The following is a 50,114-nucleotide window of genomic DNA, read 5'->3' as shown; positions in this document are numbered from 1 at the left end:
GAACGCCCAAAAAGTCGCTAGACATCACGTCCAAAAACCCCCTGGACTCCGTGTCCAAAAAGACCCCAGACATCACACGAACGAACTAGCTGTCTGGAACTAGCTAACCGGGAAATGGGGGTGGCCAGCCTAGGCCGGCGGGGCAGCAGGGCGCTAGGTCAGCCCAGAACAGCGGCGCCGGCCCAGGGCGGGGCCGGCCCAGCGGGCCGGGGGCGGCTAGAGCAGCTCGATGAGGAAGGGCAGCTCGGTGGGGTCGTAAAAGGCCAGGTAGTTGTCCTGGGCGTCACCGACGGCGAGTTCGGCGTCTTGGTCGCCGAGGTCGGCTTCGTCGATAAGCTCTGTGGCGCGACGTGTGGCGTCCTCGGCTTCGGCGATGTCGATGTGGATGGCGGCGAGGTCCTCAAGCGCGACGGGACCGGCAAGCTTGACCGTGGACTCCCCCATCTCCGGCTCCAGGCTCGCGTCAACGTCGGCGGAGATGACCACGCGGCGGTGCGGGAAGTCCTCCTCATCGCCGATGGCGAGCAGGCGCAGGGAGGCGAGAGCGGCGTCGTCGAATGCGACGAGTTCGATCTCTTCCTCGTCACCGGAGGTGAAGAACTCGGTCAAGGCCGGTGTCGCAGCGAACGCCCAGCCGTTGCGGGCGTGGATCAACCCATCGTTGTCGAGCTGTTTGAGCATGCCGAACGTGGCGGGGATGTACACGCGCACGCTAGAACTCGCCCTCGATGTCGAACAGGGACTGGATCTCCACGACGGTGCGGTCGAAGGCAGTGTGGAGGATGCCGATCAAACCGGCTTCGACGGCGCCGCGGACGTTGAGGATGTTGTCGTCAATCAGCGCGCATTCGTTCAGCGGCACGTCCATCGCGTCGGCAGCAGCCTGGAATGCAGCGGCCTCGGGCTTTTCCGCGCCGATCTCACCGGACAGGACCACCGCGTCGACGTGGCCGCGGAACTCCCACTCGCGGATGTGGTCCGCGTCAGGCCCGCCCGGATCGTTGGAGAGGATCGAGGTGGCAATGTCGTGCTCGCGCAGCGCGGCCAGCAGCTCACGCCAGCGGCGGGTGTCTTCCTCATCGACGTCCAGAACACCGCAGTAGTCCACGATCAAACCCTGCATCATCCACGTCCTTTCATTGCTCACTGCAGTGCGCATCACCGCGCCCCGCAGGACTGCTTTTACCGGCACAATGATACATAGCCCACGTCGCGTCCGCTGCCGCCATTGTCCCGCCCCTATGGAGGCACGCATGTACCATCCTGTCCCCGGTCACACCCACTTGAAGGTCCTTGTTCCGGAGCCTGCGGTCGGCCCGGAGCCGGAATCTCCGTTGCCGAGCGGTTCGCGGTTGTCGCCGCTTGTGCGCATTGCTCTCGACGCCGCGTTCGGTGTCCGAGAGCTGCGCGTTCTGCAACAACGCGCGTATAGCTTCGGTGTGCGCAAACACGTTGCGGCGCGGCGTCGCGCGTTGCAGTCACCCTCGACTGTGCGCGTGCTGTCGTGCCATGGCCGCGACACGCCCCACGGCACCGAGCTCTACGGCAGCATTGTGTCTGACGGGAGGACGTATGGCTGGGTCGCGCTTATCGACGAGAGCCGCCTGATCACCTTCCGCATCCTGTGAGGTTTAGACCTGGACGGTGCCAGGGCCCTCTGCACCGTTGCCGTCAACGCCGTCCTGCTGACGCTCGAACTGCTTGCGCAGCATGAACAGCTGTCGGACGGTTTCTTCCTTCACGCCGTCGTTCATGGCGTTGAACATGTCGCCGCCCTCCTTCTGGTACTCCACCAGGGGGTCGCGCTGCGCCATGGCGCGCAGGCCGATGCCTTCCTTGAGGTAGTCCATCTCGTAGAGGTGCTCGCGCCACTTGGTGTCGATGATCGGGAGGATGACCATGCGCTCAACGTTGCGCATCTGCTCTTCGCCACCGATCTCGGCGACGTTGTCCTCCAGCTGGTCGTACTGAGCGTTGGCATCGTCGATGACGGCCTGGCGCAGCTGGGAGGCGGAAAGCTCGCCTGGGGAGCCGTACTCGGAGCCGTCGATAAGCTCGTCGGGCGTCATGGACGGGCCGTAGAGGGAATCGAGCGCGGTCCACAGCTGGTCCAGATCCCAGTCCTCGACGTAGCCGTCCATCGTGGCGCCGTCGACGTAAGCGCCGACAGTGTCGTCGATCATGCGGCGGATCTGGTCCTTGATGTCCTTGGAGTCAAGGATCTCGCGGCGCTCACGGTAGACCACCTTGCGCTGCTCATTGAGGACCTCGTCGTACTTCAGGACGTTCTTACGGGTCTCGAAGTTCTGGTTCTCCACCTGGGACTGCGCACCCTTGATGGAGCGGGACACCATGCCGGCCTCGATCGGGACATCGTCGGGAACGTTGAGGCGGTTCATCATGTTCTCCATGGACGCACCGACAAAGCGAACCATCAGCTCATCGCGCATGGAGAGGTAGAAGCGGGTCTCACCCGGGTCACCCTGACGGCCAGAACGGCCGCGCAGCTGGTTGTCGATGCGGCGGGACTCGTGCCGCTCGGTGCCGATGACGTACAGGCCGCCGGCGTCGCGCACCTCGTCGCCAAGCTTCTCGCTCTTCTCTTTCGCCTGCGGCAAACCGGCATCCCATGCTTCCTGGTATGCCTCTTCGTCCTCGAAGGGGTCCAGGCCCTGCTCCTGCAGGCGGGCGTCGAGCAGGACTTCCGGGTTGCCGCCGAGCACGATATCGGTACCGCGGCCGGCCATGTTGGTGGACACGGTCACGTTGCCGGGCAGGCCGGCCTCGGCGATGATGCGGCCCTCTTCCTCGTGGTACTTCGCGTTGAGCACGTTGTGCTTGACACCCTTGCGGGTGAGCAGCTGCGACAGGTACTCAGAGCGCTCGACGGAGGTGGTACCCACCAACACCGGCTGGCCTTTGTTCACGTGCTCCGCGATGTCCTCGGCCACAGCGGCGAACTTCGCTTCCTGAGTCTTGTAGATCAGGTCGTCGTGGTCCTTGCGGATGTTCGGCTTGTTCGGCGGGATCGCCACCACACCCAGCTTGTAAATCTGGCTGAGCTCGGCGGCCTCCGTCTCCGCGGTACCGGTCATGCCGGCAAGCTTGTTGTACAAACGGAAGTAGTTCTGCAGGGTGACGGTGGCCAGGGTCTGGTTCTCGTTCTTGATCTCCACGCCCTCTTTGGCCTCGATCGCCTGGTGCATGCCCTCGTTGTAACGGCGACCCGGCAGGATGCGGCCGGTGAACGCGTCGACGATGAGGACCTCACCCTGGCGGACGATGTAGTCCTTGTCGCGGGTAAACAGCTCCTTCGCCTTGATGGCGTTGTTCAGGTAGCTGACCAGGCTGGAGTTTTCCGGCGCGTAGAGGTTATCGATGCCGAGCTGGTCTTCGACGTACTCCACACCGACCTCGGAAACACCGACGGTGCGCTTGCGCTGGTCCACGTCGTAGTGGATGCCGGCCTTCATGCGCGGCGCCAGCTGAGCGAAGACGGTGTAGAACTGGCTCGTCGAATCAGTCGGACCAGAGATGATCAGCGGAGTACGGGCCTCATCGATAAGGATCGAGTCGACCTCATCCACGATGGCGAAGTTGTGGCCGCGCTGCACCATGTCCTCCACCGACTTGGTCATATTGTCGCGCAGGTAGTCGAAACCGAACTCGTTGTTGGTGCCGTAGGTGATGTCGCAAGCATAGGCCTCCTTGCGCTCCGGCGGGCGCAGGTCCGAAAGGATCACTCCGACGGTCAGGCCGAGGAAGCGGTGCACACGGCCCATCATCTCGGCGTCACGCTTAGCCAGGTAGTCGTTCACCGTGACGATGTGCACGCCCTCGCCGCCCAGTCCGTTGAGGTAGGCCGGCAGCACCGAGGTCAGAGTCTTACCTTCACCAGTCTTCATCTCGGCGACGGAACCGAAGTGCAGGGCGGCACCACCCATGATCTGCACCTTGTAGTGCTTCTGCCCCAGCACGCGCCAGGACGCCTCCCGGGCAGTGGCAAAGGCGTCGAGCAGGATCTCATCCATGCTCGTGCCGTCTGCCAGAGCCGCCTTGAACTCGTCGGTTTTGGCCTTGAGCTCTTCATCGGTCAGCGCTGCGTACTCGTCCTCGAGGGCGAGTACCTGGTCAGCAATTTTGTCGTAACGCTTGACCGTGCGGCCTTCACCGGCGCGCAGCAGTTTGGACAGTCCGAACACGTGGTGCTTCCTTTGTGTCTGGGTCAGAATTCAAATTCAAAGGACAATTGTACGCACGCCCCGCCCAAGTCCTACTTTCAGGCAGCTGGGAAGCGTGTCGGAAGTTGCGAAACTGCCTGCCGCGGCGTGGGGCCGGGCAGGCAGCGTCGATAAGCGGCGAAGGCTTAAGCCTCTTCCTCCGGAACGAGCGTGATCAGTCCGTAGTCGTAGGCGTGGCGGCGGTAGACCACCGACGGGCGCTGGTTCTCGTCGTTGATGAACAGGTAAAAGTCGTGGCCGACAAGCTCCATCTCAGACAGAGCCTCATCGACGGACATCGGGGTGGCCGGGTGCTCCTTGGTGCGCACGACCTGGCCCGGCAGATTCTCGTTGATGGACTCCGTGTACTTGTCGGCATAACGGTCGTCCTGCTCCTGGCGTGCCTGCTCGGCCTCCGCGACGAGCTCGGAGGTGACCTCGTAGGTGGACTTCGGTGCACGGTGGCCGCCCATGGAGATCTCGCGGCGGACCTTCACTTTGCGCAGGGAACGCTCCATCTTGCCAATCGCGGACTCCAGCGCAGCGTAGAAGCTGTCCTCTTTCGCCTCCGCGCGGGCGAGGTGGCCCTTGCCGGTCGCGGTGATCTGGATGCGGTTGGCCTGCGCTTCACGGCGCGGGTTCGGCTCGTGCTTCAGCTCGACGTGGAAGAAGTTCAGCGTCGGATCGAGCTTTTCAACCTTGGCCAGTTTTGTGTTCACGCGCTCCTGGAAGTGCTCCGGAACCTCGACATTTCGGCCGGTGATAGTCACCTGGGCGTTCGGGCTCAAGGTTTCTTGGCGGTTCTCATCTGCAGAAGTCATCTGCTGCCTCCTTCGGCTTCGGATCGAACGTTTTAACACAATCGCTATATACCGTTTCACCTAAATTATACCGCCCGCTAATATCTGTCAGCCATTAGTTCATCTTGTTCATCCATTGGTTCACTGCAACTGTCTTTACGCTGCGCACAGCACAAGGCACGCAGTCACAGTCGCGCCTGCAGCCATGAGCTTTTCGACGCTCGACTGCAACGTCGCCCCCGTCGTCACCACATCATCAACCACCACGACCGGCTGCCGCGGCACCCCAGTCAAGACAACGTTTCCTTGCAGATTTCGGCGCCGGCCGGCTTCGTCGAGACCGGCTTGGTCGGCCAGCCGGTCAGGCAACGCCAGCACCGGATGGGTGGGACGTCCGCTCACCGCACAGATCGCGGTGACGGGGTCACCGCCGCGCGCCCGCGCCGACCGAGGGCGTGTCGGGGCAGGCACGAGATGGGTCCCGGCCGGGAGGTCACCGCCGGCTTCCAGATAGTCCAACGCGGCAGCGACGACCGCCCCGACATGGCGGCGCACCGCGACGTTGTTGCGCTCCTTCATCGCCAACACCACGCCCCGGTGCGGGTCCGCATACGGCCCAAGGGCGTACACCGGCACATGCGGGTTCACGTTCGGTGAGTGTCGGAACGGCGGGAAAGCCAACTGGCGCCGGCAGGCCGGGCACAGTAGGTGGCCGTATTCCCCGCAGCCGGCGCAGCGGCGCGGCAGGATCAGCTCACCGAACTCCCCCAGCAACCCCATGCCCGCGCTCCCCGAGAACTCTTAGGGCCTCGGCAGCACCGGCGCCGCGCGCACGCCCTGCTGGCCGGGCACCTCACGCCAGTTCACGTTCTCGCGGATCTGCACTGGCATTTGCATGAGCACCTTGGAGTCCGTGATGTACATCGTGTCGTCAGTCGCACCGAGGGCCACCACCGGACCGCTGATGTTGCCTGACGGCAGTGCCGTGGCCGTGGAGCCATCCATCTCTACCCGATAGACCGGAGTGTTCATGATTGACGTTCCCACCAGCAGGGACCCGTCCGGCTGCCAGTCCACAGCAACGGCTGCCCCACCGAGTTCGGTCGCGGCGTACTTCACCACGTTGACGACGGCGCGGCTGCCGTCGTCACGCCTTTCGACGACACCGACCGCCAGGTGTCCATCAATGATCATCACCACGCGCGCGCCAGTCTGGGATAACCGCAGCACGGAAATCTCCCCGCTTAAAGATTCCGGGAGGCTCATTTCGACGTCGTTGACTGTGACCTCGCCGTTCGTCGATGAGCGGTCCAGGCGCACGACGCGCTGGCCGTCGAGAACAGTCCACGCCGCAGTGTGGTCCGGCTCCAGCGAGGGGCGGGTGAGACTCTCCGCGCGCAGAACCTCCCGCGAACTCGCCTTATTGCTGTTGCCCCGGCCGCTGTCGCCGTTGTTCCCGTCAGAGCCGAGCCTGCCGAAGACCAGGGCTTGCTCCCGCTCGCTGACGTTGACCGCCGCGGCGTAAGCGCCGTCGTCACTGATGTCGATGTGGGAAATGTCGCCGATCTTGTCCAGCTCCGGGATGGACTCGACTTCACTGTCATCGCCGCCCGGATAGCTCACAGCCTTAATGGAACCGTCAGACAGCGTATACAAGCTGGGGCCACCATCGGGCTGCGGGACTGGGTTGAGGTCAGCGAAGTCGTCGGTGGTCAACTCCACGGACTCATCGAGCAACGCGGCACCATCCGCCTTGATGGAGTACGGGCCGCGCACTCCCGCTTCGTTGAGGGTCCACACCACCTGGGCGGCGAACCGGGCACGGGTTTGCTCGTCGGCATCGGCGAGGCCGGTGAACTCGTAAATGCCGTCGTTAAGCCCGGTGAACGCCACGTCCTCCGGGATGGCAGAGCGCACAGCGGGAGCAATGCGCTCCTCAGGGCCGCCGACGAGCATGTTCATCAACAGGGTCTCTACCGACGGGACCCGCGCATAGACCCAGCGGCGGTCCGACACGAGCGACTGCCCGGTGGTGTCGTAGTAGTAGAGGTTGCGCGGTTCATAGTGGCTGCGCAGGTCAGTGCGGTCAATGACCACCTCATTGGGCAGCGCACCAATGCGCCATTCGCCGTCTTGCTGGGACAGCTCCATTGTCGCCTCATACTGGCGGTTATCACCCGGCTGGAACGCGCCACCGGGCAGCAGGTAGCCCACGATGCGGCCGGCGACAGAGTAAGAGCGCTTGTTCTGGTCCGTTGAGGCCCGCGACGTCAAGTCGAAGCTATCGAGAACGAACGTGGTGTCCCGCGGCGCCCACGTCTCCGCCATCGGTGCAGTCATGTACCGACGAGCCGCTTCAAAGTCCCCGGTCGGGTTCGCGGACGCAGCGAAGAACTCGCGCAGGAGCAGGTCCGGCTCCATGCCTTCGCGGGGCTCTTCGACGGGCATCGGAGCGCGCTGGTCGTTGAACGGGTGCAGCACATGCGGCTCAGTGCTTGTCGGCAGCGTGGCGCAGCCGGTCGCAGTGAACAGCAACCCCGCGCCAGCCAGCGCGAGGGCAGCTGTGCGGCGGCGGTGAGTGCTGGGGGTCATGAAGAGCATTATCGCCCCTCTTCCTTGGAGCGCACCATCCGCTGCGCTTTCGCACCGGCAAAACCGGGGTCCACATATGCCCATCCGATCTCACGGGGAGCCACGCCAGGGCCGCCCACAGCATCTGTCGCTTCAGCAGCCCCGGGCTCCTGCGGCACCACCAAGTTCACTGGCGGCTCCGAGTAGGGAACCTCGGGATCGCGCGGCAGCACGAGCCGGAACTGGGAGCCCACGCCGGGGGTGCCGGCGGCGTCGAGAAGCCCGTGGTGCAGCTGGGCGTCCTCGCGCGAAATGGCCAGGCCCAGGCCGGTGCCGCCGGAGTGGCGCTTGCGGGACGAGTCCGCACGCCAGAAGCGGTTGAACACGAGCTCCTCCTGGCCGGGTTTCAGGCCCACGCCGCCGTCGGTGACGGTGATCGCCACGGCATCCTCGTTGGAGGTGAGCTCCAGCACAACCGGGTTGCCCTCGGAGTGGTCGATGGCATTGGCCAGCAGGTTTCGCACAATGCGCTCGATACGGCGGGGATCGCCGATCATCGTGACCGGTGTGTCCGGCATGTCGAACTCCACTGCAACATCGAGCTCTTCGGCGAGGTGGCTGGTCTGTGCCCAGGCGGATTCGATCGGGCTGCGAACGTCGATGCTCGTGGCGGAGAGTTCGGCGACACCAGCGTCATGTCGCGAAATCTCCAGCAAGTCCGCCAACAGAGCCTCAAAGCGGTCGAGCTCCTTGGTCATCAGCTGGGACGCGCGACGGGCGTGGGGCTCGAGTGCTTCTTCGTCGGCGGCGATCATGTCCGCCGCCATGCGCACGGTGGTCAGCGGCGTGCGTAGCTCGTGGGACACGTCGGAGGTGAACTGCCGTTGCAGGTCACCGTATTCCTCGAGCTGGTTAATTTGGCTGGACAGCTTATCGGCCATGTTGTTGAAGGACAGCGCCAAGCGGGCCATTTCGTCCTCACCTTCGACGGCCATGCGCTCCTTGAGGTGACCGCCGGCCAGGCGCTCTGCAATGCGGGAAGCAGAGCGGACCGGGGAAATGAGCTGTTGAGAAGACAGCCACGCAATACCCACCAGGAGCACCACCACCACGATGCCGGCAGAGGTGAGCAGACCGCGCATGAGGGCCAGGGTCTGCCGTTCGCTCTCCATGTCCATGACCAGGTAGAGCTGCAGGTCTGGAATGTCGGAGTTGGTCGGCGTGCCGATGATCATCGCGTTGTACGCTTCACCGTCGTGCTGCGCCGGCGTGAACTGGTACGCCACTTGCCCACGCCCCACGAAATCCACAAGGCGCTGCGGAATGACGAAGTTCTCTGGGGCGCTGATCGCGCCATCCTCGGACGGCACCAAGAGCACCGGCTCGTAGGCGCCTGTCGACGGCTGATCCTGCTGCGACCGCTGCGCCAACGCAGCACGCGCAGTGTTCAGGCGGCCTTGCGTGGACGTCGTCGTGGCGGTGTTCTGGAGCTGCTCTTCGACGGCAACGCGGACGCGTTCAAGGTCAGATTGGGCGTTATCGACCTTCGTGTCGACCAGGCGCTGCGTCACCACAGACGCCAGGGCTAACACGAGCACGCCCATGACAATCGTGGACACGATGAGAACCGTGCCCACGAACCTGACCTGCAGCGAGGTGCGCCACCTGTGGGAGAAGCGGTCCCTCGCCTGACCAAAACGACCCAGAGCGATCCCCTACTTACCGGTCTTGTATCCCACGCCGCGGACGGTGAGGATGATCTCCGGGTTCTCCGGGTCGTGCTCGATCTTTGAGCGCAGCCGCTGCACGTGCACGTTCACCAGACGGGTGTCGGAGGCGTTGCGGTAGCCCCACACGGATTCCAAGAGTTCTTCGCGGGTATGCACCTGCTGCGGTTTGCGCGCTAGTTCCACAAGCAGATCGAATTCGAGCGGGGTGAGAGAAATCTCCTTCCCGTCCCGGGTGACAATGTGCTGCGGCACATCCACCTGCAGATCGCCAATCTCCAGGATCTCGCTGGGTTCCTCAGAGTTCTGGCGCAGGCGCGCACGGATGCGGGCGATGAGCTCGCGCGGTTTGAACGGCTTAGTGATGTAGTCGTCCGCGCCAGATTCCAGGCCGAGCACGACATCGACAGTGTCGGTCTTGGCGGTGAGCATGACGATCGGCACGTTGGATTCCTTGCGGATTTCCTTGCAGATGTCCACGCCGCTCATGCCCGGCAGCATCAGATCCAGCAGGACCAGGTCGGGGTCCTGATCGCGGAATGCGCCGACAGCGGCACCGCCGTCGGTCACCGGAACGGCTTCAAAGCCCTCGGCTTCCAGGACGATGGTGAGCATCTCGGAGATGGCAGGGTCGTCATCAACAACCAGAATCTTCGGTGGCATCGTTACTCCTTAGCGCAGGTGCCCAATCACTTCCATAATAGGCGCTGCATCAGTGGCACGGACCCACTGACTCTCCCAGTTCGTCTCCGCCATTTCCGCATACGCCGCGTACGTCGCGTCCTGCAGGGAGGCATCGCGTTCATAGCGGTCGCGGGTCCGCGAAGCGTCCGCCTGTTCGCGGGATCGTGCCCGCGCCCGCGCAGTGTCCGGCGCGGTGTCCACGAGCACCTGCAGGGCGGGTCGGGGCAGCCCGAGGCGATCGAATTCGAGCTCGGCGATCCACGCGCGGTCGTCGATACGCCCCGTGCGCGCCGACGTGTACGCCGCATTCGAGGCGACGTAGCGGTCGAGCAGGAGCACATCGCTTGGCGACGACGCCCACTGCCGCAGCTCCTCGACCACCCCGTACCGGTCGAGGGCGAACATGACGGCCATGCCGTGGGCGGAGTCGGTGAGGTCGCCCATCTTGCCGTGCAGTGCGTCGGCCGCGAGCTGGGCGTGGAGGGACTCGTTGTAACGCGGGAACGCCATGGTCGCCGCGCTGTCGATCCTGTCGGTGGCCCCGAGTTCGCGGATCAGTTTTTGGACCAGCGTGTTCTTGCCGGCGCCGTCGATGCCCTCGAGTGCGACAATCATTAGTAGCGGTAGTGCTCGGGCTTGAACGGGCCGGCGACGTCGACGCCGATGTACTCCGCCTGTTCCTTGGTCAGCTCAGTGAGGTGGCCGCCCAAGCCTTCGACGTGGATGCGCGCGACCTTCTCGTCGAGGATCTTCGGCAACAGGTAAACCTGGTTTTCGTAGTTGTCGGTGTTGGTGAACAGTTCAATCTGCGCGATGGTCTGGTCCGCGAACGAGTTGGACATGACAAACGACGGGTGGCCGGTCGCGTTGCCCAGGTTGAGCAGGCGACCCTCGGACAGGACGATGATGGAGTTGCCCGACGGCAGCGTGAACAGGTCCACCTGGGGTTTGATGTTCTCGCGGGTGACAGCATCGCGGTGCAGCAGGGATGCCATGTCGATCTCGTTGTCGAAGTGGCCGATGTTGCCCAGGACAGCGTGGTCCTTCATCTTCATCATGTCGTCGAAACCGATGATGCCCAGGTTGCCGGTCGCGGTGATGACGATGTCCGCATCATCAATCGCCTCATCGACCGTGACCACCTTGAAGCCGTCCATGAGCGCCTGGAGCGCGTTGATCGGATCAATCTCCGTGACAGACACGATCGCGCCCTGGCCGTCGAGTGCTTCAGCCACACCCTTGCCCACGTCGCCGTAACCGCAGACAAGGGCCTTTTTGCCGCCGATGAGCATGTCGGTGCCGCGGTTGAGGCCGTCGATGACGGAGTGGCGGGTGCCGTAACGGTTGTCGAACTTCGACTTGGTCACCGCGTCGTTGACGTTCATCGCCGGGAACGGCAGCGTGCCCTCATTGGCGAAGTGGTACAGGCGGTGAACGCCGGTGGTGGTCTCCTCGGTGACTCCCTTGACTTCCTCTGCGGTGCGAGTCCACTTGTTCGGCTCCTCGGCCAGGGTGTCGCGCAGCATGTTGAAGAAGGAGATCTGCTCGTCCGAATCGGTCTCATCAGTAGACGGCACGGCGCCGGCGTTCTCGAACTCAGCGCCCTTGATCACGGCGGAGGTGGCGTCGCCGCCATCGTCAAGAATCATGTTCGGGAAGATGGCCTCCCCGTTGCGTTCGCCCCAGCTGAAGATCTGCTTCATGCACCACCAGTACTCGTCCAGGGTCTCACCCTTCCAGGCAAATACAGGCACGCCCTGCGGGTTCTCCGGGGTGCCGTCCTTGCCCACGACGATCGCCGCGGCAGCCGCATCTTCGGTGGAGAAGATGTTGCAGGAGGCCCAGCGGACTTCCGCGCCCAGGTGCGTCAGCGTCTCAATGAGCACAGCCGTTTGCGTGGTCATGTGGATCGCACCAGCAATGCGCGCGCCTTTGAGCGGCTGCTCCTCCTCGTACTCGCGCCGCAGCTGCATCAACCCCGGCATCTCGTGCTCAGCCAGCTCAATCTGCTTACGGCCTGCCTCGTGCAGGGAAAGATCAGCGACCTTGAAGTCAAGATCCATGGTGGGGGTTCTCCTTATTGTCTGCAGTGTCTCGCGTCTCAGCGTCTCAGCGTCTCAGTGACTCAGCACGAGAATACGGGGTCATTCCCCAGCCCCTTAGGAGAGGGCTTCGATGAACTGGTCCACGTCGTACTCAGTGTCGCTCGCGGCGAGGTCTTCGAGGATGGCAACTGCAGCGTCGACAAGCTTTTCATCGAGCTCCGCGGACGTCGTACGCAAAAACGGGTAGGAATCCGCGATGTCCCCTGCGGAGAACGGCGCGCCCGCCCAAATCGCGGCGACCGTGGCTGCAGCCTGGCCGTTGAGGAGCTCATCCTCAGACGCGTTGTCGCGGTCGACGGCGAGCAGGCAAGCATCACGCACTGCCTCCATTCGCTCGTCGGCATCAAGGGAGGCCAGTTCGTCGAGGAAGTCGACGTTGACATCCTTATTGAAGATCGCGGTATCCCACGTGCTCATGCCTTGCTCCTTACCCTTCACATCTGCTCAAGTTCGCCCCTATACAGCGCTTTTCAGAATCTACTACTAGCGCTTGGCAGGCTGCCTGTCTACAAGAACCAGGCAACGCGCGGGAAATTGGGTCTAGCCTAGCCTACATTTCCATGGTAACTTGTTACCGAGTTGTTATTGATCAGCAACAACGCGGGGACATTGCGCGACACAATGAGCGAAGGAGGATGTCATGGAGCTGACCAAACGCCGTTTCGCCGTCTACATGGCATCCGGTCTTGCCTTGGCGCTGCTCCTCGGGCTCGCAGTGTGGAAGATCCCCAGCCCCAGCATGAACATGCGTTCCGACGACACTGAGATCGCCGGCCAACCCGTCGCCAAAACTGGCGATGAAGAAGCCGCAGCAAGCACCGACCCCATATCCATGACCGAGGACCTCCAAGCCTCCGAGAGTGGTTCACGTGCAGCCACGGAAGATCGCGCAGATTCTAACTACGCAGCCGACCCGCTCGCCCCGCCCAACGCTCGGCTCGACGGCGCGCGCGAGGACGGTAGTGAAACCAGCTACTACCGCCCCACCAACGCCGCCCCGAGCCCGCGAAACAACGGCAACGCCGATGAGAGCACGAACGGAAAGAACGGTTCCCGCACCCCGAGCCAGACCCCGCGATCCGGCCAGGCCAACCAGTCCCGTTCTAACTCTGATTCCCAGCCCGAGTCACGCCCAACCACCCGCGGCAACGGCGAGACCACCCGTCCGGAGCGCCCGCAGGGCCCCGGCACCGCACCGGCGACTGTTCCGAACGAGAACAACGAACCCGAACCTCGTCCGGAGCCCGCCAACGACCAAACTTCGCAGCCTGCGGACCAGCCCGCTTCGCCTGCCGACGACAACGCCACACCGCAAGGTGGCAACGCAACACCGCAAGGCGACAACCCTGCGCCTCAGGGTGGCAACGCCACACCCCAGGGCGGTAATGCTGCACCCCAGGGCGGTAATGCTGCACCTCAGGGTGGCAACGCCACACCCCAGGGCGGTAATGCTGCACCCCAGGGCGGTAATGCTGCACCTCAGGGCGGTAACTCTACGGCCCAGGGCGGAAACGCTTCTCCGCAGGGCGATAACTCCACGGTCCAGAGTGGTAACGCTGCACCGCAGAGCGGCCAGGTCAGCGAGCAGCGCTCCGAAGACCCCTTCTCCGCTGCAACTCGCGAAGAGCGCGCAGGCAGCGAGAGCCAAGTACAGGAGTAGTTCGGGGCCTAGCGCTCGGATCAGCCTGGCCTTAAAGCGCGATCCCTCGCGGCTGCCACCCCTCTAACCCGCTTCCAGCGGCGTTGCGCGCAAAGGCGTGCGCAAAACTTTACATGCGTGATTCTTTATGGTTTCAAACACGCAGGTAGTGAATTTCTATCGCTCTACCAGTATCTGGCGGATGTCAACTTTTGCGCAGATGCTCACCCCTTCCAGCCCGGCGCCCCCGTCGGGTGGCGTCTCACAGTCGGTATCTCACAGAGCCACTCGCGCGTAGAAGACCTCAGCCACCTCGTGGCCGGCAGCGCGAACAGAGAAAGGCCCGTCATCGGCCGGGATCCATGCGGCTGAGCCAGCTTTGAGGTCAATGGCCTCGCCAGAACCGCACGTGACAGCACCCTTTGTGCACAGAAGAATGCCGGGACCCGCACCAGAACCTGCACCCGGACCCGCACCGGCATCAGAGCCGGCACCGCCGTCGCCCACCTGCAACGCTCCTGCGCTGGGGTAGAGCCGGTGCCGGGTGAGCACGAAATCCTCAATCGGGACGGGATACTCGGTGGCCTCACCGTAGGGGGCGGTCGAGGTGGTAGTGGCGATGCGCGGGTCGGCTTGGGTGGTGAAGTCGCAGATCCGCACGAGCTCAGGGACGTCGACATGCTTGGAGGTCAACCCGCCGCGCAGGACGTTGTCGGAGCTGGCCATGATCTCGACGGCCATGCCGCTGATGTAGGCGTGGAGCCGCCCAGCGCCGAGAAAGAGGGCCTCACCGGGGGCGAGCTCAATGTAGTTGAGCAGCAGGGAGGCCAGCACGCCGACGTCACCGGGATAGCGGTCGTTGAGCTCGATGAAGCAGGCCATCGCCTCAACCATCCACGCTTCCGCTTCAGGTGAGGGGGATTGGGCGGAGGCGTATATAGCGTCGATAAGCTCGAGGCGTTTTGCGCGCGGCAGCGAAATCCACGTGGTGAACAGGGCGCGCAGCCCCTCTTCCTCGTTGTCCGAGTGGAGGAAGGGCGCGTAGCGGTTCAGCGGGGCGCAGTCGAGGTGCTCGATCAACGCGAGGGTGTCAGCGACGGGGCGCAGACCAGCCAACGCGCGGAACGGGGTCAGCGCGACAAGGAGCTCAGGCTTGTGGTTGGGATCCTTGTAATTCCGCTTGGCGCTGCTCAGCGGGATACCGGCGGCGTTCTCCGCGTCGAAACCAGCCTGCGCCTGCGCGCTGTCCGGGTGCGCTTGGACGGACAGGGGCGCTTCTGCCGCGAGGATCTTCAGAAGGAATGGCAGCTGGGCGCCGAAGCGGGACTCCACCGCAGCCCCCAGGGCGGATGTCGGATCGGTGGAGATGAGGGAGTCAAGACCGGTGCCGTCAACGAGCGACGGCGCTGTGCGGTGGGCACCGAACCACAGTTCTGCTTCGGGTTGCGCCGTTGGCGCCGGCTCGCCGCGCAGCTGGGCCAGCATTGTTTTGGAGCCCCAGGGGTAAGTCTGCAGGGCTGGAGTGATCAGTTTCACGGTCGCTCCCCTACTATCTTGTCAGCTCAATGATAGAGCGCGCACGGCCCGTTCACGGGCGGTCCAGCTAGGAATCGTCTGAGAGCGCCGCAGCGGCGTGGGCGCGCACAATCAAGCACAGTGCCTGCGCAAACGAGCCAGCAGCAGCCGACCTCTCTGCTCGCCCACAGGCCAGCCGCGCATCGTCCTCGCCCCACACGATCGTGCCCACGGACACCACCGGGCCGTCTAGGTAGGGGTCGTGGAAGATGTCGTCCGCAGGGCTCGAGGTCTCCTCCAGCGCGCCAGCAAGCTCATGCTTATCGACGAATCCTCCCGCCAACCCCTTCACCGACCACAACACCGCAGCCACCTCGGCCACCACTGCCCCGGTACGCGTGTAGCCGGTGTGCATGATCCGCTTGCCCGCCACGAACTCGCGCAGCTGGCGGGCCAGGTTGGTCGTCGCGTCGCGTTCGGGTGAGAGCTGGCGCAGTTCCTCATCGACGTCGTCGGTTGCTGCGGCGAGTTCAGCTACCTCATGTGGCAATGCCCCCTCCAGCGTCTGCAGCACAGCTGTTACAGCCGCGATGGTGCGCAGCGGCGACGCCCCGAGCGTGGTCGGCGGGGCGGGGAGGACCACGGTGGAATCAGGCGCGTCCTCGACAACGGGCCCCGTCTGCGGCCCGGCCATAACGGTCTCAGCACCACGGCCTGCCGCGGTGGCCATGGCGCGGGTCACGGCCTGTGCATCGGGCGCGTCGCCGACGACCACGACGACATCGAGCGGGCCAACATAGCCCGGCAACTCGTCAGCCACCACAACAGGCCAGCGCAGGCCAGCACCGGCCCCAGCCTCACTATCCTGCCCCGCCAGAGCGAGAGCACACCGCGCCGCTACAGCCGCGATCTGGTCGGTGGCCAGCACCACCACACTGCGCGGGTTCACCCCGGCAAGGTGCTCCAACCGCCCCGCAGCCTCGGCCACGGCGCGCAGCTGCGCACCTTCATGGGCGACGTCGAAGAACCGCACGGTTTCCCGGTCGTAGTGCGCTGCGCCCTCGAAGTAGCGGTTGGAGGGGTCGGTCATGACCGGATGATTCCCAGCACTTCGTCGACCACAGCGTCGACCTCAGCCTGCGTTTCGGCTTCGACGTTCAACCGCAGCAGCGGTTCGGTGTTGGACGCGCGGACGTTGAACCACGTCTTCGACCCCGCCAAAGAGACGGTCACACCGTCGAGGGTGTCCACCGATTCCGTCCGGTCGGCGAACGCGTCGACGACGGCGTCCATTTTGGCCTGCTGGTCGGCGACCTCGGAGTTGATCTCGCCGGAAGCGGCGTAGCGGTTGTACTGCGCCATCAGCTCGCTCAACGGCTTGTCGTGCTCCGCCAGGGCCGCCAGCACGTGCAGGGCGGCCACCATGCCCGAGTCCGCGTTGAAGAAGTCGGCGAAGTAGTAGTGCGCGGAGTGCTCGCCGCCGAACAGCGCGCCCTTCTCCGCCATCTGCGCCTTGATGTAGGAGTGGCCCACACGCGTGCGCACACCCTGGCCGCCCTTCGCCTCAATCAGCTCGGGCACGGCCTGCGAGGTGATCGCGTTGTAGATGATCGTCGCGCCGGGATTGTCCTCCAGCGTGCGCTCTGCCACCAGTGCGGTGATCGCAGACGGGCTCACCGGGTCGCCCTTTTCATCGACGACAAAGCAGCGGTCAGCGTCACCATCAAAGGCAAGGCCGATATCTGCGCCCTGCTTGACGACGAACCCCTGCAGATCCCGCAAATTCTCCGGCTCCAAGGGGTTGGCCTCATGGTTGGGGAAGGTGCCGTCCAGTTCGAAGTAGAGGGGGCGAACATCTTGGTCCCCAAGCACCGCGGGCACGGTGTGTCCGGCCATGCCGTTGGCGGCGTCGACCGCGATGACGAGCTTCCGATCTTCCGGAAGCGGCACCAGTTCGCGCAGGAAGGAGGCGTAGTCGTCGAGGATGTCGTCTTCCTTGACGGTGCCGGTGGGCCCGTCGAAGGCGGGAGCGCCGTTTATAAGCATCTGAGTGATCTCCGCCAAACCGCTCTCCTGGCTGACCGGTGTCGCGCCCGCGCGGCAGAGTTTGATGCCGTTGTACTGGGCGGGGTTGTGCGAGGCAGTGAACATTGCGCCTGCGCAGCCGAGCGTGCCGGCTGCGAAGTAGAGCTGGTCTGTGGAGGTCAGTCCGAGCGCGACGACGTCGAGGCCCTGGCTGGTCACGCCGTCAGCGAACGCGGCGGCGAGCTCCGGAGAGGACGGGCGCATGTCGTGGCCGACGGCGACGGTCTTCTCCCCTTCTTCGCGCAGGATGGACGCGAAGGCGGCGCCGGCATCGAAGACGAAGTCGCGGTCAACAGTGGCCTTATCGGCGGGCTCGACCAGACCGCGGATGTCGTAGGCCTTCACTGCTTGCGTGACAGCCTCGCGGCTGCGCTTAAGTGGTTCGCTCATGCCTTACGATCCTAGACCGGTGTCAGCGCTCGGGTGCGCGCCAGGGATTGAATACAGGCACACCGAGCTCTGCAAAGTCCTTGACATTGCGCGTCACCACCGTGAGCCCGTGCACTGAGGCGGTGGCACCCAGCAAGGCATCTATCGCTGGCTTTGGATTAGGCACGTGTGTTTGCGCTGCTCGACGGGAGATCTCCAGCGTAATCGGTAGTGTACGGCCCTCGAATCCATCCAACACGGCTTCATCCAGCCAGTTACGCAGTCGCATGGCCTGGACCTCATCTCGACGCGATAGCCGCAAGATACCCACTTCGATCTCGAGCACGGTGAGAACAGAAATGTTGAGTTTGAAAGGGTCCACAGACTCGACCCAACTCAGCACCCCTTCATGGGGCGGGACCGTTGAAACTCGCTGAGAACGTTTGTGTCGAGGAGATACATCAGAATTCCGGAACCCTGAACTCTAGATCTACCCTTTCAAATTCAGCGTCGACTGGATCGCTCATGCGTAGCTTTCTTACAAAGCTCGATCCATCCCCCTGCAGTTTCCGGTATGCCTCTATCGAGAGCAGGACATGCGAAGGTTTTCCCCGCTCGGTGATGACAACAGGACCGTCGAGAGCGGCGCGCTTAGCGGCGCCAACATCATGGTTGAAATCGCGCGAAGAAATCGTCGTCACCGCACCCTCCTTGTAGTTACGTAGTTACATAGTCCACCGCGTCGGGGCTGCGGTCAACGCCTGCCGCTAATTCCCCTCTTCGGCGGCAGCCTCCGCCTCCGGATCCGGCACAATGCTCAAGTGCGCACGGCGGGCAGCCCTGTGTTCCTCGAGGTGCTCCCCGATGCGCTTGGTGCGGTAGACGGGGTGGTTGGAGGTCTGCGGGTTGGTGAAGTCGCGGCCGTCGAACTCGATCGGGTCACGGGTAGTATCCACCAGGCCAGTGGTCACACGCCCTGCCTCAGACACAGCTTGGGCCAGCGCGGTGAGCTCTTCTTCATCAGACAGCTCAATGTTGTCGATGCGCACCATGTCCCACCCCACCGGCGCTGTGATGTGCTCCGAGTGTCGCTGGCATAAATCCCACGCGTGCGGGTCCGGGCTGGGTGACAACGGACTGACAATGGCCGTCTTCTCGGAGTACGCGTACACCAGCGTGGCGATGGCAGGCCGGCCGCACCCCGGGCGGCAGCAACGACGAAAGGTACTCACGGCTCACTAGTGTAAGCGCGCCTGACAGATTTTTGCCCCTCGCCACGCGGCGTGCCCCCATCCTCCCCCGTGACCGGCTGGCTTAGATTGAAGGCATGTCCTCCACCGTGACAGGCCCTGACCGCGAGCGCGATCCGCGCGGCGAGCGCAACGACGCACAAGCCGGCCCGCCGCCTGACCCGTCGTGGCTGCCACCGCGCCGGGACCGGCATGGCCGCGGCGTTCGCGGGCCTATGCTGCCGGTGGCGGTGCCCCGGTACCGGACCCGTTCAATGGCGTTCGACCAGCTCGTCTTAGAGGCCTACGCGCCGTTGCAGAACGCGTACTCTACGCAGCTGTCCGGCGTGGACCTGGCTGTAGACACAATCCCGCGCATGCGGATGCGCCGGGATGCTGCGCACGCGAGCGCTTCGGCAGTTCTGCCGGATGAGATCTTCGCGGACGGCCCGGTCCCCCTCGGCCGCGTCCTGCAAGCTGGCGTGGACCGCTACGGCAATCCGACCCGCGCGCGTTTCGTGGTGTTCCGCGCACCCATTGAGCGCAGAGCAAAAACAGCCCGGGAACGTGCCGAGCTGTTGACTATTGTTTTGACCGCCTTAGTGGCCAACTACCTCAACCTGGATCCGCGGGATATTGACCCGGACTTCCAGTGGTAGCTAGCCGATCTGGCGGCGGAGGCGGCGACGCTCACGGTCGGAGAGGCCGCCCCAGATACCGAAGCGCTCATCGTGCTCGAGCGCGTACTCGAGACACTCATCGCGCACCGCGCAGGCCTGGCAGATGCGCTTAGCCTCGCGGGTGGAGCCGCCCTTCTCGGGGAAGAACGCTTCCGGGTCTGTCTGGGCGCACAGCGCCTGGTCTTGCCATTCCTGCTCGACGGTGCCGAACAGTTCGTCGAGGGTCATTCCGCCCGCGGCCGCACCGCGAAGAATGGCGTTGTCAACCATGTCTTCCACGCCATCCCCTTTCTGAGTAGTTTCGATCGCACCGTTGGAGACACCGTCTGGAGTCGCCGACTGGAAGTTCGTGGGTTCCGTGCTTTCCGTGTGGAATTACACTAATGCGATTAAAACGGCGGGTGCCAAATAGCGTCAACTGAGATTGACTCTTCTCAGCCGAATAAGAGGGTTTCCTCAGAGAAAGCGGTTCATTTTCCGCGTAAGGCACCACACCAGTCACACCAGTAACACGGGGCTTTTTCCGGGGGTAAACTCCGGGGGTACTACATGTAGTAGGTGAAATCGGGGTTAGCAACTATTCCGCTACTAATTTGGGGTGCCGCTACGCGTCCGGGGAGAAGCGCACACCCAAGTCCGGGATGTTCACTCCCGGCCAGATGCGCATGCCGCCCTGCAGTTCACACCGTGCGCCGATCTGCACGCCGTCGCCGATCACGCAGTCCTGGATGCGCGCGTTCGCACCGATGCGCGCACCGGAGGCGATGATGGAATCGCGAATCATGGCGCCTGGCTCGACGGTCACTCCGTCGAAAATCACGCAGTCGTCTAGACGGCAGCCCGCGCCGATGGTAGAGCCGCGGCCGACGAAGGTTCCGCCGACGAGGATGGCGCCACCGGCGACGCCGGCGGAATCGTCGACAAGCGATTCGCCCGTGCGCCCCTCAAGCAGCGGCGAGGGAGCAATGCCGCGCACAAGGTCGGACGAGCCCTGGACAAAGTCGGACGGGCGACCCATGTCGCGCCAGTACGTTGTGTCCACGTGGCCGTAGACGCGGGCACCGGACTTCAGCAGGCCGGGGAAGGTCTCGCGCTCGACGGACACTGCGCGGCCCTGCGGGATGGACTGGATCACGTCGCGCTGGAAGACGTAGCAGCCGGCGTTGATCTGGTCGGTCGGCGGCGCCTCAGTCTTCTCCAGGAAGGCCTGGACGCGGCCGTCGGCATCAGTGGGCACGGAACCGAACTGGCTCGGGTCCGGCACGCGCACGAGGTGAAGGGTGACATCCGCCTCCCGCTCGGCGTGGGTGGTCAGGATCTGGCCCAAGTCAGCACCGGAGAGGACATCGCCGTTGAAGATCATCGCGGTGTCATACCGCAGCCGGGACTCGACGTTGCGGATCGCGCCGCCGGTGCCCAAGGCTTCCTCCTCCACAACGTATTCGATCTCTAGGCCGAGGTCGGAGCCGTCACCGAAGTGCTTCTCAAACACCTCCGCCTTATATGAGGTACCCATGACCACGTGCTTGATGCCAGCGGCCTGGATCCGCGCAAGAAGGTGCGCCAGGAACGGGTAGCCAGCAGTAGGAAGCATCGGCTTCGGCGTGGAGACTGTGAGCGGGCGAAGGCGCGTGCCTTGGCCGCCGACAAGAACAACGGCGTCCGTCTGCGCAGGATCAATCGTAGAAACCATGCGTTCAACCTAACCCGATCGATCAAGAAAACCGCGCATTAACCTGTCACGGATCGGTTGCAACTTCATAGGAGCAAGCTCCCAGCTACCCCACAGCACGGGCGAGCAGGGCGCGCGCCTTCAGCCCTGACCACAGCACCAGCCGGAGCGGAGCCTCCCACCAGTGCGGATGGCGGTCAGCCTGGAACCGGTAGGCGGAGTCGTGGTGCGCCGGCGTGGTCACCGCGGAGTACTTCTTCGCGGCGTGGCCCTGGTCGTGAGTGATGAGGGCATCGGGGCAGAACAGGTTCGTCCACCCGGCGCGGGTCAAACGCTCGCCAAAGTCAATGTCTTCGAAGTACATGAAGTAGCGCTCGTCGAAGCCACCGAGCGCCTCAAACGCATCCCAGCGGACCAGCAGGCATGACCCGGACAGCCATCCAGCGCGGCGCAGCGTGTCCATACCTTCCCCAGCCTTGTAGGCGCGGCTGAACGGATTGCCCGGCCAGAACGGGTACAGCACAGCATGGCCAATCCCGGTGACCAGCGTGGGCACTTCGCGTGCCGACGGATACGCCGACCCGTCCGCCTCTAGAATCCTCGGTCCTACTGCCCCGGCTTCCGGGTGCGTCCGTGCGCACTCGATAAGCGCATCAATGGAACCGGGCAGGAACTCCACGTCGGGGTTGACGATGAGGAAGTAGGTGGGGTTGATGTGGCCGGCGGTTTTGACGTCGACAAGCGAGCGCGCTGCGAAATTGATCGCGGGGCCGTACCCGATGTTGCCGCCTGTGGGCAGGAAATCCACGCTGTCGTTGGCGCAGGCGACATCCTGCGGCACCCCGTCGGCGGAACCGTTGTCCGCGCAGATGAGGCGGGTGGGAAACACGGTTGCCTCGGCAAGCGATTCCACTAGCGCCGGCAAATGCCTGCCCGGCGAGTAGGTCACGGTGATCACTGCCAGCGGAGTTTCGGGGTTGGTCACAGTGGGGCAGCTTACCGCGCGCGGGAAGAGTTTTGGCGGGCCCGTACCGTATACTTCTGAGCTAATTCGAGACAAGGGGCGAGACGATTCGTGAGTGAGCACTTGAGGCCTGTGCGCGACATTCAGGCGGCTCCGTCGCGTGCACGGGACATCTCCCAAGCAGGGCACCCGGCCGTCAAGGGCCTGCTGGCCACGTTGTCTGTTGTGCTGCTCGTTATCGCCGGAATGGGCTACTACTCCATCGGCCGCCTGGGCAACAGCCTGTCCGCCTCCGAACTGGACCTGGGCAACAACGACCTCGACGGTGCCGACGGTGCCGTGGACATTCTCCTGGTCGGATCAGACTCGCGCACGGACGCTCAGGGCAACCCCCTCTCTGACGAGGAACTCGCCCGCCTCAACGCCGGTGAGGCCGAGGGCGAGCTCAACACCGACACCATCATGGTCGTGCGCGTGCCCAATGACGGCTCCCGCGCCACCGCCGTATCCATCCCCCGCGACACGTACGTCCACGACGACACCTTCGGCAACACGAAGATCAACGGTGTCTACGGCCTTCACGCGCTGGACAAGCGCGAGGAGCTCACCGCAGACGGCATGGACGAAGGCAAACCCATGGAGGAACAGGTCGCGCGCGCTGGCCAGCAGGGACTGATCAACGCTGTGGCGGACCTGACCGGTGTCGAAGTCGACCACTACGCCGAGGTGGGCCTGCTCGGTTTCGTGCTGCTCACGGACGCTGTCGGCGGTGTCGACGTCTGCCTGAACGCCGCCGTGGACGAGCCGCTATCCGGTGCGAGGTTCCCCGCTGGCCGCTCCACCCTCAACGGCACCCAGGCCCTGGCGTTCGTGCGCCAGCGCCACGACCTACCCCGCGGCGACTTGGACCGCATTGTGCGCCAGCAGGTGTTCATGGCCTCCCTGGTGAACAAGGCTATCTCCGCCGGCACGCTGTCGAACCCGGCGAAACTGCGCGAGCTGTCCACCGCCGTGGAACGCTCCGTGACGGTGGACACCGGCTGGAACATCATGTCCATGGCCACCCAGATGTCCGACCTGGCTGCCGGCAACGTGCATTTCGTGACCATCCCTGTCACCTCCGTCAACGGTGTAGGTGACTACGGCGAGTCCATCGTCACCGTCGATACCGGCCAGGTGCACAACTTCATGGATGAGCTGGCGCGCGAGGAGGGTGTCACGGAGCCAGGTGCAGACGATCCAGGTGCCGGTGCAGGTGCCGGTGCTGCAGAGTCAGATAAGGACGCTTCCGGAGGCGCCGCTGCTGCCCTGCCGGATACCGTGCAGAACTACACAGCGACGGTCCTCAACGCCGGGGAGATCACCGGCCAGGCCAGCGGCGTGGGTGCCTACCTGTCGGAACAGGGCATGACGGTCGAAAGCGTCAGCAACGCGAGCCCCGGCCTGTACTTCGAGTCCCAGATCCTCGCCGCTAACCCGAGTGATCCGGCAGCGGTCAAGCTGGCAGAAGCACTCGGTGGCCTGCCCATCGTGGCACATGAGACTGTGGAGGCAGGCTCTGTCGTCGTGGTCATCCACGACGATTACACCGGCCCGACCTCCGACTCTGCCGCCGCCGCTCCCACCGAGGTCTCCCAAGAAGAGACCGTGGGTACGCCCGGTGAGGACTTCGGAGCCGCCGAGGTCGCCCCAGAGTTCAACGCCGGCGGCACCGGCCCCCGCTGCGTGAACTAACCGTGTCTGCCGGCTGGAATACTGCTCGGCCTTATGCAATTTTTTGCAACCTTGTGACCAGCGAGTTCATCTGAGCAGTATTCCGGAAAACCCCGAGCAGTATTCCAGCTCCCCGGGGTTACGCGCCCCAACCGTGACCGCGGCCACTCCCCGCCGAGAAAATCCTTACTATGGGGCGCATGAGCTTGCTCACACCCCTCCTCTCCGCCGACCCCGCCAGCCCCAGGCTGACCGTCTACGACGAGGTCGCAGGCACCCGCATGGAGTTCTCGGCGATGACGTTGGACAACTGGGCCAACAAGATTGCCAACATGCTTATCGACGAATTCGACCTCGACCCCCACGATCCCTTCGGGGAATCCCCGACCATCATCGTGGACCTGCCAGTGTCGTGGCAGGCGGCAGTCATCCCGGTAGGCATATACAACGCGGGCTTGAGCCCGTATGTGGACGTCAACCGTGAAAAGCACCAGTCCTCTGCGGGTCCGAGACTCGTGTTCACCACCGTTGAGCGGGCGAAGGATTGGGACGGCGTACCGGATGTCGTCGTGGTCTCCAACGACCCATTCGGCCGGGGCGTGGTCGAATCCGGCGGCACTCTCCCACCGGGGCTGGTCGACTTCGGCCCGACGGTGCGGTTCTACGGCGACCAGTTCTATGACAACCCTTACGATCTGAACAGCTGGGTTCTCCCAGAGGACGGCCCCGAGCGCTACCTGGTCCCCGGCTGGACCACGGGCCCGGAATTCGAGCGCCGGATCATGTGCCCGCTGGCTGCCGGCGGGTCCGTCGTGGTCATTGCAGGCGTGGCGTCCGCCGAGCGCGTAGAGCAGATCATGGAGGCAGAGAAGGTCACGGAGACGCTCAGCTAACCGAAACCGGCTAGCGCCCGTAGCGGCGCCGCACGTACTTGCGCCACACCACCCGCGCCGCCGAGTGCGGCGTGGCCACAATCTCGCGGGCGTAGTTCTTCAACCGGGACTTTCCCGGCGTCGGCGCAGCCACCACTGTCACGGGCACCTCGAGGTGCGCCGCCCACACGCGTACCCGGGCGACGTGGAACCCGTTGGTGACCACGATCAGCCGCCGCGCGTCCGGGAACAGAGCCCACGACTGTTCCAGGTTCTCATTGGTGGAGGTGGCGAAAGGCTCTTCGATGATGTCGCGGGCATCGACACCGTTGTCGGCCAGCCACGCAGCCATGACGGCAGCTTCCCCATGACCGGATACGACGACGGGCCGCCGGCCGTGGGACGCGACGTACTCGGTAGCTGTGCGGAGGCGAGCTTCGAGCATGCGGGAGGGGCGGCCGTCGATAATGCGGGCGCCAAGTACGACTAACGGGTCGCGGCCCGAGGTGTTACTCACCGCCGAGGAGACGCTCGCGCAGGGCCTGGTCTTTGCGCTCGACGTCCTTGGCCATGTTCTCCTGGTAGTCGACCATTTTGCGCTGCACCGCCGGGTCGGTTGCACCAAGGATGCGCGCAGCGAGCAGGCCGGCGTTCTTCGCCCCACCGATGGAGACAGTCGCCACGGGCACACCACCGGGCATCTGCACGATAGACAGCAGCGAGTCGAGACCGTCCAGGTCCGCCAGAGCGCGCGGGATGCCGATGACCGGCAGCGGCGTCGCGGCCGCCACCATGCCCGGCAGGTGCGCTGCCCCGCCCGCGCAGGCAATGATGACCTGCAGGCCACGGGTGTGCGCATCCTTGGCGTAGGCGAGCATGCGCTCCGGGGTGCGGTGGGCGGAGACGACACCCACCTCGAACGGGATCTCAAACTCCGCGAGGACCTCCGCCGCCGGGGCGACAGTGTCCCAGTCAGAGTCGGACCCCATGATGATGCCTACCTGCGGTTCCATCTACGCTCCTGTTCCCTTCACGATGATCTCTGCGGCCGCCTTCGCCGTCTCCAACACTGTGGCTAATTCATGGCCCGAGACATTGACGTGGCCCATCTTGCGGCCCGGGCGGTAGCCCTTGCCGTAGAGGTGAACTTTGGCCTCCGGGTAGCGGCGCATGACTTCGGCGACGCGCTCCTCCATCGGCTCCGCGGGTTCGGTCTCTCCGCCGAGGGTGTTCACCATGACGGTGAACGGCGCGGTCATCTCCACCGAACCGAGTGGCCAATCGAGCACTGCGCGCACGTGCTGCTCGAACTGGCTAGTCACGCAGCCGTTCTGTGTCCAGTGGCCGGTGTTGTGCGGGCGCATAGCCAGCTCGTTGACAATCACACTGTCACCGTCCGCGAACAGCTCCACGGCGAGCACGCCGGTCACGCCCAGCTCTTCAGCCACGTTCATCGCCAGCTCTTGGCAGTAAGTGGCCATCTCCGGCGCCATGTTCGGCGCAGGCGCGATCGCTTCCACACAAATGCCGTCGCGTTGGCGGGATTCCACGACCGGCCACGCCCGGATCTCGCCGGACGGGGTGCGCGCGACCATCGCGGAGAGTTCGCGGTCAAAGTCGATCTTGCGCTCCGCGTACAGCGGGGTGCCGTCTGCCAAAAGCTTATCGACGAGCTCACCCGCCCCCTCCCGCGACTTCGGGAACCACACACCGTGGCCGTCGTACCCACCGCGGGTGGCCTTGAGGCACATCGCGCCTTCGACCGAGTCGAAGAAGGTCTCCGCATCCTCGACGCTCTCAATGGCCGCGAACTCCGGGACTGGCGCCCCGATCTCTGCCATCTTGCGGCGCTGTTCCAGCTTGTCTTGGGCGTAAATGAGTGCCTGGGGTTGCGGCTGCACGCTCACCCCGGAGGCAATGAGCTCATTCAAGAATTCATTAGGAACATGCTCGTGGTCAAAGGTAGCGGCGGCGGCGCCGGAGCAGACTCTTTTGACGTCGTCAAGCACTGTGTAATCGCCGATGACCACGTCGCCGAAAACCTGCGCGGCGGACGCGTCGGCGGAGCTGGCGAGCACCCGGGGTTTCAGGCCCAGCTCAATAGCTTCGGTGTGCATCATCCGGGCAAGCTGGCCATCGCCGATCACGGCGAGAATGGGCATTCCCTGGGGGTCTCTGTTCGCTGCGTCACTCACGCTTGTCCACTCTAGTGAGCCTGCCCGCCCGACGAGCGCTGGACCTGCTTTCGGTATGCCATCCAGGGCGGCGTAGGCCCCATCCCGAACTCAGTCCCATGCGCCACAGCAGCCACAACTAGGCGCGCGGGACACAATGCCATCTATGTGACAGGGGTGACTCAGTTCGGGATGGGTCCTACGCAGTTCCATGGCGCAGTCCGGCACCCCTCGTCCCCAACCGCCTCGCATGGCTACCATCGGGCCTATGACCACGATTGGCCGCCACACGATTTTCCAAAACTCCCTCATGTCCGCGCTTCTCGACGGCATCTATGACGGTGAACTCACCATCGGCGACATGCTGTCTCGCGGCAACTTCGGCCTGGGCACCTTCGACGCCCTCGACGGGGAGATGATCATCCTGGACGGCACGTGCTACCAGCTGCGCGGCGACGGCTCCGCCACCATCGCCGACCTGGATCAGAAGAGCCCGTTCGGGCAAGTGACCAACTTCGTGCCGAAGATCGTCGCCGACGCACCGAAGGGGATGCGCCGCAGCGAGCTATCCGCATTCATCGACGAGCTGCAGCCGTCCGGGAATTACCTGCACGCTGTGCGCATTACCGGCAGCTTCGACACCGTGACCACCCGCACGGTGACCAAGCAGGAGAAACCCTACCCGCCGATGCAGGACGCCGTTGCCGACGACAAAGAAATCAAGTTTGAAAACGTCTGCGGCATCATCGGCGGCTTCCGCACCCCCGGCTACGCGAAGGGCATTGGTGTGCCGGGCTGCCACGTGCACTTCATCGATGAGGACCGTACCACCGGCGGCCACGTGCTGGACTACACCGTTCATGAGGCCGTGATTGAGCTCTGCCCCGCCACGGACATCGAACTCCACCTGCCGCTGACGGCCGACTTCGCCGCGGGCAACCTCTCACCGGAGGATCTGGACCAGCAGATCCACGACACTGAGGTGAAAAGCTAAAGCAGCTGCCGGTGGGAGCGGAAATAAGTGAAGGGATCCCTTCCGATGCTTCGGTTCTAGGACCGGTATTCGGACGTGACCCCTTCGGCTGGAGCTATCCAAAGGGCCAATACGGCCCCTGTGCTCTCTCAACATAAGATAATAGATCGGTAGTCGAGGAAAATCAAGAGACGCATCGGTTCGAAGGGGGAAATCGGATGCACGGCAGTGAGCACGGCAAGCTAGTTCTGAGCGCGCTTAGTGAAGAGCGCACTGCGAAGTATTTGGCTCAGACGGGAAACAACGCTGATCGGGCTTTGAGTTTGTACAAGTGGGATTCGAGACTATCTGCCGCGATGTGGAGTTTGATTTCGCTTTTCGAGGTCGTTTTAAGGAACAAGCTTTGCGATGCAATTGATGCTTGGAGCGATTCAGTCACTCCCCCTAGCAATAAGCAGTGGATCAAGGAGCCGAAGGACAATGTTCGTGAGCCGCTTTCCAAAGTGAGCGCGTCCATTGCTAACTCAGCTAAAGGCAAGGCAGCGAAAGCCAAGGAGCTACGCGATAGTGGTGAAGGCCTAATTGGAGGGCAACATCCCCGCATGGGGGAGCCAATTACGCGGGATGACCTGATTGCTCAGGTGACCCTGACTCAGTGGAAGGAAAACTTCTTCTACCGCTCCCCCGAAACGCAGCCGGACGGGGAAGTCAAGTTCTTTCCGGATGAGACTCGATACAACGATCTCACAAGGGTCTACGAGGCCATTACTGAGCCGGCGCTTTCTGCGGGCCCCAGACCGATTGATCCCGATCGAGCAAGTTTCTTGATGCACCGGATCAACTTGCTTAGGAACCGGATCGGCCACCAAGAGTCCCTAATTGACATTGACTGCGGTAGATTGCGAAAGGAAATCTTTGAGCTTCTCAATTGTCTTGATCCGGCCGTGCTCGAGCACTACTCTTCCAACGACCCGATCCCCGGAATCTTGAGGGACGACCCAAGGAAAAGGAGAGCTTCCAGCTAAAGCAGCTGCCGGTGGATGAGCTCCTCCACCCGTTTAGAGCGCCCCACGTTGGGGAAGTAGACCGGCTGCCCGTAACCGAACACGGCGATGCTCATGCCTCCCCGGTAACGCCGGGCACCGCGGATCTGCGCCAACGGGATCGACTCGGTCCGGCCGCGGCCGATGTAGAGGACACGCTTGTTAGTCACCACGAAGCGTTGCCGGCGCGAGCGCACGAGCGGAAACACAAACCGCCACAGGGCGAGCACCGCCCACACCGCCACGGCACCGTTGCGGAAAGCTACATCCACCCTGTTGACGTCCATCCATCCGATTGCCATCCACGACAGGGCGGTGATGACGATCAGCTCGAGGAAGGGGAACACCAGCGTCGTCATCGGCGGCGCCATGTCCGCCAGGACGACTTCTCCCCTACCGAGCTTGATCTTGGACACGTCAGGGAGTTTAGTTGGCGGGTCGCAGGTGAGTCACGTCGCCAGTCGAGTAGCTCACCCCATCCACGACTACTTCGCCATGCTTATCGACGTCGTCGACGACCCCTTCCACGTCACCCTGCGCCGTCGACAAGCGAACGCGTTGGCCGATGGTGGCCGAGACTGCCCTGTAATCACCTAGAAGCACCGCGTCGCGATTCTGCCACTGGGTGAGCCGCTCGCCGAGCGCGCGCAGCAGGTCGATGACAAATGAGTCCCACTCAATAGTGATGCCTTCGAGGCTGAGCGCCGTGGACCAGTCCGTGGGCAGATCCTCCGCACGCCACGCGATGTTGAGGCCAAGGCCCATGACCAGCATGGTGTTGTCGCCGTTTACGTCGATCTCTCCGAGGATGCCGCAGAACTTCTTGCCGTTCAGTAGGACATCGTTGGGCCACTTGAGCTGGGCGTTCGGTATGATATCCGTCACGGCCAGGCCGGTAGCTAGGCTGGCGAGGCCGACATCCTCGACGTGCTTCAGTTCCACCGCGACCGACATGAGCAGGCTCGCTCCCGCCGGCGCCTCCCATACCCGGCCGAGCCGGCCCTTGCCACCCGTCTGCCGGTCCGCGATGAGCACGTGGCCCGGCTCCCCCGACGCCAGCAGCTCTGTATTCGTCGAGGATGCTGTCTCCACATGGCGCACGTCGCTCCAGTACTCGGCGACCTCGGATTCAATGCGGGCAATGTCCTGAACTGTCATGGGGTCCAGAGTATCGGGACATCGAGGTAACGCGCGCAGCATCACCACCGCACCCAGGAAGTTCAACAGCAATAGACGCTCCGCCGACTCCGCACTGCGGAGTTCCTGCGGTTTTGCACCCGCTCCGCAACCCCGCCGCTGGACTTACACTGGGCGCCATGTCGGACATGAAGCTGTTCACTGTCGGTTATTCGAAAAAGAGCGCCGAGGAGTTCTTCGACTTGTTGCGCGACAACGGCGTGAAGCGGGTGGTGGACATCCGCCGGCACAACACGAACCAGCTCGCCGGCTTCACCAAACAGGACGACCTCGCGTGGTTCCTCGATGTCATTGCGGGCATCGACTACGAGCACGTCTTGGAGCTCGCCCCGAGTGAGGAGCTCATGCACGCCTACCGCAAGGAGGGTCTGCCTTTCGACGAGTTCGCCGAGAAGCTCCGCAAGCAATTCGACGACCGCAAGATGCCCACCAAGGCGACGTTCGACCGTGCGGCGCTGCTGTGCTCGGAGGCGGACCCGTCCACATGCCACCGACTCGTTGCGGCGGAATACCTGGCGGAGAAATGGTCCGGGGTGGAAGTCATCCACCTATAGCGGACCGCTGACGGGCAGCTCCGTCACTCGCCGAGCACGTCAGCAATCAGCCCACGCACCTTCGCGTCGATGTCGTCGCGGACCAGCCGCATTCGCTCCATGCCCTCAATTCCGCGTGTCGACGGCTCATCCGTCACCCAACGCTCCATCGTCCCGCGGGCATCATCGGGCAGGTCCAGCTGCGCTTCCTCACCGATGACCACAACACGGTCTGCAGTGCGGAGGATCTCCGGGTCAACCGCCTTCGGGTGCCCGTCGGACATGTCCGCGCCGACCTCTTCCAGCGAGGCGGCAGATTCCGCGTTGATCGACGTTCCGGGTTCGGTGCCGGCCGAGTGGATTTCAAGCCGCTTCCCCGCGTGCTTTTCCGCGAGAGCAGCAGCCATTTGGGATTTCCCGCCGTTGCGGACACAGACGAACAGGATCTTGGGAGTAGGTGACATCATGCATCCTTTCTATACCGATGAACTCGCTGCCGATGCACGCGCGGGCGACTCTTGCCGCTCAGGCAGGGTCGGGTCACCGGGGAACAGCTTCGGGCCGATCCCCCGCATGACGTAAACGAGACCGACCAGAACCGGAATCTCGATGAGCGGGCCGATCGTTCCCGCAAGCGCCTGCGCGGACTCGGCACCAAAGGTACCGATAGCCACAGCGATGGCCAGCTCGAAGTTATTGCCCGCCGCGGTGAACGCCACCGACGCGGACTGCGCGTAGCCCATCCCAGATGCCTTGGACACGACAAGCCCGATGAAGAACATGCCGACGAAGTAGATCAGCAACGGCACGGCCACCCGTGCCACCGTCCACGGTCGGGACATGATTTGCTCCCCTTGGAGGGAAAACAACAGAACGATGGTGTAGAGCAAGCCGACCAACGCGAGCGGAGAAATCGCCGGGAGGAATTTTTCCCCATACCAGTCGCGCCCCTTCACCTTCTCCCCAATGATCCGCGACAGAACACCTGCGAGCAGCGGAATGCCTAAGAAAACCAAGACCGAGGACACAATGACCCAAAACGAAAAGCTCGCGGACGTGGTGGACAGCCCCAGCCACTCAGGCAGGATCTGCAGGTAGAACCACCCCAACACGCCGAACATCAGTACCTGGAAGACTGAGTTCATCGCTACCAGCACCGCAGTGGCTTCACGGTCAGCACACGAAAGATCCGACCATACAAGCACCATGGCAATGCATCGGGCGAGGCCCACGATGATCAAGCCGGTGCGAAGTGCAGGCTCATCGGGCAGGAAGATCCACGCGAGAGCGAACATGACCGCCGGGCCAACGATCCAGTTGAGGACGATAGAGACCGCCATGAGCCGCTTATCCGTGGCGATCTCCTTGGTCTTGTCATAACGCACCTTCGCCAGCGGCGGGTACATCATCACCAACAAGCCGAGCGCGATCGGCAGAGAAATCCCGCCGACCTCCATGCCCTGCAGCGCCCCGCTGAGCCCAGGGAACCAGTTCCCTAGCCCAAGCCCCAGCGCCATGGCCAGAATGATCCACACAGGCAGAAATCGGTCGAGAAATGACATGCGCGCAGGTTCCCGCGCCGCAACTGGGTCGGACATAGCCCACCTTTCGTATCGACGACTATCAATACGAAACGTAAGGCTATTATTGATCCCTGTCAATATGAAAGAGTGAGAATCATGGCCGCCCCGAACATCCCACCAGCAGCAGCAGACCCAACAGCCTGCTGCTCACTGGGCGCCGGTCCACTCACCGACGAGGAAGCCGACCGCTACGCCCAGCTTTTCAAAGTGCTCGCCGACCCAGCCCGCCTACGGCTCCTCTCCCAGCTCGCCGAAGACGGCTGCGGCCCGATCAGCGTCTCCGAACTCGCCGAGCAATCCGGCCTGAGCCAACCCACGGTCTCCCACCACCTGAAGAAGCTCACCGACGCCGGCCTACTCACCAAAACCCGCCGCGGAAAGACCGTCACCCACACCGTCTGCCCCGCACCATTCGCAGAGCTGCGCACGGTGCTGCAGATGGACTAGCCAGCCACCCGTCCGACCTCGTCCACGCCGGCGACCACGACCCCGGGGACTCCGCACTGCGGAGTTCCTGGGGTTTTTCGCGTGGGCGCCGCATTCCCTCCGATCACACAGCGGACCGATCGGTCCACATTTTAAGACCACGCATGAATTTAAACCCTAGCCATGAAAAACCAGCACACATAGCGTGGAATCCACTCAACCGAACCCGACACAGACTGAAAGGTCTACTTTCATGGCTGACATCCCCCTGATCACACTGACCGACAAAGACCGCGAAAACCTCGACCGCTTAGCCCAGTTCCCTCTTTTAGACGCCATCAACGGCCGTCGCTCCCGCCGCTTCCCTCTCGGCGGCCACGTGCCGGCCGGACCACTGGCATATCAAAGCAAGCACGACATCCAACCGCTCAGCGATCTCGAGCGAGCAATCGTTCTGGCGACCGTCGCTGGCGTGACGGGCTGGCACCACAGCATCACGCACCACCCGGGCTACGCGCCGAAACTGCCGGACTATTCGGGCAGTGCCGCCGGCCGCACATTCCCGTCAGCGGCTGGCTTCCACATCGCTGACTTCTTCTTCACCGACGAGTCCGGCACCTACGCACTGTCCACGCGCGACGCCACGCCGGAGGTACCTTTCAACGAGAACGAGGGCTTCACCGAAGCCCGTCTCAACTCCGTCCTACGTCGAGTGCGCAAGCTTAGCGACGACCGCCTCCACATCCCCCGCGAAGAGCCTTACCTAGAGGGACACAACACGTGGATCGCCAACCACCCCGGTTCATTGCTCATCGCGCCGGTCTCCGACTTGGCGCAGCACACCTTGGCCAACCTCGCCTTCTTCACCCGCAACAAATACGTCATTTACGACGACATCAACGGCCGCGAGATCCCCGGTATCAAGGAATTCGGCGACATCGCGCGTGTCGACGATCCCCTGCCTCTCACCTTCCTCGAGCAGTACTCCCAGACCGAGGCCACCGCCGAGCTCATGTCGTCTACCCTGCTCGGCCACCTCGTCCTCGGCGCGCTGGGGCTCGGCGGGTGGAGCTTCGACGGCATCGACCGCCTCACATTCCTCGGCGGCTCCGGGCGTGAGGATGTCCCCGGCCTCGGCTTCGACATCGAAGAAGATGAACGCTGGTCGCTGCCGAACGCCATCGGCAAGAAGGACGTCTTCGAGACCTACCGCCCGCCCTACTACGACACAATGGCCGACGCTGTCGATGCCTTCTTCGAGCGCAAATACGGTCCCGGCGGCCCCTTCCACCCAGACACTCCGGGCCCCTGGACCGAGAGTCGCGCCATCCGCTCCCAGGCCGCCAAACCCGACGAGCGCTTCACCGAACTGATGAAGCTCCAAGCCACCTACATCTGGGACACCTTCGGCAAATTCCCCGGCACCATCCCCACCGTCTGGATCATGAATTACCTCCAGGCCCAGCACCTCGACACCGACTACTACGACGAGATCTTCAACCCCGGCGCATACCTGTCCACCCACGCCGAGCATCAGCAGCGGTGGCACTAAACAACGAACAACCAGAACAGCAGGGACTCCCCATTGCGAAGTCCATGAGGTTTTGCAAAGTCGTCTGCTCGGCTACATCATCTGCGCCGCACAGTTCTGCGTCCAACCGGCTCGTACCGTCGGTGAAGAAGGTCGTGCCGGTCTCGTGGATGCTGGGGTCGCCGCAATAGGCGATCTGCTTGTCCATAACGTGCGGATCTTCCTGCCCCGGCGCTTCGGTGTAGCCGATGACCGGCTCTTCAACCGGCTGGGTCGGGGCCGTCGGATATTCATCTCGTGCCGAGCTCGGCGCCGGTTGAGCGCTCTCGGGCGCCTTTTCGCTTGTCGACGACTCCGGCGCCACGTCAATCTCCCCCAAATCGAACTTCCCGTTGCCGATCCCGAGCACCTTCGCGTCCTCGGTGATCAGGAACGCACCGTACATGCGGACTTTCTCACCCGTCATCGCCCGCACGGACGCCCACAGTTCGTAGTCTTGGGGCGCATCGCATCCGGCGGCAAATTCGCCGGTGGTCTTGAAGTTCTCCGCGTCCCATGCCTCAACAGGGTCGGGCGTGACACCGATCTCGCCGCCCTGGTCATCGGTGACTTTGTCCGTCGCGGTCAAGATGCCGCTGACCTGGACAAGCTGCATGTCTTTCGGAATCTCCTCGGCGACCAACGGGGCCTTGCACTCCTGGCCGAGGAGAATTTCCTCCACCTTGAACTCGCCGAAGCACTTGCTTCCCACGCAGTCCACCGGAACGGTGTCCCCCACCTTGGCGAATTCCGGTTGCTGGGATTCAGTCGATGTCTCCTGCGTCTCACTCGCGAAGTCGGCGGTCACGGCGCTATTGGAGCACTCCGCCAGCAACAGGGCGCCGACGGAGCCTGAGCCCCAGCGCCCCAACGGGTGTGGCCACTACGAGAGAGCGATACGCGGACAAGGTGGTAGAAAACAAGCTCATAGAAGACGTCGAGTTCACGAGCCCTTCAGCCGCAGCTGCCTTCTTATTTGGCGGTTCGGTTAACGGCCGCACAAGCTGGAATCTTCTAAGCAACCCGAGCATCACCCTCGCAGAATGGGAACGTCAACAGGAGTTGGCGGGGTTGCAGCTCCGACGCCCGCTGAGCCACCCAATTATTCCCGACTTACTTAACTAGCCAAGATTTAGATTTCAGGAAGTAGATTCGACGGCTCTCCGGTAGCAGTGATCACCAGCTCGTCGCGGGCCCTTGAGGCCGCGACGTAGAGCAGCGACCGCTCGCGCTGGAGCGCTTCGCGCGCGTCTTCCTCGGAGAGGTCCTTCAGCCGGTAGCGGAGAGGCATCAGCTCCTTGCCCACCCCCATGAGGATAACGTGGGTGAACTCCATGCCTTTGGCTCCGTGCATCGTCATGACGGAGACTTGCTCGTGCGAAGCACGTTCGGCGTTCCGGGTGGCTACTGCATCAATTCCTCTGTCAGCGAGGCCGGAGACAACGCGCGAGATCTGACCGCGGGTGCGGCACATAACGCCGATATGAACCTCCTTGTCCGAATCCATCCACCGGGAGATGTAGTGATCCGCGACATCGAATTCCTGCTCCTCCGATTCGACTCGCACCAGATACGGTTGCGGACCCGTGCGGGCGGAACGGTAACCGGCAACGGAGTCCGTTTCGCCCTCACCGTCCAGGTAGGCCAATCCCTCTTCGCCTGCGAGGATCCGCAGCGCGTACTCGAGGTTCTCTTTGGTGGTACGGTAGTTCAGCGTCAGGCGGCTGGAGGCGCGACCACGCGTGGAAATGCCGAAACGCGAAAGTCGAAGCGGTTGTCCGTAGATGCGCTGGTGGGAATCCTCAGCGATGAAAATGTCGTTCGGCCCTTCAGCAACGCATGCCCGCAAGAAACGCCAGTGGCCGGCGTTGAAGTCCTGGGCCTCGTCCACGACGACGTGGTCGAACAGTGAGCCCCCGCCGTTTTCGTGGCGCACTCTCAAAACCTCGGCGCCGACAGCTGACATCGTGGGCCAGAAGAGTTGGCCGTCAACGGCTTGGGTCTGCATGACGGATTGCATGATGTCCCAGATGAGCTTGCGCTGTTTGCGGTTCAGGGGCGTTCCTCGCCCGGTGCGCGCGACCTTCAGGTACTCGGCCTGGCTGGTCACGCTGCCGCCAAGGACGACGCCCTCAAATTCTTGCTGCAAGAATGTCTGGTTGGCAATGGAACGGGGGAGCTCTTCACTGGCGGATTCAACAGCTGTCTCCCACACCTGCTCCGCATCGCGTTCAAGGTAGGGGCGCACACGGGATGCGGGGTGTCCGAGCACGCGCTTCGTCGCCACCTCCACCTCGGACGAGGAGGCGAGAGTGAGCACTTGGCGCACCACGGCATCGATGTTGTCCACCCAAATGCCCTCTTCACCTGGATTAGATGCCTCAGGAAACTGAGCGTTCAGCGCGTTGAGCTGGGATTTCAGCCCTTGGGCTAATCCCTTCGTGTACGTGGTCAGCAAGACTCGTGGAGGCACCTCGCCAGCATCTTGATTGGGCACCGAGCGCCGTGCGAGATTGTTCGCGCGGTGCACCGCCACCACAGTCTTGCCGGTGCCCGCACCGCCGAACACGCGCGAAGATCCGCTCCGGGCACCCTCCGCCATACGGCGCTGCTCCGGGTGGATGTACACGCGCCATTGGTCGAAAGATCCGGCCTCGATGACCGCGCGCAGGGAGTCAGTGTCAACGTCGTCCACGTACGCGAAGTCGAGCTCCGCTGCAGGGTGACGCAGACCCGCAAGCAAGCGTGTGTCCTCGTCGGAGGGGTCTTCGTGCGGGTCGAGCTTCTGCAGCCCGAGGGACTCCCGGACCTGCTCGACCGTGTACCCGGCTGCCAGACCAAGGAGCGCGTCGTGCTCCCAGGTCGGGCGGGAATCAAGGAGCAGCTCGAGTTCTGTTTCGGTCTCGGCCTTCCATACTGCCTCAGCAAGCGACTGCTCGATGCCGAGCTCTTCGTACAAGCGTGCCGGGGTATAACCGTGGCGTTCCATTTCGGTCCGGGGAGCGGGCTTTTGCTTATCGACGACAACCGCATCCACCCCCTTCTCCTCCGACAACTGAGCTGCCCGCTGCAATTGTTGCTCGGCAAGCATTTTCGCCGCTTCGGCCGCAGCTTTCGCTTTGCGCTCGGACTCGGTGTCACCGGTGGCGCGATCGGAATCATCCGGTGCGGCGGGTTCTTCCTGGATGAGCTGAGTGAGACCGTTGACTGGGTTGACCGTCAAACGCAGGCGAGCAGGATCCAGCCGCTGCGCTGTCGCGTTGCCTTCATCGTGGGAGTCGACGTCAACGAGGACGAAGTGGTGCGTCTGCGAATCCCTGATTTCGAAGAGCACTGCGCGGAACTGGTCGTTGACGCGGCCGGTACGTACACGTTTGTCCACGGCGTTGTTGAGCGTTTTGATGCGTAACGACGGGTTCGCCGGGTCTTCCGCGAGCTTTTGCAGGAAATTCATCACCGGCTTGTACAGCGCGCCGTCGAGTTTCAGGCCGCTGTAGAAGCTGAACGTCACCATCTGCGTCACTCCTTACCCCAGCAACGCCGCCGGGATCGTCTGCTCGTCGAGTGTATCCGGGTACATGAGCGTCCAACCGTCTTCCCGTAGGCGGGTTTCCGCGTCGGCGTAGGAATCGTCGCGCTCGATCAGCAGCGCAATCTTGCGGTCCGGCCAGGCCACTGCGGTGGGCAAGCTGCCCACCTCTTCACCGATCTCTTCAGTCGCTTCCGCGCCGGCGTGCGCCAGCAGCCGCAGGGCGGCTACCACAACTGATTCGTCTTCGAACTCCTCGATGGCATCCGCCCACGCAGCCGGGTAGTCACCCGTGTCCGCGCCTGCGGGCACTGCTGGCGGAACCTCCGTCTCGGTTACCGGAATTTCATCGTGTTCGCTGATGGCGATGATCACCGGTGAATCCGCTAACCAGAGAATATTGGCGAACCGCAAGAAATCCCGCCAATTGCCCTCAGTGATGGAACCGGCAGTAGGCGCATCCACGTAGAACCGCTTCGCGTGGAACTGCCCTTCCGTGACGGAACCCCCGACGTGTATCTGATTGTTGAATGTGAGCCGTGGCCCGCTGGGAGTATTCGCTGCACGCACCTTCGGTGTGAGGAGCAGGAAGAGCGCTTTGTCCGACATCGCGTGCATGCTCGTCACTGGGGTGGCCAGATAGCTAAGCAACTGCGTCACCGGCGAGGACTTAAGGAAGCTCCACCCGCCTGCGCCAAACCCGGCAAGCTCAGGTTGATTTTGCACCACCGTCCAGAATGGAGGTTCCTCGACTTGGTCTTGCTCCTGCTTGAACCACTCAATATCCGCATCGGTGACGCTCCACGGCAGCCAAGATTCTTCGAAGTGGAGCCGGTTGCGCTTCACGATGTCATCGGGGAAACGATAGTGCGCCTCACTGATGTGGAACGCAACTCCGTCGGTATAGACGGCGACTGGGCGCACCCCGGGGTTCGTGCGGTGTGTGAACACAAAATCAGGTGTGGTGTACCCCTTGTTCACCTGTTCGCGCATCTTCCAGGACTCGCCGTTTGTGAACGTGATCTGCCATTCCACTTGCCCGGCGTTGGGTACGTCCTTCACCGTCGCATGGCGGTCTTCCAGCGCTTTGCGCAGCACTTCCCGGAACTTCACCTCCAAGTGGGAGGAGGTATCGTGCTCCGGCGCGTGAGTCTGCGTCTCCCATGCGACCGTTAAGGGGTCAAGTTCGGGTGCCGGGTGAACCTGGTCGGCGAGGATGGAGCGCAAAGCACGTTCAGCTGCTGCCCGGGAGGTGACCTCGATCTGGGTCCAGTGGGTGTAGGGCAAGAGGCAGTCCGGGCAGGCGAGGCGTTCATCGCTTGCGCACGAGCATGCTTTGACCCGGATGAAGGCCTGCTCGAGCAGGCGGCGCACATCTTCGGGGGAAGCGAACTGCGAGAGGTATCCCGTTCCACCGGGCACGTTGTCGTGCATCAACAACGCCTCGACTGTGTCCCCCTTGTGATCCGGCACGCGTACCGTGACCACGCCCAAGTGATCCGGACCTCCGCCGAGCACCTCCTTGAAACCCAACCGAATGGCGGCGGTGAGGCTGGGAATGGTCGAGTTGTCGCCGGCGGTCAACTGCACCGGCACGTGCAGCAGCACACCCTGGGTCTGCAGCGTGCGCGAGAGCGCGACGGTCACCGATTCTTCCTCCCGCGCTGTGCGCTTCGGGCACCACGGGCGGTGATCCCACTTGGAGTTCTCGCCGTTTTGTGAATCTAGATGGCCGCAGTAGTTGCACACGGTGAACAGCGGTGCGTCGGTCTCCTTGTCAGCAAACACCTTCTTCGCCGACGGACCTCGGCCGAGGTTGAACCAGCTCAGGTTCACATACCGGAGGTACTCCGCTCCAAAGCCCTGGGACAGGAACCAGCGCGCACCGCGCCCGCCCTCAGGCACGGAGAAGCTCAAAGCGGTGTGATAGCTGAGTTCGTGGCGGTCGTCGCGGGAGTCGTCGATAAGCGCACGTGCTTTGTCCACCTCTGCGGACACCCGGCGCATGCGCACGGTGTCCACAATCTGCCCCTTGTCGGCAAAGGCGCTGGCTCCGCACTCGGGGCACGCCCCAGAGTGTGGCGAAGCCACTACCCGCTCGCCGTACGAGCAGGCTGGGCACAACCGCCACTGCTCGATGTCGGCGCCGTTCATGCCGACCTCAACCGCGTCCACCTTGGCGGCGATGCCGCGGGCGTAGAAGGTGTTGCCCGGCGCGAGCTCTGTAAGCGCCGAGGACACGCCGCGGGAGAGCTCGAACGTCTCCGGGTTGATCTGCATCGTGGAGGGGTCGAGCTGGGACACGACGACGGCAAGCTCCACAGCGTCGTCGAGCAGCGTGAAGTTGGGCAGAAGGCCGTAGCGCTCCATGGCGGAAATCCAGTGCTCTTTGAGCAGGATCGAGTTGAGATCCCGCGAGATCCGCTTATATGCCGCCTTGGTACTGCGTTTCTCGCGCTCCAAATCCGGGTCAGCGTTCTCAGTGCCCGCGTTCGGGTCCACCTTTGCCTCGAGTTCGACCACCCGCTCCTGCAGTGTGTCCCGGCGCGCGGTGAACTCTTTCACCTCGCTATCCCACAGCGTCCGGGTGCGCTGCATCTCCCCGGTCAGCGAATCGGGCCCCTGCCCGCACACCCACTCGCGCACACCGTCCACGGTGGCCTCGTCCACGAACCCGGCAATGGTTGCAAGGAACGCCTCAACGCGCTCCTCGACGCCCAGTCTGACCTCGTCCGCCAATGCATTAAGCAGCGACGCCTTGCGGAAGCTGAACACATCGCTCGCCGTCTGCACATCCAACCCGTGCGCGTTGAAGTCGAGCGTGTCCACCACATACGCGGTGGCTTGGCGGCGCAGGATCTCTGTGGCGGAGAGGAACGCCGCCGGCGGCACCACGTTGCCCGCGATGACGGACAGCGGCTGGTTCAGCTTCGGCAGCGTGGTACCGCGCCCCTGCACGAACGCGAGCACGAGCGAGTTGCCGGTGAGACGCCCGGCGCGCCCGACACGCTGCACATACGAGGACACGGACTTGGGCAGGGAGGCGAGCATAACCGTGGAGAGGTCCCCGATATCAATACCCATCTCCAGCGTCGGCGTGGCCACCAGCACGTTCGGCGCGCTCGGATCGCCAGCGTCCTCGCCGCCGCGAAACGCCCGCTCAAGCGCCAGGCGCTCCTCCTTAGGAATCAACCCCGTGTGCTCCCGCGCCACAATCGCGCGCGGGGTGGTCGAAGAGTACAGCTGCGAGTAGTAGTTCGCCGTAACCCCCTCCACGCCAAGCGTTCCCGGGCACCCGGGCGTCGGGCACGGCACACCATCAAGCAAATCGCGGGCGTGCTTGTCTGCGCCCAAGGTCGCATTACACACCTCACACTGCAGCAGTGCCGGTTCCTCCTCGCACCGCACCACCACGTGCTGCGGCGCAATGGCATACATAGTGGCGCCGGTGTCGGTGGAAATGGTCATGACCACATCGCGGTTCGCCAGCTCCCGGAACACGTTGGTGAGCACCAGCGCCGCATCGTGGGTGCCGATCCCGAGCACCTTGGATGTCCATCGCGCGTAGCGCCCACGCGGGCTGCCCAGCGGGGTGACCCCGCGGTCCTTGTCATCCAACGCTGGACCGGAACGCGGAAACTCCGGCGCACCGCCCTTGGGAAAGCGCCGCATGCCGCGCGCCTTGGCGTAGCGGTTATGCAGGCGCCACGAGTTCGCGTCATCCTGCAAGTAGCTGGCCAGCATCGGCGTGTACACACCGCCGCGGTCGCGCACCTGCTCCAGAAGCCCGCGCATCCACCGCAGTTGCACCTCGTCCGCGTCCGCATCGACGACATCGAACAGACCCGCATCGATGCTCTTCAGCGCCTCCCGGGCAGCCTCCACCAACACCGCATCATCCACCGCCACCGACGGCGCGAGCGAACCCGTGGACACCAGCGAGCGCGGCAGGTGCGCGCGCTGCCCGAACTCTAGCGCGGCGTCCAGCTCCAACCGCTGGAGCACCGCAGTTGTGGCCTCGCGCCGGGCATTTTCGTCCGCGTCCTTGGACCAGAACGGAACGAACGTCGGCGCATCCGCGATTTCCGGCGGCAAGAGCTCGAAGCGGGCGCGCAGCGGGTCCTCGGCAGCGTCGGCGCGCTCGAGGATCCGCAGCGGCATCTGCGCGATCGACACCCCCTCGTCGTCGGCGCCGGAGCCTGCGACGGCGCCAACGACCGCCCGCATCAACGTTCGAATCCCAAACGCCCGCGCCCGCGACTGCACGAAGCCTGCCCGGTGCGCTGCGTCCTGCACCGAGTCCGCGAACACCAGCGTCTTCTTCTCCTCCTGGGCAAGCGAGGGCATGCCGAAGAGGTTCGACAGCCCCACCGAGAGCAGCGTGGCCACGCGCGAACCGATGTACCGCACCGCGTCCGGTTCCCCGCAGTTCGGGCACACCTGGTCGCGCGCGTAATCCTCCGCCCCCAGGCCCGAGTACGTGAGCACAGGCACCGAGCTGCCCTCCGCACGCGCTTCCTCGCTCGGCTCGGTCGTACTCAGCGTGCGCGTGGACGTGTGGAACCACATCAGTGCGCGCTTGCCGTCTTCATCATCAAACGCACTCAGCTCCGCGCCATCTGCGACAGCTCGGCGGTACTCGTTCGTGGCATCGATGAGCGGACGCTGGACCTCAGGCTTATCGACGCTCGCCTTCCTGATCGCCCCACCATCCAGCACCACCGCATCGGTGCCGGGCTCAAGCGCCGTCATCCACCCGGCGCGACCGCATTCGCGGCAGTAGATCGCGGGCAGCCACACCGCGGCGTCCCCGGCACCGAGTTGTCCATCGTCCCCGAAGCGGAACACCTGGCCGTCCTCGGTCGGCGTGACCGCGCGCTCGATGCGGGAGACCTCACGCACCCACAGGTGTGTCTCCACGCCGGGCAGGCGCTTGCCTCCGAAGCCGTACTCCTCCCCTGCCAGTGCGCGCACGTGCGCCACAGCGGTGAGCAGGTGAGTGACGAACTCCCGTGCCGTATCCTCGCCCAAACTGCGCAGCACAATCGGGTCGAACATTGCCTCCGGCAGCGTTTTCGTCTCTTCACCCTCGCGTTGGATGAGGGGTTTGGCTTTGCCGTCCCCATCCAGCAGCGCCCTAGTGATCGGGTGCACCGCGTACGCCGCGATCGTCGCGTCCAGGTCCGCACCCGCATCCAGGCCCCACAGCCGCGTACGAAAGATGTCTAGCACCACGTCCGCGTGGTCGCGCCCGGAGGAATCGTTTGCCACTGCGTCCACGATCCCGCGCAGCTCATCGATGTCCGGCGGCAGGGCAACGGCGCCACGCCCGAAAGTCTGGCCGATCTCCTCAGTCCACTCGTCGTACGTGAGTGTCTTCTCACTCACCAACGCATTCGGCGTGAACGTTTCCCCGAAGATGGTGCCCGCGAACTCCAGCACCTTGGAGCGGTCATCGTCGCCGCCAAGCGTTGCCGAGGTTGCCACCGGCGTGACCCGCCCCAACGGATTCGAGGCGTACTCACCCACGAAGCCGTCCGGCTGGTGCTCCTTCAACATCAACCCGAGACGGCGCAGCAGCAGCGCAACATCGGTGCCCTGCGCACCGTCGTACGTGTGGAACTCATCCAACACCAAGTACTGCATCGACGTCGCAGACTTGCGCCAGATCTCCCGGTCTTCGGGGCGCAACAGCAGCTGATCCAGCATCTTGTAGTTGGTGAGCAAGATGTCCGGCGGATTCAGACGCATCTCTTCGTGATTATTGATCAGCGAATGCGCCGTCACCTTCTTCACATTGCCCCTGGCCTCACCGGTGTAGATACCCGCCGTGACCCCCGCCAGCGCCGGCTCATCCGTAATCAGTTTGGCCAATCGATCCGCCTGGTCGTTCGCCAGCGCGTTCATCGGGTACAGCAGCAGCGCCTTCACCCCAGTGTGCCCCTCCGCCCGGGCACGCGCCGCGTGATCCAGCACCGGGTACAGAAAGGACTCCGTCTTACCCGAGCCCGTACCCGTGATCACCAGCGTGGGATCCGGGCGACGATCCCCGTGCTCATCCCGGCTACGTAGCCTGCGGAACGCCTCCACCTGGTGGTGATACGGCGTGAACCACGACGGCAGCCAGTCCAAAATCCCGTCCCACCCAATCGCACGGGCATAGGGCAACCGCACCCGCACGTACGGACCATGGAACATGCCCCGTTCCGTGTCTTCGAGGAACGCCTTCAGTGCGTTGGACGTCTCCGGGTTCGCCAGCGAGAACGCAGTAGCCAGATACTCGGAGACACCGCCTAGGACGTGCTCGGATGCGTGGACGGGGATGAGGGTAGACATCGCTCTAGGTTAGTCGATCAAAATAAACCATCTCAGCCAGCTATTCGCGGAAGCAGGGTGCTCCTACACTTCGTTTATTCTAGTTCCGCTGTCTCACTCCGCATCCCGTTGTTCCACACGTTGTCTCCCCAACGCAGGAAGTACGCAAAAAACGGGTCCGCGACATAAATGTGCGCCTGAGGAGTATCGCGTCCAACGACCTCCACTACGGGCTCACTGCTCGACAAGAGGAGTTCATCAGATTGCTCATCGAACTCTACCTCCTCCTCACCAATTCTGGTGGATGCAATCGCGTTAATGAAACCAGCGACTCGCGAAATGTCGTCCGCCCGCGGTATGCCGTCGGCTGTAATTGAGGCAATATTGTTCCGCAATTCGTTCATCGATAGATCGAGTTTTGGAAGCGAACAAGCAATCCCAGCAAGAACCAATCCATACGTGTCAGTGGTTTCACCGTTGTTCAACATCCGCAGCTTTCGCGGGGTGCCCTTGGTTTTGGGCCCATCAAGCAGCCGTTTAACCCATTTCCCTGCGTCCATTGATACCTGCGACTTGAAAAATTCATCCCAATCCGACGGAGCCTTAAGTTCCTCCTCCAATGGTGAGGTCTTTTCAACCTTGTTGACATTGCGAACAAGCGTGCGGCACGCTTTTTGCATAATGTGGGGGCTGCCAAAGCTTTCTGCTGCCAATTTCTGCCTGATATCGGTCGGCATAGTGACATTCAAGATTGAGCAACCAGCGCTAGCGATCTGTTCCAGCTCCCCTTGGGTCCACCTAGGGATAACTACGTGTTCAATTCTCGCCCCCATATCATCTACGGCCTCAGATACATCGTTCCAGCGATGAGTAATCGCAATAACGACAACCCTGAGACCTAGATAGACCAATGGTTTCAGCGCTTGAACTACCTGCTCTTGCAACTCTTTAGAAACGAAGTGAAAATCGTCAATTACGAGAGTGAACCTATTTTCTTTAATCCTATTGGTCACCTCGTTTTCCAGCGAGATCGGAAGGCTTTCGTGGAAACTCTGCACGGAACCTTCAGATCGTCCCCCCTCTCCAGCAGCGATAGCCGCATTCAAACTACCCTTGACTTCATTCGTTACTTGACGGGACTTTTCAACCTCATCAACCACTCGAACCCCGGTCGCTACAGCTAGTCGCAACCACAGCTTTTCGATGCCGTCAATTTGCACGCCGTCGATCCAAATTGGATCTTCAAAACAGCGACGCGCCAAAACTGTTTTGCCGCTCTTTGTAGGCCCTGTTAGGACAACTATTGCTCCGCCGTCATCGACTTTCTCTTTTAGAGCGTCCTCCAAGCCAACGTCTTCTCTTGGATTGTAGGTGTACTTCGGATCCATGCCAGGTACAAATACGTCGGCGGTACGCAAATTTGCATTTTCTTCCATACCGAAGATTGTAAGCATCTAGCGATTTCTCCGCCGTGTTGAACGGCTTCGGTCATGTGCCTTTCGGTGAGATGTGATAGCTGAGTCGAAGGGTAACTGGTGGTGGCCGCCCCGCATCTCCCAGAGCCCACCATCAGCAAGCGTTACACCACACTAAGGGACGCAACCTGACTCACGCTGAACATCCTTTCGTACGGACACAAGATCCGCACAAACAGGGTGTCCACTAAACGAGGGTAACCTCACTCACGCAACGCCGCGTCAGCCTTCACAATCTCCTTCGGCACCTTCCGACCATTCGCATCAAACCGATCCTCCTGGTCATAACGCCGCATCACCGGAAACTGCGTCCGATTAATCACGCACAGCTCATTCGCTGTACCCCCCACCCAACGACAACGCAACAATCGCATCGATCTCCACCTGCGCAGCACGCCGCTCCTCATCCTTACGCAGAGGCGTATCGACGTCCCATGCCCCCGTCAACTCTTAGTAGATGACCATTCACGGCCTTAACCGCGGTGTTGATCCTCACGCCAGTTCTCCAATCTTAAACCTGGAATGCGGGGAAACTCTCCAGTATTGGCCGTGATTAACGTCAGATCGTTCCTCACTGCCTGCGCTGCGATCCAAAGATCGTTCCCCCCGATCATTCGGCCGCTGTCTAGCAGCCCCGCCCGAAGCTCCCGTAAACATGCGCGCACTGTTCATCGACCCCTACTCTTGGCCGGCCCTGCAACAGTAGGTCATACACCCGCCGCGCAAGTTCCGGGTTGCGTGACCGCTGTTTCCCGACTGGATCTCACCTATCACGATTGTGGATAGCTACAATTCATTGCTTGAACACGACGAGACCGCAGCGGAGACCTGTGCTTCTCGGCCACGCTCGAGATCAATCCAAACATTGGTGACCAGTAGGTAACTCATCAGCCGTTGCGGTCTCCACCTTCACCTTTTGCGGCCGGGCGATCAATCTCAGGCACCGGATTAACGGGTAGATCAGCGAGTTCATCAATATCGATAAGGTCTTCGTCAACCCCATGCTCTTTCTGAAACTCCCTCAACCGAGCGATCACGTCTCCGAAATTCTCCTCGACCGGGCGTACAAGAAGCCCTTCAGACACCTGTTCGATGAATGCACTGCCTTTCAACACGGAACGCAGCTGGAATACGAACAGCCTGGCTATTCCCGGACCTAAATACGGTGGTTCGCAGACGCTTATCCCTCATTGCCTCCGTCATGCGACCAACCTCCTTCGGGACACGGAATTTCGCCTTTATCGCTAACGGTATATACGGCTGTACGCGCGATCAATCGTCAGTGAAGCATTGGGCGCGCATCTCGTGCTCGCTTGCCTGCTATTCTGCATGCCATACACTTCCTCCTGAAGTGCAGCCGCTCCTTGGGTTGAAAGCACGGCCCCGATACGATGTAGCTCAAAACCCAACCACCAGGAACCCCAATGGCCCTCCAAAACATCTCCCGCAGCACCAACGCGACCTCCGATACTCAACATCTCGCTGTTTTCGGTGAAAGCGGCAGCGGCAAGACAGTGCTCCTGTCATCGTTTTACGGGCATATGACCGAACCCAGCACCATCGTGAGCAGTGCCTACCGTGTGACTGCAAAGGACTCGTCGCAGCACCGCTCCCTCCGGCAGGTCTACCTCGGTATGCGGGATCTAGACCGTACACCTCCGGCAAACCGATTCAAGAAGAATTCCTTTGAATTCGATGTCTCGGTGAATCAGCCAGCGGATCCGACGGCAAAGAGGGCGCCAACCCCTAGGAGGATGGTGCTCGTTTGGCATGACTACCCGGGGGAGTGGCTGGAGGAAACACCAGGGACACCGGAAGAAAAGCAGCGTCAGAAAGACACCATCGCAACACTCATGGGCTCCGACGTAGCACTGTTGCTTATCGATGCCTCACGGCTCACCACCGACCCGGACACACAAGCCCGCTACCTCAAATCTGTCCTCGGAAACTACCGCGAGTCGATTCAGCGAATGCGACAAGACCTCATCCCGGATGGAAAGCTCCTGGTGGACTTCCCGCGAATCTGGGTATTCGCCCTCTCAAAGGCGGATCTTCTCCCAGAAGTCACAGCTGCACAGTTCGCTGATCTCGTCACCCTCCACGCAGCTGACGAGGTTAATCAACTGCGATCAGACATTGGACAATTGGTGAAGGGAGGTGCAGTCGCCATCGGCGAAGACTTCCTCCGGCTGTCCTCGGCACAGTTCAAGCCAGGCCATATCGACACCGGCACAACCATCGGCCTCGACACCATCGTGCCACTTACGATGCTGCTCCCCATTGGCCATTTCGCACGCTGGGAGGAACGCAAGATCCTGCCCGCCCGCAAAGCGCGTGAAACGTTATTCAAGTTCACCAATCTCACCGGCAAGCACAAACTCGGCCCGAAAGCCCTAGCCGGCAAAGCGCTTGCGAACCCGCTGCTCAAGAAGCTTCCAGGATTGAAACACATAAATAGCATCGCCGAGATGGCGGCGTTCCTCAGCGCTGCTGCACTACTCGGATCGGATCAATTGAAGCGCCTCGAGGAGAACACTAAAGCGAACCACGAATATCTTGAGGCAGCTCTTCTCAATTTTGAAGCGACGCTCAGGCAGGCAGAAGAACAAGGCGTATTGGCCAGGAGGCAGGCGTGAGATTCATCTGGGCGACCCGAGGCAGGGACTGGGGTTTCACATTCCTACGAGACGGGGGCCTCACCGACCCCCTGCCTACATACGAAGAAGCATTCGCCGGAACGAATCCGACGCTGACTACCCTGCGTTTTAACGATCCCGAAAGCCGCACCGACCGAGCGGGACGAGTCATCGAACACGATTTCGTATTCCTTGACCCCACGGAGAATCCCACCGCAGAAGACGTGTGGCAACTCGTTGCCGACGAGTTCGCCCGCAAGTACTAGATTGCCGCGGATTGCGTCAAGGTCTTTCTTATAAGCGGCCAGCTAGTTCAGAGGTAGAGTGCATCTGTCATATATGTCCGCTTCTCCTCGAACGTGCTCACTCCCGCGCCATCCCCTCAAACCGCGCGTACGCCTCCCGCATATCCGCCTCCCGGTCCAACTGCCTAAACGGATACCCGTAGACGTACTCCACCCCCGACTGTGGATGCACCCAAGTCCGATCCGCCACCGACAACTCCTCACCGTCCTTCAACTGCGCATCGGCCTTCACAATCTCCTTCGGCACCTTCCGACCATTCGCATCAAACCGATCCTCCTGGTCATACCGACGCATCACCGGAAACTGCGTCCGGTAGATCATGCAGAGCTCATCCGCCGTCACACCCAACGACAACGCCACAATCGCGTCAATCTCCACCTGCGCTGCACGGCGCTCCTCATCTTTTCGCAGAGGCTTTTCGACACCCTACCGTTCCCCAATCAACCCCTTCCTTATGCAGGCATAGCTATAAAATACCTCTTCTAATTCTGGTCAACGTCGACGCCACTCTCCCCGAGAAAATTGTCTAACGCATTGTTGAGTCGAAACAGGATGATTTTGAAATCGTCTCTGGAATCCAATCCCTTTAGACCCATCGCTGCGAAAGCTTTCACTGTTTCTGAGTTACGAATATGCGCTATCCCGCCGCGCGATCGCAGCCCTTGCAAATCTCTTAGAGTCTGGACCCAGCCAGCTGGCAGGTCGTTCTTTTCTAATACCGTCGAGAGATTTGCCAAGTGCTTTTTCGGGTCGATCTCCTCTCCTTTTAGCGCACGGTTGATTGCCCTCCCGTTTATGGAGTCGACCAAGAATTTAGATAAAGTAAGCACAGGGTCCGTGAGCGCAGCAGGATCCGAGGATAATGGCCCAATCAAAGCATTTAGTTCTGCGTCGAGATGAACATCGGGACTCCGCCATATAGGAAACCCAAGCTCATCCTCAGTGATCTTGTTGATCCGTTTAACCTTTCTACGAATCTCATTCACTGCGTCGGGAGAATCTGCCCACTGCCCTAAAATGTCCCGCCGAAATCGACCTTCATCGATTCCGCCTTCGGGAGCCACATTGTGAATGCGCCAGTGCTGGTGTTCCTCAGATGGAAGACAAGTACCGATATCACCAAGATAAACGACCACGAGATCGTGTTCGTTTATTGATATGTCAAGCCCCCACAGATTGAGACATTCTAATCTCGAAGTGCTTATTTTATAACGACTTGGGGAGCTCGCATATTTGTTCAGCACGTCCTTAGAAAAGTAGACCGGCGTCAGATAATGCGGCGCACCAGGGTTCTTGTCGAAATAATTATTCAGCGTATCCGGATCGGAAGTATGCCGAATTGCCTCGCCGTCCTCCGATATCCCGATGATGAAGTCCTCGTATTCAGATGGATCGGATTGCCACTGGAGCATACGAGGTTTTGAAGTCCCTAGTGAAGCGTCCTGGTTTTCGTTCCGCTTATTGAACGCCCAACGGCTGGGCGTGTGATTGTTGATAGTAGGCGTCTTC

Annotated in this window: 46 protein-coding genes and 2 pseudogenes; 13 read left to right on the top strand and 35 right to left on the bottom strand. The window is 62.5% G+C overall.

Annotated features, from left to right (window positions below; translation table 11 throughout):
• Window positions 1-216 precede the first annotated feature (216 nt).
• Window positions 217-711, bottom strand: a complete 495-nt coding sequence (locus KBX07_RS10495) for a hypothetical protein (RefSeq protein ID WP_256024068.1) — start codon at window positions 709-711, stop codon at window positions 217-219.
• Window position 712: 1 nt separating this feature from the next.
• Window positions 713-1,123: an HAD-IA family hydrolase gene (locus tag KBX07_RS10490; RefSeq protein ID WP_255994577.1), complete on the bottom strand. Its 411-nt coding sequence runs from the start codon at window positions 1,121-1,123 to the stop codon at window positions 713-715.
• A gap of 130 nt (window positions 1,124-1,253) precedes the next feature.
• Here KBX07_RS10490 and KBX07_RS10485 point away from each other — a divergent pair, with 130 nt between their 5' ends.
• Entirely contained in the window at window positions 1,254-1,628 is a 375-nt protein-coding gene (locus KBX07_RS10485; RefSeq protein WP_040423399.1) for a hypothetical protein, read from the top strand.
• Between the two features lie 3 nt (window positions 1,629-1,631).
• On the opposite strand, the gene secA is transcribed toward KBX07_RS10485, so the two are convergent.
• From secA to KBX07_RS10440, 9 genes are all read right to left on the bottom strand, one after another.
• Entirely contained in the window at window positions 1,632-4,202 is a 2,571-nt protein-coding gene (secA, locus tag KBX07_RS10480; RefSeq protein WP_005286080.1) for a preprotein translocase subunit SecA, read from the bottom strand.
• Window positions 4,203-4,366: 164 nt separating this feature from the next.
• Entirely contained in the window at window positions 4,367-5,041 is a 675-nt protein-coding gene (gene hpf, locus KBX07_RS10475; RefSeq protein WP_256019484.1) for a ribosome hibernation-promoting factor, HPF/YfiA family, read from the bottom strand.
• 135 nt (window positions 5,042-5,176) lie between these two features.
• Entirely contained in the window at window positions 5,177-5,800 is a 624-nt protein-coding gene (locus tag KBX07_RS10470) for a ComF family protein (protein WP_256024067.1), read from the bottom strand.
• A 21-nt stretch (window positions 5,801-5,821) separates the two neighbouring features.
• Entirely contained in the window at window positions 5,822-7,612 is a 1,791-nt protein-coding gene (locus KBX07_RS10465) for an LpqB family beta-propeller domain-containing protein (protein WP_256024066.1), read from the bottom strand.
• A gap of 8 nt (window positions 7,613-7,620) precedes the next feature.
• Window positions 7,621-9,243 (bottom strand): MtrAB system histidine kinase MtrB, encoded by a 1,623-nt coding sequence (mtrB, locus tag KBX07_RS10460; RefSeq protein WP_370687289.1) that lies wholly within the window; start codon window positions 9,241-9,243, stop codon window positions 7,621-7,623.
• 63 nt (window positions 9,244-9,306) lie between these two features.
• Complete coding sequence (gene mtrA, locus KBX07_RS10455; RefSeq protein WP_005286095.1) at window positions 9,307-9,981, bottom strand: MtrAB system response regulator MtrA; 675 nt, start codon at window positions 9,979-9,981, stop codon at window positions 9,307-9,309.
• Between the two features lie 9 nt (window positions 9,982-9,990).
• Window positions 9,991-10,617, bottom strand: a complete 627-nt coding sequence (locus KBX07_RS10450) for a dTMP kinase (protein ID WP_256024065.1) — start codon at window positions 10,615-10,617, stop codon at window positions 9,991-9,993.
• On the bottom strand, window positions 10,617-12,065 hold the full coding sequence (ahcY, locus tag KBX07_RS10445) for an adenosylhomocysteinase (RefSeq protein ID WP_256024064.1): 1,449 nt from the start codon (window positions 12,063-12,065) through the stop codon (window positions 10,617-10,619). The genes KBX07_RS10450 and ahcY overlap by 1 nt, the downstream gene beginning before the upstream one ends.
• Before the next feature lie 96 nt (window positions 12,066-12,161).
• Window positions 12,162-12,524 carry a DUF4259 domain-containing protein gene (locus tag KBX07_RS10440; protein WP_040423400.1) on the bottom strand — a complete coding sequence of 121 codons (363 nt, stop codon included), beginning with the start codon at window positions 12,522-12,524 and terminating at the stop codon, window positions 12,162-12,164.
• A gap of 223 nt (window positions 12,525-12,747) precedes the next feature.
• Between KBX07_RS10440 and KBX07_RS10435 the strand changes: the two genes are divergently transcribed.
• Entirely contained in the window at window positions 12,748-13,767 is a 1,020-nt protein-coding gene (locus tag KBX07_RS10435; protein ID WP_256024062.1) for a hypothetical protein, read from the top strand.
• Between the two features lie 255 nt (window positions 13,768-14,022).
• Here the strand turns inward: KBX07_RS10435 and manA are convergent, their stop codons facing one another.
• From manA to KBX07_RS10405, 6 genes are all read right to left on the bottom strand, one after another.
• On the bottom strand, window positions 14,023-15,282 hold the full coding sequence (manA, locus tag KBX07_RS10430) for a mannose-6-phosphate isomerase, class I (protein WP_005286111.1): 1,260 nt from the start codon (window positions 15,280-15,282) through the stop codon (window positions 14,023-14,025).
• 67 nt (window positions 15,283-15,349) lie between these two features.
• Window positions 15,350-16,351, bottom strand: a complete 1,002-nt coding sequence (locus tag KBX07_RS10425) for a hypothetical protein (RefSeq protein WP_256024060.1) — start codon at window positions 16,349-16,351, stop codon at window positions 15,350-15,352.
• Window positions 16,348-17,736, bottom strand: a complete 1,389-nt coding sequence (locus tag KBX07_RS10420) for a phosphomannomutase/phosphoglucomutase (protein ID WP_255994552.1) — start codon at window positions 17,734-17,736, stop codon at window positions 16,348-16,350. The genes KBX07_RS10425 and KBX07_RS10420 overlap by 4 nt, the downstream gene beginning before the upstream one ends.
• Before the next feature lie 22 nt (window positions 17,737-17,758).
• The gene (locus KBX07_RS10415; protein ID WP_256024059.1) at window positions 17,759-18,097 is read right to left on the bottom strand and encodes a type II toxin-antitoxin system VapC family toxin; all 339 of its coding nucleotides are present in this window, start codon (window positions 18,095-18,097) and stop codon (window positions 17,759-17,761) included.
• Between the two features lie 79 nt (window positions 18,098-18,176).
• Window positions 18,177-18,416, bottom strand: coding sequence for a type II toxin-antitoxin system Phd/YefM family antitoxin (locus KBX07_RS10410; RefSeq protein ID WP_005286123.1), 240 nt, complete (start codon window positions 18,414-18,416; stop codon window positions 18,177-18,179).
• A 66-nt stretch (window positions 18,417-18,482) separates the two neighbouring features.
• Window positions 18,483-18,947: a DUF3499 domain-containing protein gene (locus tag KBX07_RS10405; RefSeq protein WP_083770202.1), complete on the bottom strand. Its 465-nt coding sequence runs from the start codon at window positions 18,945-18,947 to the stop codon at window positions 18,483-18,485.
• Window positions 18,948-19,180: 233 nt separating this feature from the next.
• Here KBX07_RS10405 and KBX07_RS10400 point away from each other — a divergent pair, with 233 nt between their 5' ends.
• A complete protein-coding gene (locus KBX07_RS10400; protein WP_256024070.1) occupies window positions 19,181-19,603 on the top strand; it encodes a metallopeptidase family protein in 423 nt (140 codons plus the stop codon).
• Here the strand turns inward: KBX07_RS10400 and KBX07_RS10395 are convergent, their stop codons facing one another.
• The 3 genes from KBX07_RS10395 to KBX07_RS10385 all read right to left on the bottom strand — a co-directional run bounded on the left by KBX07_RS10395 (window position 19,604) and on the right by KBX07_RS10385 (window position 22,281).
• Window positions 19,604-19,894 (bottom strand): WhiB family transcriptional regulator, encoded by a 291-nt coding sequence (locus KBX07_RS10395; RefSeq protein ID WP_370687010.1) that lies wholly within the window; start codon window positions 19,892-19,894, stop codon window positions 19,604-19,606.
• Window positions 19,895-20,228: 334 nt separating this feature from the next.
• Window positions 20,229-21,317, bottom strand: coding sequence for a sugar phosphate nucleotidyltransferase (locus tag KBX07_RS10390; protein WP_005286134.1), 1,089 nt, complete (start codon window positions 21,315-21,317; stop codon window positions 20,229-20,231).
• Window positions 21,318-21,402: 85 nt separating this feature from the next.
• Complete coding sequence (locus KBX07_RS10385) at window positions 21,403-22,281, bottom strand: glycosyltransferase family 2 protein (RefSeq protein WP_256024057.1); 879 nt, start codon at window positions 22,279-22,281, stop codon at window positions 21,403-21,405.
• A 90-nt stretch (window positions 22,282-22,371) separates the two neighbouring features.
• Here KBX07_RS10385 and KBX07_RS10380 point away from each other — a divergent pair, with 90 nt between their 5' ends.
• On the top strand, window positions 22,372-23,994 hold the full coding sequence (locus KBX07_RS10380; protein ID WP_256024056.1) for an LCP family protein: 1,623 nt from the start codon (window positions 22,372-22,374) through the stop codon (window positions 23,992-23,994).
• A 179-nt stretch (window positions 23,995-24,173) separates the two neighbouring features.
• The gene (locus KBX07_RS10375) at window positions 24,174-24,866 is read left to right on the top strand and encodes a TIGR03089 family protein (RefSeq protein WP_040423846.1); all 693 of its coding nucleotides are present in this window, start codon (window positions 24,174-24,176) and stop codon (window positions 24,864-24,866) included.
• A 10-nt stretch (window positions 24,867-24,876) separates the two neighbouring features.
• On the opposite strand, the gene KBX07_RS10370 is transcribed toward KBX07_RS10375, so the two are convergent.
• Genes KBX07_RS10370 through KBX07_RS10360 form a run of 3 tightly spaced genes read right to left on the bottom strand, consistent with a single transcriptional unit; the run spans window position 24,877 to window position 27,040 of the window.
• Window positions 24,877-25,362: a YdcF family protein gene (locus KBX07_RS10370; RefSeq protein WP_005286144.1), complete on the bottom strand. Its 486-nt coding sequence runs from the start codon at window positions 25,360-25,362 to the stop codon at window positions 24,877-24,879.
• The gene (gene purE / locus KBX07_RS10365; RefSeq protein WP_255994546.1) at window positions 25,355-25,858 is read right to left on the bottom strand and encodes a 5-(carboxyamino)imidazole ribonucleotide mutase; all 504 of its coding nucleotides are present in this window, start codon (window positions 25,856-25,858) and stop codon (window positions 25,355-25,357) included. The genes KBX07_RS10370 and purE overlap by 8 nt, the downstream gene beginning before the upstream one ends.
• Entirely contained in the window at window positions 25,859-27,040 is a 1,182-nt protein-coding gene (locus tag KBX07_RS10360; RefSeq protein ID WP_256024054.1) for a 5-(carboxyamino)imidazole ribonucleotide synthase, read from the bottom strand. It abuts the gene before it with no gap.
• A 247-nt stretch (window positions 27,041-27,287) separates the two neighbouring features.
• On the opposite strand from KBX07_RS10360, the gene budA reads away from it, so the two are divergent.
• Window positions 27,288-28,013: an acetolactate decarboxylase gene (budA, locus tag KBX07_RS10355; RefSeq protein WP_156774768.1), complete on the top strand. Its 726-nt coding sequence runs from the start codon at window positions 27,288-27,290 to the stop codon at window positions 28,011-28,013.
• A 197-nt stretch (window positions 28,014-28,210) separates the two neighbouring features.
• Window positions 28,211-29,017 carry a hypothetical protein gene (locus tag KBX07_RS10350; protein WP_005286156.1) on the top strand — a complete coding sequence of 269 codons (807 nt, stop codon included), beginning with the start codon at window positions 28,211-28,213 and terminating at the stop codon, window positions 29,015-29,017.
• Here the strand turns inward: KBX07_RS10350 and KBX07_RS10345 are convergent.
• A complete protein-coding gene (locus KBX07_RS10345) occupies window positions 29,014-29,451 on the bottom strand; it encodes a hypothetical protein (RefSeq protein WP_256024053.1) in 438 nt (145 codons plus the stop codon). The two genes, KBX07_RS10350 and KBX07_RS10345, sit on opposite strands and share 4 nt — an antisense overlap.
• A gap of 10 nt (window positions 29,452-29,461) precedes the next feature.
• A complete protein-coding gene (locus KBX07_RS10340) occupies window positions 29,462-30,193 on the bottom strand; it encodes a biotin--[acetyl-CoA-carboxylase] ligase (protein WP_256024052.1) in 732 nt (243 codons plus the stop codon).
• 158 nt (window positions 30,194-30,351) lie between these two features.
• Between KBX07_RS10340 and KBX07_RS10335 the strand changes: the two genes are divergently transcribed.
• On the top strand, window positions 30,352-30,786 hold the full coding sequence (locus tag KBX07_RS10335; protein WP_256024050.1) for a DUF488 family protein: 435 nt from the start codon (window positions 30,352-30,354) through the stop codon (window positions 30,784-30,786).
• Between the two features lie 23 nt (window positions 30,787-30,809).
• Here the strand turns inward: KBX07_RS10335 and KBX07_RS10330 are convergent, their stop codons facing one another.
• Window positions 30,810-31,229, bottom strand: a complete 420-nt coding sequence (locus tag KBX07_RS10330) for a low molecular weight phosphatase family protein (RefSeq protein ID WP_040423403.1) — start codon at window positions 31,227-31,229, stop codon at window positions 30,810-30,812.
• Window positions 31,230-31,241: 12 nt separating this feature from the next.
• Complete coding sequence (gene arsB / locus KBX07_RS10325; RefSeq protein ID WP_256024048.1) at window positions 31,242-32,363, bottom strand: ACR3 family arsenite efflux transporter; 1,122 nt, start codon at window positions 32,361-32,363, stop codon at window positions 31,242-31,244.
• Window positions 32,364-32,444: 81 nt separating this feature from the next.
• Between arsB and KBX07_RS10320 the strand changes: the two genes are divergently transcribed.
• Together KBX07_RS10320 and KBX07_RS10315 are read left to right on the top strand one after the other, a co-directional pair.
• Window positions 32,445-32,795, top strand: a complete 351-nt coding sequence (locus KBX07_RS10320; protein ID WP_256024046.1) for a helix-turn-helix transcriptional regulator — start codon at window positions 32,445-32,447, stop codon at window positions 32,793-32,795.
• 241 nt (window positions 32,796-33,036) lie between these two features.
• Window positions 33,037-34,326, top strand: coding sequence for a hypothetical protein (locus tag KBX07_RS10315; protein ID WP_256024069.1), 1,290 nt, complete (start codon window positions 33,037-33,039; stop codon window positions 34,324-34,326).
• Here KBX07_RS10315 and KBX07_RS10310 read toward each other — a convergent pair.
• Window positions 34,271-35,152 carry a hypothetical protein gene (locus KBX07_RS10310; protein WP_256024045.1) on the bottom strand — a complete coding sequence of 294 codons (882 nt, stop codon included), beginning with the start codon at window positions 35,150-35,152 and terminating at the stop codon, window positions 34,271-34,273. The two genes, KBX07_RS10315 and KBX07_RS10310, sit on opposite strands and share 56 nt — an antisense overlap.
• On the opposite strand from KBX07_RS10310, the gene KBX07_RS11475 reads away from it, so the two are divergent.
• Window positions 35,116-35,469, top strand: coding sequence for a DUF4357 domain-containing protein (locus KBX07_RS11475; protein WP_370687288.1), 354 nt, complete (start codon window positions 35,116-35,118; stop codon window positions 35,467-35,469). The two genes, KBX07_RS10310 and KBX07_RS11475, sit on opposite strands and share 37 nt — an antisense overlap.
• Before the next feature lie 7 nt (window positions 35,470-35,476).
• Here the strand turns inward: KBX07_RS11475 and KBX07_RS10305 are convergent, their stop codons facing one another.
• From KBX07_RS10305 to KBX07_RS10290, 5 genes and pseudogenes are all read right to left on the bottom strand, one after another.
• A complete protein-coding gene (locus KBX07_RS10305) occupies window positions 35,477-37,858 on the bottom strand; it encodes a 3'-5' exonuclease (RefSeq protein ID WP_256024043.1) in 2,382 nt (793 codons plus the stop codon).
• Window positions 37,859-37,870: 12 nt separating this feature from the next.
• Window positions 37,871-44,209, bottom strand: coding sequence for a DEAD/DEAH box helicase (locus KBX07_RS10300; RefSeq protein ID WP_256024042.1), 6,339 nt, complete (start codon window positions 44,207-44,209; stop codon window positions 37,871-37,873).
• A 74-nt stretch (window positions 44,210-44,283) separates the two neighbouring features.
• Complete coding sequence (locus KBX07_RS10295; RefSeq protein ID WP_256024040.1) at window positions 44,284-45,624, bottom strand: NB-ARC domain-containing protein; 1,341 nt, start codon at window positions 45,622-45,624, stop codon at window positions 44,284-44,286.
• 245 nt (window positions 45,625-45,869) lie between these two features.
• Window positions 45,870-46,113, bottom strand: a pseudogene (locus KBX07_RS11470) (type II restriction endonuclease subunit M); the annotation flags it as partial.
• A gap of 437 nt (window positions 46,114-46,550) precedes the next feature.
• Window positions 46,551-46,778, bottom strand: coding sequence for a hypothetical protein (locus KBX07_RS10290; RefSeq protein WP_256024039.1), 228 nt, complete (start codon window positions 46,776-46,778; stop codon window positions 46,551-46,553).
• A 309-nt stretch (window positions 46,779-47,087) separates the two neighbouring features.
• On the opposite strand from KBX07_RS10290, the gene KBX07_RS10285 reads away from it, so the two are divergent.
• Both KBX07_RS10285 and KBX07_RS10280 read left to right on the top strand, forming a co-directional pair.
• The gene (locus KBX07_RS10285) at window positions 47,088-48,299 is read left to right on the top strand and encodes a hypothetical protein (RefSeq protein WP_256024037.1); all 1,212 of its coding nucleotides are present in this window, start codon (window positions 47,088-47,090) and stop codon (window positions 48,297-48,299) included.
• On the top strand, window positions 48,296-48,565 hold the full coding sequence (locus KBX07_RS10280; protein ID WP_256024036.1) for a hypothetical protein: 270 nt from the start codon (window positions 48,296-48,298) through the stop codon (window positions 48,563-48,565). The genes KBX07_RS10285 and KBX07_RS10280 overlap by 4 nt, the downstream gene beginning before the upstream one ends.
• Window positions 48,566-48,662: 97 nt before the next feature.
• On the opposite strand, the pseudogene KBX07_RS10275 reads toward KBX07_RS10280, so the two are convergent.
• A pseudogene (locus KBX07_RS10275) lies at window positions 48,663-49,028 on the bottom strand (type II restriction endonuclease subunit M); the annotation flags it as partial.
• Between the two features lie 59 nt (window positions 49,029-49,087).
• The coding region (locus tag KBX07_RS10270) for a hypothetical protein (RefSeq protein ID WP_256024032.1) at window positions 49,088-50,114 on the bottom strand (1,027 nt) is incomplete at its 5' end.

It is taken from the genome of Corynebacterium sp. CCUG 70398 (genome assembly GCF_024454055.1).
Classification (GTDB): Bacteria; Actinomycetota; Actinomycetes; order Mycobacteriales; family Mycobacteriaceae; genus Corynebacterium; species Corynebacterium genitalium.
Note: the sequence above shows the minus strand (reverse complement) of the source record. Positions and strands in the feature narration are given on the sequence as shown.

Excerpts from the sequence above, each read along its gene's own strand:
- KBX07_RS10490 (WP_255994577.1), bottom strand. The coding sequence starts at position 1,123 with ATGCAGGGTTTGATCGTGGACTACTGCGGTGTTCTGGACGTCGATGAG.
- KBX07_RS10485 (WP_040423399.1), top strand. The coding sequence starts at position 1,254 with ATGTACCATCCTGTCCCCGGTCACACCCACTTGAAGGTCCTTGTTCCG.
- hpf (WP_256019484.1), bottom strand. The coding sequence starts at position 5,041 with ATGACTTCTGCAGATGAGAACCGCCAAGAAACCTTGAGCCCGAACGCC.
- KBX07_RS10470 (WP_256024067.1), bottom strand. The coding sequence starts at position 5,800 with ATGGGGTTGCTGGGGGAGTTCGGTGAGCTGATCCTGCCGCGCCGCTGC.
- KBX07_RS10465 (WP_256024066.1), bottom strand. The coding sequence starts at position 7,612 with ATGACCCCCAGCACTCACCGCCGCCGCACAGCTGCCCTCGCGCTGGCT.
- mtrA (WP_005286095.1), bottom strand. The coding sequence starts at position 9,981 with ATGCCACCGAAGATTCTGGTTGTTGATGACGACCCTGCCATCTCCGAG.
- KBX07_RS10450 (WP_256024065.1), bottom strand. The coding sequence starts at position 10,617 with ATGATTGTCGCACTCGAGGGCATCGACGGCGCCGGCAAGAACACGCTG.
- ahcY (WP_256024064.1), bottom strand. The coding sequence starts at position 12,065 with ATGGATCTTGACTTCAAGGTCGCTGATCTTTCCCTGCACGAGGCAGGC.
- KBX07_RS10440 (WP_040423400.1), bottom strand. The coding sequence starts at position 12,524 with ATGAGCACGTGGGATACCGCGATCTTCAATAAGGATGTCAACGTCGAC.
- KBX07_RS10435 (WP_256024062.1), top strand. The coding sequence starts at position 12,748 with ATGGAGCTGACCAAACGCCGTTTCGCCGTCTACATGGCATCCGGTCTT.
- KBX07_RS10425 (WP_256024060.1), bottom strand. The coding sequence starts at position 16,351 with ATGACCGACCCCTCCAACCGCTACTTCGAGGGCGCAGCGCACTACGAC.
- KBX07_RS10420 (WP_255994552.1), bottom strand. The coding sequence starts at position 17,736 with ATGAGCGAACCACTTAAGCGCAGCCGCGAGGCTGTCACGCAAGCAGTG.
- KBX07_RS10400 (WP_256024070.1), top strand. The coding sequence starts at position 19,181 with ATGCTGCCGGTGGCGGTGCCCCGGTACCGGACCCGTTCAATGGCGTTC.
- KBX07_RS10395 (WP_370687010.1), bottom strand. The coding sequence starts at position 19,894 with ATGGTTGACAACGCCATTCTTCGCGGTGCGGCCGCGGGCGGAATGACC.
- KBX07_RS10390 (WP_005286134.1), bottom strand. The coding sequence starts at position 21,317 with ATGGTTTCTACGATTGATCCTGCGCAGACGGACGCCGTTGTTCTTGTC.
- KBX07_RS10375 (WP_040423846.1), top strand. The coding sequence starts at position 24,174 with ATGAGCTTGCTCACACCCCTCCTCTCCGCCGACCCCGCCAGCCCCAGG.
- purE (WP_255994546.1), bottom strand. The coding sequence starts at position 25,858 with ATGGAACCGCAGGTAGGCATCATCATGGGGTCCGACTCTGACTGGGAC.
- budA (WP_156774768.1), top strand. The coding sequence starts at position 27,288 with ATGACCACGATTGGCCGCCACACGATTTTCCAAAACTCCCTCATGTCC.
- KBX07_RS10350 (WP_005286156.1), top strand. The coding sequence starts at position 28,211 with ATGCACGGCAGTGAGCACGGCAAGCTAGTTCTGAGCGCGCTTAGTGAA.
- KBX07_RS10340 (WP_256024052.1), bottom strand. The coding sequence starts at position 30,193 with ATGACAGTTCAGGACATTGCCCGCATTGAATCCGAGGTCGCCGAGTAC.
- KBX07_RS10335 (WP_256024050.1), top strand. The coding sequence starts at position 30,352 with ATGTCGGACATGAAGCTGTTCACTGTCGGTTATTCGAAAAAGAGCGCC.
- KBX07_RS10330 (WP_040423403.1), bottom strand. The coding sequence starts at position 31,229 with ATGTCACCTACTCCCAAGATCCTGTTCGTCTGTGTCCGCAACGGCGGG.
- arsB (WP_256024048.1), bottom strand. The coding sequence starts at position 32,363 with ATGTCCGACCCAGTTGCGGCGCGGGAACCTGCGCGCATGTCATTTCTC.
- KBX07_RS10320 (WP_256024046.1), top strand. The coding sequence starts at position 32,445 with ATGGCCGCCCCGAACATCCCACCAGCAGCAGCAGACCCAACAGCCTGC.
- KBX07_RS11475 (WP_370687288.1), top strand. The coding sequence starts at position 35,116 with ATGTCTCCTGCGTCTCACTCGCGAAGTCGGCGGTCACGGCGCTATTGG.
- KBX07_RS10305 (WP_256024043.1), bottom strand. The coding sequence starts at position 37,858 with ATGGTGACGTTCAGCTTCTACAGCGGCCTGAAACTCGACGGCGCGCTG.
- KBX07_RS10300 (WP_256024042.1), bottom strand. The coding sequence starts at position 44,209 with ATGTCTACCCTCATCCCCGTCCACGCATCCGAGCACGTCCTAGGCGGT.
- KBX07_RS10295 (WP_256024040.1), bottom strand. The coding sequence starts at position 45,624 with ATGGAAGAAAATGCAAATTTGCGTACCGCCGACGTATTTGTACCTGGC.
- KBX07_RS10285 (WP_256024037.1), top strand. The coding sequence starts at position 47,088 with ATGGCCCTCCAAAACATCTCCCGCAGCACCAACGCGACCTCCGATACT.